Consider the following 49,368-nt stretch of genomic DNA (forward strand, 5'->3'; position numbering starts at 1 on the left):
AATTAATGCATTGCTATGTGGCATTTATTTAGAAGCCATTATTCCAAGTGTGCCGTATTGGGTTTGGGTGTCTTTGTCTGCAGGATTAGTTACCTTTGTAAATTGTTTCCGGCTACGTATTCTTGCCAACTTTAGTTTCTTATTTGTGCTTGCACCCGTCATGCTAATGCTGTTTTTTGTGTATTTAGTCATTCATGGCGTAAGTGCCAAACAAGGCATTGAGCACGTTTGGACCATTGCACCATTATTTAATGGCGACACCCATATTTTGCCTTTAATTGCGGGCGCTTCGATTTTATGTTTTTCCTTTTTAGGTTTCGATGCTGTAACCACTTTGTCGCATGAAACCCAAAATCCTAAAAAGAATATTCCACGTGCGGTTTTATTAACCACGCTGATTGGTGGCGTTATCTTCTTTGCAGCAGCGTGGTTTATTCAACTGTATTTTCCTACCAATGCACAATTTAAAAACCCCGATGAAGCATTACCAGAAATTGTTTTATATGTGGGTGGCGCGTTGTTCCAGTCGGTGTTTTTAACGGCACAAATTATGAATACGCTTGCTTCAGGTTTGGCCAGTCATGCCAGTGCTTCACGTTTAATCTACATTATGGGCTGCGATGGTATTTTTAATAAAAAAACATTTGGGCGTTTGAATCCAAAATTAGGTACGCCATTATTTTCTACTTTATTTGTCGGTGTGATTTCACTGAGTGCAATTTTTTTAGATCTTGCCCAGGTGGTGAACTTAATCAGTTTTGGCGCATTGGTGGCCTTTACTGCGGTCAATTTTTCGGTCTTTATGAAGTTTTATGTGCGTAATGGGCAAAAACAAGGTTTGAAAAATAAATTATTCAATGTATTTTTGCCGCTTATTTCGGTCGCTGCGATTGTGTGCTTATGGTTGAACTTAGAAAAAAGTGCATTGATCTTTGGTTGTGGATGGTTTTTTGTCGGACTGACTTTTTATCTTTATCGGAAATTTAAAAAGCAAACCATTGCAATTAACGGCGCATTTGAATAAATAAACAAGGTGTATTGATGATGAAACAATTAGTTAAGAAACCCACATTATTAAATGATGTTGAATTTAAATTAAGTCAAAATCAATTGAGTGGTAAAGACTGGAATTGGATCAATCCGCAAAAAGCCACCATCGAGGGCATTGCTGCAAACTATTACGAAAGTTCGTTAGATGATTGGCATTGCTTCGATTCGCTGAAGCACGATACCGAATGTGATGTGGTGGTAATTGGCGCAGGGCTTTTGGGTAGTTCAACGGCATTGCATTTGGCAGAACAGGGTGTAGAAACCATTTTGCTCGACAAAGACCGTGTGGGCGGTGCAGCTTCGGGGCGAAATGGTGGCCAATTAACGCCGGGTTTGGCACGTTGGGAAGCGGAGGAGATGATTGAAAACTTAAGTCATGCCGATGCAAAACGTTTGTGGCGTTTCACCTCAACAGAAGCAATGCAATTAATTGATGATATTTCTGCAAAATACGACTTAGATTTAGCGCGTCAACACGGACACATTACGGCCGCGGTGCATGAAGGGCATTTGGTGGCATTAACCCAAGGCTCGGACGCACGAAAGTTTTTAGGTGAGAATCACACGCAAGTGGTGGGCAAGCATGAACTGTATGATTATGTTCGCTCTGAACAATATCAAGGCGGATTGGTCGATCGCTTAGGTGGGCATATTCATCCATTGGCACTTAACCGTGGATTGGTTTATGGCTTTGTTCAAAATGGCGGGACTGTGTATGAATGCACTGAAGTGGTTGAAATTGTAGAACAGCCGGATGGGATTTATGTGAAGACCGCGCAAGGCTGCATTAAAGCGCGTAAAAGTGTGGTGATTGGTGTTCATCATACCTCGTTTAAATTGTTGCAAAACAACACGCAAACCACTATTCCGTTTTATACCTATGTGTCGACCACCGCGCCTCTAGAGGTCGATTTAAAAGAACTGTTGCCGCAGAATCATCCTGTTTACGATACGCAATTTCAAATTGATTATTACCGGGGTGTGAGCCAAAACCGCTTGTTGTTTGGTGGGCAGGGCACAGGAACATGTTGGAATCCAGAAAAAACCAGTCAGTATTTATTGGGCCGCATTCAGCATGTGTTTCCACAATTAAAACAGGTTGAGCTCGATTTTGTCTGGAGTGGCACTACTGATTTAACCATGAATGGCGCAACCGACAGCCGTAAATTTGGCAATAAATATCCAATGTACGCTGTACATGGTTGGAGTGGGCATGGGGTGGCACAAACCGTAAGAATCGGTAAAGCCATTGCAGAGGATTTTTTAGGCTCGGCGGAAGATTTTCAGATGCTCTCGCAAATACAGCATTCCAATATTCCTCTTGGCCGTAGCTTAGCGCCTATAGCCATTCCGGTGGCCAAAGGCGCATTTAGTCTTGGGAATTTAATTAACCCGGGTAAAATGGTTTCGTTTTAAGTGTTGATTTAAAAAAGTCGAGTGGATGAAACACTCGACTTTTAAATGCAGCTGCCGTTTTTTTACAGCAATTTAAAAATCATCTTTTTGATACATATGCGCCATACGTTCTAGTTTGGTTTTTAAATATTGCTCATTAAATGGATTTAAGCCAACAGTCAGCGGTACACGGTCAACCACATTAATGCCTAAATCTTTTAATGCTTTAATTTTTAAAGGGTTGTTGGTAATCAGTTTGACTTGATTTACATGCAAATGATCAAGCATGATTTTGCACATGTCATATTGACGGGCATCGGCCGGTAAATTGAGCATTAAATTGGCATCGACGGTGTCGTGTCCTTGGTCTTGTAAGGCGTAGGCTCTAATTTTATTGGTTAAACCAATGCCACGACCTTCTTGGCGCAAATACAAAATTACGCCTTGGCCGGCATCATCAATGAGTTTTTGTGTGGCTTTGAGTTGTGGTCCGCAATCGCATTTTAACGATGCAAACGCATCACCAGTTAAGCATTCAGAATGTATTCGGACTAAAACGGGTTCAGTGCTGGGCATGTTCAGCCCTTTAGATAGAGCAACATGTTCCTCGCCAGTTTCAGGGTCTTGGAAAACACTAATATTAAAATCGCCAAATGCGGTTGGAAGTTTAGATGTTGCAACAAAAGCAATCGCCACAGTCAAGCTCGTCGTATATCAATAATCGCCAAAATTATACCGTACTGATCAAAGATTCCTAGATTACGTATACAAAAATTAAGCCAATCCTTTTCTTTTTTTGTGCAAACTACTTAATAATAGTTGAACATTGCTATCATTTTTCAGGATAATCAACATCCTTGTCTTAGACAATACAATGCACAATTTTCAAAAAAGAAATGTGGCACATTGAAAACACCGCCCGATGAGTTAGAATAATCGGTTTACGTCAATCCCCTAGCTTAGGAAATTGCCAGGCTCTAGAAGGCTTCGCCACATTATGCTGTATACAGAAATCCCAACTCAACGCCCTGTTACGCCATTGTTGGATGCAATAGATCATCCAAAACAATTACGTCAGTTAGATCTGAATCAGTTAGAACAGGTCGCAGATGAGTTACGTCAATACATTTTGTATGCTGCTGGGAAAAGTGGCGGACATTTTGGCGCCAACCTTGGTGTTATTGAGCTAACCGTTGCCTTACATTATTGTTTTAATACGCCAAACGACCGCCTAATTTGGGATGTGGGGCACCAAGCTTATCCGCATAAAGTGTTAACAGGTCGCCGTGAACGCTTAACGACGATTCGTGCAAAAGACGGTTTGGCGGCATTTCCTGCCCGTGAAGAGTCTGAATTTGACCATTTTGGTGTTGGGCATTCATCCACCGCTATTTCAGCGGGTTTAGGCATGGCTTTGGCTCGCCGTTACCAAAAAAATCCGGGTGAAGTCGTTGCCATTGTTGGCGATGGTGCTATGACAGCCGGTATGGCGTTTGAAGCCATGAACGATGCTGTGGCACATCATGCCGATTTATTGGTGGTTCTGAACGACAATGATATGTCGATTTCTCAAAGTACCGGTGGTTTTGCCAAACATTTGGCTGCCATTTGGGAAAAAGGACAATCTATTCATATTGATGTTGCTGGTCAGGCATTTGTCGCACCGCACCCTGAATGGGATTACAACTCACGTTTGCATCAAGCAGCCACCCAAGAAGCCGATAATTTATTTAAAGCCATCGGTTTTGATTATTTTGGTCCGTTTGATGGCCATGATGTGGAGCAATTAACACAAGTTTTTCATGCATTAAAGCAGCGTAAGGGCCCAAGATTAGTTCATATTTACACGAAAAAAGGTAAGGGTTTTGCCGCAGCAGAAGCCGACCCTATTGGTTATCATGCCATTGCTAAAAAAAGCACCGCAGTACAAACCAATAGTCCAGTTAAAAAACCCGCACCTAAATATTCAGATATTTTTGGACAATGGTTATGTGATGAAGCCGCGCAAGATTCACGATTGTTAGCGATCACGCCAGCGATGTGCGAAGGTTCAGGCATGGTTAAATTTGCCCAAACTTATCCTGAGCGCTACTTCGATGTCGCGATTGCCGAGCAGCATGCCATTACGCTTGCTGCCGGTATGGCCTGTGAAGGGTTAAAGCCCGTTGTTGCGATTTATTCGACCTTCTTACAGCGTGGATACGACCAACTCATTCACGATGTGGCCTTGCAAAACTTAGACGTGACCTTCGGAATTGACCGTGCAGGTTTGGTGGGTGAAGATGGCCCAACCCATGCGGGCGCTTACGATTATGCCTATATGCGCACCATTCCAAATTTGGTCATCATGGCGCCTAAAGATGAAAACGAATGCCGACAAATGTTACACACAGCGTATCAATACAATGGGCCTGCGGCAGTGCGTTATCCACGTGGGGCGGGTGTTGGCGTTGAAGTTGAAAGTGATATGACCGTGCTTGAAATCGGTCGCGCTGAAATTGTAGAACAGATTCACCCGCAACATGACGAACAAATTAGTATTTTGGCTTTTGGTAGCCGTGTGAGCCCCGCATTGCAAGCAGCAAAGCAGTTGGTGCAAAAGCTAGATGTGGGTGTGCGCGTGGTAAATATGCGTTTTGTGAAGCCTTTAGATGAGCAAATGCTTGCCGATTTGGCAGATCAAACCAGCTTATTTGTTACCGTTGAAGAACATGCAGTTATGGCGGGTGCGGGCAGTGCGGTCAATGAAGCACTTGCTAAAATGAACCTGATGAAACCGATGTTGAATTTAGGCTTAGCCGACAATTTCTTGCCGCAGGCCGACCACGCACAAATGCTGCAAGATTGTGGTTTAGATGCCAAAGGCATTGAAACGCGTATTATTCAGGCGTGGACAAAAAATATTCAGCATGTTTAGTTTTTGATTTTTAAAACTAAAAAATATTGTTTAGCAAAAAGCGCAGATATTTGTTAGAATGTCTGCGCTTTTATGCATTATTCTTTGTCAAAATCTTTAATTTGTTTTAAGTGGGTGTTCAATGGAACCTATGGTGGTGATGGCTGCGCGTGCGGCTCAAATAGTTGGTCAAGAGCTTTTAAAAGCGCATCAGAATCGTCATAAACTAGACTTGCAAGTTGAAGAAAAAGGCATTGATGGTCCTGTTACACGCGTAGATCGTTACATCGAACAATTAACGATTGATACATTACGTAAAAGTTATAAAAATCACAGCTTCCTTGGCGAAGAATTTGGTCTGCAAGAAGGCAAAGGCCACGATGCAGATTGGTGCTGGATTATCGATCCTTTAGATGGCACATTAAATTTTATTAATGGTTTTCCACATTTCTGCGTATCTATTGCGGTACAACACAAAGGCGTAACTCAGCACGGTGTTATCTATGACCCTGTAAAAGATGAGCTATTCTCTGCAAGTCGTGGTCGTGGTGCAATGATGAATCAGCGCCGTATTCGTGTAAATGTTAAAGACAGCTTAGAAAATACCTTTGTTGGTGTTGGTCACGCATACCGTGCAAAACGCAATGGTGAAGTGATTTCGTATGCAAAAAATCATTTTGAATCATTACTTAAAGTCACTGAAGCTGGCGCGCAATATCGCCGCGGTGGTTCTGCTGCACTCGATTTAGCTTATGTGGCTGCTGGCCGTTTAGATGCGTATTTTGAATTAGGCTTAAAGCCGTGGGATATCGCTGCGGGCGAATTAATTGTGAAAGAAGCGGGCGGTACTGTGGTTGATGCACGTGGTGGCATGGACTCAATGGAAAACGGTCAAGTCTTGGCATGTTCGATGAAATTATTAAAGCCGTTAATGCAGCAAGTAATTCCTGCATGGGGTGAAGCTGCCAAATAAGCAGTGATCAAACACCGCTAAAAATCCAGCGCTACAATGCGCTGGATTTTTTTTGCCTGTCATTTCGGCTTAGCTTAGCCAGTGTTGTTTGAATTCATCGGGCCAAAATTTAGCTGGAACCATCATGCACATTGAGGTAGATGGATGAATTAGGATCGGAATTTGCTGTGAGGATAATTGTCTATTTGGGCTATGAGCTCTAATCATAATAAATGTAGTTGAGCGAATGGGCGTATTCGATAATAACTCGGGAACATGCCAATTGACGCCACGTTCATGTTCATTGGTGACCATCTCTGCCAGTGCATGTAGTTCCATTTGATCTGGAATGGTATTTTTCAGCGCATAAATTTGTGCAGCAACTTCAGATAAATACTCAGGGTTATCATCAAAATCTTGTGTTTGTGAATATACCAATTGTGCGGGATGATCCATGTTGCCTTCACTAAACAATAAGTTGTTGGCTTGCACAATGGCCGCCCAAACAATTTGCCCTTCATTAAGTAATAACGACTGCTGGCGATATAATTCGATTAATGGATCGTCTGCTGTCATCCATGAGGGTGGGTTGCTTTTTAAAAATAAATTTTGAATATAGCGAATGAACTTATTTTGTTGATTAAAATTGTCACGTATTTCTTGGATGATGCTTTTTGCTGAAGTGATTGTTGGCATTTTGGGTATTGAATATAAAATAAAAAATAGTATATCTGTCTAATGAATTAAATCGTTTAAATCTTCTGTATTTATGTAAAAAGAATAAAATAGCGTGACATTCATTTAAATTCTGCTATAATTCGCGCTACGCACTTAAATTTCGTTCATTACCTGAACATTTCTCTTCTATTATTGTGTATGCGCGTCCGGTCCAAAGAGAGGACAATTTTTCGCGCCCCACCCAATCGCTTAAGCGATTCTTTCAGGTTGCGGCTGTAATCATGTGTGCGTTATACGCATCGTCGTTCTCGGATCGCCGCTGATTCTATATTTTCAGCGTTTACTGCTGTGCCGCTATTTGTCGATGTCCAATAGACTTTATTTATCTGGAGCACCCATATTAGGGTGAATATCTCTATGAGCAAAACTTTTGCTGATTTTTCATTAGACGACTCACTACAACAAGCACTTGAAACACTTGGCTTCACTGCGCCAACACCTGTGCAAGAACAATCTATTCCTGCAGCTTTAGAAGGTAAAGACCTTCTTGTATCTAGCCAAACAGGTTCTGGTAAAACTGCTGCATTCTTGCTTCCTACATTAAACGCTTTAGCTGGCCAAGAAGTTTTGCCATTTAAAGACCGTATGAAAGCCATCACTCAACCTAAAATTTTAGTGATTTCACCAACACGTGAATTGGCTCAACAAGTTTGCCAAGACGCAATTGCATTTGTACGCCATATGAAAGGTGTTCGTGTTGCTGCAATTATGGGTGGTATGCCTTTTGGTAAGCAAATCCAACAATTAAAAGGCGCTCAAGTTGTTGTTGCAACGCCAGGTCGTTTACTTGACTTAGTGAACCGTCGCCAAATTAAATTAGATTTAGTTGACTCTTTAATTGTTGACGAAGCTGACCGTATGCTTGACTTAGGTTTCTCTGAAGACCTAGAAGCCATTAGCGATTTAGCTTCAAATCGTAAACAAACATTAATGTTCTCTGCAACATTTGCACCGCGTATTATTAATCTTGCAGAACGCATGATGAATGATCCTGAGCGTATTGCAATTGAAACAGGTCATTCAACCAATACCGATATTAGCCAAACGCTACATTGGACTGATGGTTTTGAGCACAAGAAAAAATTGCTTACCCATTGGTTAAGTGAAGAAGATTTAGATCAAGCGGTTGTGTTTGCGTCAACTCAAGAAGATACAGACATGCTTGCTGAAGAGCTTTCAGAAGCTGGTCACTCGGTTGTTGCGCTTCACGGTGCAATGCCACAGACTGTACGTAACCGTCGTTTACGTAGCATTCGTGAAGGTAAAGCAAAAATCTTGGTTGCAACTGACGTTGCGGCACGTGGTTTGGACGTTCCGACCATTTCACACGTGATTAACTTTGGTTTACCAATGAAACACGAAGATTATGTACACCGTATTGGTCGTACTGGTCGTGCGGGTCGTACGGGTAAAGCAATTACTTTAGCCACTTACCGTGAACGCGGTAAAATTCGTGCTTTAGAAGATTACTTAGAAGCGCGTTTAGAAGTATCTGAAATTCAAGGCCTTGAGCCATCTCCACCTCCTGCGCGTTCAGGTCGTGATGGTGGTGGTCGTAACGGCGGTGGTCGTGGTCGTAACGGCGGTGGTCGTAGCGGTGGCGGACGTCGTTTCGAAGGTGAAAGTAACTTCAAACGTCGTGAAGGCGGCCGTGATGACCGTCCACAACGTTCGTTCGGTGAAGATCGTCCACGTCGTGAATTCAATGGCGACCGTCCACAACGTTCATTCGGTGGCGAAGATCGTCCACGTCGTGAATTTAATGGCGACCGTCCACAACGTTCATTCGGTGGTGAAGATCGTCCACGTCGCGAATTTAATGGCGACCGTCCACAACGTTCATTTGGTGGTGAAGATCGTCCACGTCGCGAATTTAATGGCGACCGTCCACAACGTTCGTTCGGTGGCGAAGATCGTCCACGTCGCGAATTCAATAGCGACCGTCCACGTCGTGAATACAATAGCGACCGTCCACAACGTTCATTCGGTGGCGAAGATCGTCCGCGTCGCGAATACAATAGCGACCGCCCACAACGTTCGTTCGGTGATAAGCCACGTTTTGATTCAAATGATGATAACCGCGGTAACCGTGCAGATTACAAGCCTCGTTCATTCCGTGGCAATGGTGATCGTCCGGCGTTTGGTGGCGAAGATCGTCCACGTCGCGAATTTAATAAATCAGACCGTCCAAACCGTGAAGGTGGCGACCGTCGTCGTAAATTTTCAGACTAATTGATTGTTTTAAATATGAAAAAAGCCAATCTTCGTGATTGGCTTTTTTTATGTAAATAGCGACTTTAAAAAGGTTTTATTGGGCAATTCATTTTATTTATGCAAAGCTTGGTTTAACGAATATATTCTATATAAATCGTGTAGCTTGCGCTTATTCTTTGTACGGAAAATGTATGCTATTGCTTAAAGGATAAACTTTTTTATTGCCAAAATGATAAGTTAAGTCCTAGCAACCCTATGGGGAATTCTTTAGAATATACTCGGCTTTTATGTATTGAATTTATTTTTTAATAAAGCATTAAACTGGTGATGTGTTTAAATTGATTTTAATTAAAAAATAAATCGCGATACCCATGTTTTATACGCTCTTGTAAAGATGAAATTAACTGCTCTGAAAATAAGCAGGAACCAGTTTATGATAAAAAAAACAGCAACTTCGTCGACTCAAGCCTTAATTGAGGTGAAGAATCTAAGTTTTAAACGAGGTGCGCGGGTTATTTATGACAATGTAAATCTTAATATTCGCCGTGGCCAAATTACCGCGATTATGGGGCCATCGGGTACCGGAAAAACCACCTTGTTGCGCCTGATTGGCGGTCAGTTAATTCCTGATTCTGGTCAAGTGCTGTTAGATGGTCACGACTTATCTAAAATGAGCCGTCACGATTTATTTGCAGCGCGTGCGCGTATGGGCATGCTGTTTCAAAGCGGTGCTTTATTTACCGACATGACGGTCTATGAAAATGTGGCATTTCCTATTCGCGCACATACTAAATTACCTGAAAACCTGATTGCTGAATTGGTTGCGCTGAAACTTGAATCTGTCGGGTTACGCGGCACAGAACAATTAATGCCTTCGGAGTTGTCCGGTGGCATGAATCGACGGGTTGCGTTGGCACGCGCCATTGCTTTAGATCCCGATTTAATTATGTATGACGAGCCTTTTGCCGGACAAGACCCGATTGTGATGGGCGTATTGACTCGTCTTATTCGTTCTTTACGTGAAGCATTGGACTTAACCACCATTATTGTTTCGCACGATGTAGATGAAACTATGTCGATTGCCGACTATATCTATATTGTCGCCGAAGGCTCGATTCAGGGCGAAGGCACACCAGATGAGCTTCGAGCGCATCCATCGGCATTTGTACAGCAATTCTTAAATGGCGATGCCGAAGGCCCTGTCGATTTCCAATTTAGTCAGCAAGCTTATTTAAGCCAAGAGGTAAGTTCATGAATGCTATTGCCGTTTTAGGTAGACGTGTGATTGAACGTGTGCGCGGTATTGGGGTTGCAACGGCCATGTTGTTGCAAATTATTTGCTCTGTGCCGACATTACTTGGCATTCGTTTATTTATCTATCAAATGTACCGCGTTGGGGTAATGTCGCTGCTGATTATTGCGGTCTCGGGTTTATTTATTGGCTTAGTGATTGGCTTGCAAGGCTATAACATTTTAGTCAATGTCGGCAGTGAGTCGATGCTCGGAACCATGGTCGCACTCACGTTATTACGTGAATTGGCACCTGTGGTGGCCGCCTTATTATTTGCAGGCCGTGCTGGCTCTGCATTAACGGCAGAAATTGGTTTAATGAAAGCCACCGAGCAACTTTCGAGCATGGAAATGATCGGGGTTGATCCACTAAAACGCATTGTTTCGCCTCGGCTTTGGGCGGGCATTGTTAGTTTACCCATGTTAACGGTGATTTTTGCTGCGATTGGTATTTTTGGTGGCAAATTGGTGGGGGTTGATTTCTTAGGTGTCGATGAAGGCTCTTTTTGGAGCGGCATGCAGAGTTCAGTCCAATTTCATCACGATGTGATCAATGGCGTGATTAAAAGCATTATTTTTGCGGTGCTGTGTACATGGATTGCTGTGTATCAAGGTTATTTTTGCGAACCGACGTCTGAGGGCATTTCAACAGCAACAACGCGTACTGTTGTGTATTCGTCTTTATGTGTTTTAGGTTTCGATTTTGTGTTGACTGCGGTCATGTTTGGAGGAGTGTGATGAAATCACGTGTAAGTGAGCTGGCCGTAGGTGTTTTTGTCATCCTGTTTGGTTTAGCATTATTTTTCTTGGCTATGAAAGTGAGTGGCTTAACTGGCAATACGTTAGGCAATAGTTACAGCATGACGGCACAATTTGACAATGTGAATGGATTAAAACCACGTGCCAAAGTAACCATGAGCGGCGTAACCATTGGGCGGGTAGAGTCGATTACACTTGATCCTGTTACGCGCTTGGCGAAAGTAAGCTTCGATTTAGATGGAAAATTAACGTCATTTAGTGCCAATCAACTTAAAGTGGTTGAGAAAAATAGTTTAGACGAGCTGCGCTATAGTGACGATTATCAACAAGCCGATGCAGCTAAACAAAAAACAATGGAACAGCAACTGTTAAGTAACATGAACTCCATCACCAATATTGATGAAGATGCTTATATTATGGTGGCAACCAATGGGTTATTGGGCGAAAAATATTTGAAAATTGTGCCTGGCGGTGGTTTGAACTACGTCAAGCGCGGTGGCGTGATTAGTAATACCCAAGGAACGATGGATTTAGAAGATTTAATCGGTAAGTTCATTACGGGTATGTCAGGAAAATCATCAGATAGTTCGAGTACCAAAGCAGCATCTGAAGCTGCACCAGCAGACCCACAAACCTCATTTACTGAATAAGAAACGATTAGGAGTCATAGTGTTGAAAACATTAATTAAACAAACATTAACCGCAAGTATTTTATCGACCATGATGGCAGGCGTTGCAATGGCGGCACCTGCTGAAGCGCCAAACGTTTTTGTAAAACGTATTGCAGATAGCTTAATTAGCCGTTTAAAAACAGATCATGCCAAACTGCAAAATAACCCTGCGGCAGTAACGGCAATTGTGCAGCAAATTCTTGAGCCGAATGTCGATGCGCAAGCGTTTACCCGTATTGTGATGGGAACCTATGCATCTGCACAAAATAGTACCGCTCAACAACGTGCGACCTTTGAACGTAATTTACGCCAAAGTTTAATTCAAAATTATGGCACGGCATTGGCGAAATATAGTAATCAAAACTACAGCTTACGCCCATACAAACAAACGGGCAGTGCGTTTCCTGTAGTAACGATTGACTTTAACAGCCAAGGTCAAAAAACCCCAATTTCTTTTCAGTTAACCGATGCTGGCAGTCAGTGGAAAGTACGTAATATCAATGTTGCAGGCATTGATTTAGGGTTACAGTTCCGCAATCAATTTGCCGATACGGTAAAACGTAATGGCGGTAACTTAGACAAAGCGATTGCAAGTTTCAAACCCAATGCAGATAACGCAGCCAAAAAATAATTGAAGGGCATAGGTGTCAGGTGATTGAATTTAAGTCGCAGCAATTGGTGCTCTCTGGCCATGTTGATTTTAAAAATGCAGCACAGTTGTATAACCAAGGGCTAGAGATTATTCGTAAGCAAGCCAATTTCCCGTTGGTGGTCGATTTATCTGGGCTTGAGCAGGGAAATACACTGGCTTTGGCTATTTTGGTGCAATGGTTACGCCAAACACCACAAGCCAATGGACTGCATTTTAAGGCGGTGCCGAGTAAAATGCTGAAAATTATTCAGGCTTGTCACTTACAAGATGATCTGGCTTTTATTCAATAAGAGCCAGATCAGGTATTGATGTTGCTGATACGAAAAAACGCAAATCGATGAACATTCATGGATTTGCGTTTTTTTATAGACAATAAACACTCGATTGTGATGGTTAAAATGATATTTAAATCCATTTTTTCCAGCGGAAATACAACATTGGGCCAAAGAAAGTGGCGAGAAGTACAGCGCTCACAATAGCAAGGCTAAGTTTGCCATGTGCAAATGGCAATTCATCAATATTCATACCGTACATACTGGCAATCAGCATTGGTGGCGCAAGCATACTCGGTAAAATCGAGAAGCGACGAATGGTATCGTTTTGTTCGGTGTTAATGAAACCAGATGTGGTATCGAGTAAGAAACGCACTTTTTGGAATAAGAAGGCGTCATGCTCAACCAATGAGCGCACATCTTCACTCATTTCGCGAATTTCTGCATCGTAAATATGACTGCCAAGCGCGCGAGGACGAGATAAAAAAGTCAGTACGCGGCGTAAATCAATTAAGCATAATTGGGCTTTACCAAGCATGTCTTCTTGCTGAGCTAAGCGCGTAATCATGTCATCTAAATCAAGCACTTGTTCACGATGATGATTGTTCAAAACTTCGGTGGAGTACTTTTCTAAATCTTTATGGATGTCTTCTAAAATATCCGCCAATTCATCGAGTTTGGCTTCAAGCAGCCCAAACAAAACCCAAATCGGATCTTTGTAGTCAATTTCATAATCATTGCGACGCGCGCGCGCGCGAAAAGCACGAAAAGCAACTAACTTTTCGCCACGTAGGGTAATCAGGCGCTCTTTGGTTAAAATGAAGGCAACGGTTTGTACAGTTGCTAACATATTTCCTGCATCATCCCCATCCTCGTCAGCTTGATAATTCTTATTTTTTGTTAAAAAATAAGTACTGATGTGCAGGACACCATCATCATCACGATAAAAGCGAGCAGAAGATGAAATGTCTTCTAGAGATTTTAAAGTCGGTAGATTCTGTTCATAAGCATCAATGACCCATTGCTGTTCTTCTTGCGAAGGTGCAATTAAGTCAAGCCATACCAATTCTGGATGTAAATCAAATCCACCATTGATAGCTGCATCTTCGAGACTACCACGCTCTGTGGCGTAAAAAGCTTCAAGCATCGGTGTCTTTCTCCCTTCGGCATGGGGGGTGGAACGATGCGTGTATTTTAGACAAGGAATGAATTAAAAACACTGTTCAGTTTGTTAATTTGCAAAAAAAATGATGCTTTAGTTTATTTTTAATACATGACAGTTAGATAACAGGTTAATTTTATGAAATCGATTGCAATTTTTTGTGGTTCTAAGGCAGGTAATCAGCCTGTATTTGTGCAAATTGCACAACAGGTGGGAACATTCTTGGCGCAAAAAAATATGACTTTGGTCTATGGCGGTGGTCGTTCTGGGCTGATGGGGACTGTTGCGGATAGTGCTTTACAAGCTGGTGGGCAAGTTATTGGGGTGATTCCAACCGCGTTGGTGGATAAAGAATTGGCGCATCCGAATTTAACCGAGCTGCATGTGGTTAAAAATATGCACGAACGCAAAACCAAAATGTCAGAATTATCCGATGGTTTTATTGCATTACCGGGTGGTGCAGGAACCTTAGAAGAGATTTTTGAACAATGGACATGGGCGCAACTGGGCATTCACGCCAAACCGTGTGGTTTTTTAAATGTGAATGGCTTTTACGATCCGTTGCTAGAAATGGTCGAGCGCACGGTGGCAACCGGATTTACCCAATCGCGTTTTTCTAATGCCTTGCAAGTTTCAGACAACATTGAAACTTTATTTTCGTTGTTTGAACGCTATGCATCGCCCGAGCCGAAATGGGGTGTGACAGATGTGGTGCCTTAAATTTTGAGTTAAACGCTGTAAGGGTGAATGGGCACATTCATCTTCTTTTTAGTTGGCAATTGCTAAACACGCTGCGTGAATTTCCGTACAACCCAATTGCTTTAATTGTTTGGCAAGTGCATCTAATGAGCTGCCTGTGGTGATGACATCATCAATAATTAGTACGCGTCTAAAGCGTAGCTTGGGTTTTTGTGCGATATAAAATTGTTGGTCGATGTGTTGTCTGCGTTCTACGCCAGAGAGCCCTTTTTGTGCATGTTCATTTTTTCTGGAAACGGGTTGCCAGATTGGGAGGTTAAGATGTGCAGCCAGTTGTTGTGCCAATAACAGCGATTGATTATAGCCCCGTTCTGCTAGGCGTTGTGGCGACACCGGCATGGCGACAATCGCTTGCACTTTGGGCAATTGAAGACTGCGTAAAAGTTGCGACAGCAAGGGCAGATAATGCAATTGCTGCTCGTATTTAAACTGCTGAATCATCCGATTTAATGGATAGCTATAATGACAGGCAACCTGTAAATGAAAATTCTCATGTTCCGCATGGTGTCTTTGCCAAGGCAGTTGTTGCCAACAATCCTTACATAACGTGCGTTGGATATCTACTTTGGCTGACTGGCACAGCTTACATGGTAGGTGTATACGCAAGATGCCTTGCAAGGCTTGAACAAGTTTAAATATACGCATAGCGCGGCGCTTCTGGTAACCAGCGTTTAAGCAAGGGTTCTATTAGCTGAGGATAATGTGCCAAAATTTGCTCGGCAACGTAATGCGCTTGGGCGAGAAGATGATCATCTCGTTCAAGTCGTGCAACTCTAAAGCCCATATCGCCAGTTTGTTTGGTACCTAAGAGTTCACCCGGCCCACGCAGTTCTAAGTCTTTTTCGGCAATCACAAAGCCATCATTACTTTCTCTTAAAATGGCCAGTCGCTCATAACCATTTTGCGACAGTGGGGTTTTATATAATAAAGCACAAAAACTGGCTAAGGCCCCGCGCCCCACGCGACCACGCAATTGGTGTAGTTGCGAAAGTCCAAGGCGTTCTGCATTTTCAATCACCATGATGCTGGCATTGGGAACATCGACCCCAACTTCAATAACGGTGGTGGCAATCAGCAGCTGTAATTGGTTTTGTTTAAAGGCGTGCATGACACTTTGTTTTTCGGCCGCTTTCATTTTGCCATGCACTAAACCAATATTCAGTTCGGGAAACTGGGTTTTAATTTCACTATACGTGGCTTCGGCCGCTTGTGCATCAAGCGTTTCCGATTGTTCGACCAATGTACACACCCAATAGGCTTGTTTGCCTTCACGGCAATTATTGGCAATCCGCTCTAGCACTTGATTGCGCCGTTCGAGTGGAATAGTGACCGTTTGAATCGGCGTTCTGCCTGGGGGCAGTTCATCAATAATTGAGGTGTCTAAATCGCCATAGGCACTCATGGCAAGGGTGCGTGGAATGGGAGTGGCGGTCATCACCAGTTGATGCGGTGTGCTGCCTTGTTCACCTTTATTGCGCAATGCTAAACGTTGGTCAACACCAAAACGATGTTGTTCATCAATAATGACTAAGCCGAGTTTTAAAAAACGAATATTTTCTTGAAATAGCGCATGGGTTCCGACCACCAGTTGTGCCGTTCCTGTGGCAATTTCTTGTTCGGCTTGCGCGCGGGCTTTTCCCTTTTGTTTCCCCGAAAGCCATGCCACTGAAATGCCTAACGCTTCAAACCAACGGCTAAAATTTAAAAAATGTTGTTCCGCTAAAATTTCTGTGGGGGCCATTAGTGCCACTTGCCAACCCGACTCAAGCACATGGCATGCCGCCAGTGCTGCAACTAAGGTTTTTCCTGCGCCAACATCACCTTGTACCAAGCGTAACATGGCTTTATTTTGTTGTAGGTCATGGGCAATTTCTTTAGAGACGCGCTGCTGGGCTTGCGTGAGCTTAAATGGCAATTGTGCCAATAATTGTTGGCCAAGGGTTTGACTGCTTTGAATGATGGGGGCTTGAATTTGACGGATATAGGCGCGGCGGGTTAATAAGCTGACTTGGTGCGCCACCAGTTCTTCAAAAATAAGGCGTTGCTGAGCAGGATGCGTGGCCTGAGCCAACTGCTGCATATTGGCGCTAATGGGTGGTTCATGCAAATACAGCAATGCATCTTTAAGAACATAGCCATTGTGAAATTTCGATGGAATCAGCTCAGCTAAATCATCGCTGTGTTGGTTGAGCGCGAGTTTGACATATTCACGTAATTTCGGCTGGGTTAAGCCATCGGTACTGGGATAAATTGCAGTGAGTTGTGTTTTGGGAAGTCCCGTTTGTGCGGTAACAGCTTGAATTTCTGGATGATACAGCTCTAATCCTCTTGCACCGACACGCACTTCACCAAACACACGTACGCGGTTGCCCATTTTTAGTCGCTCGGTGAGGGCTTTATAAATATGATAAAACCGTAAGGTGACTTTGCCCGTTTCATCTTGTAGTAATACCGCCATTGACTTGCGTTTGCCCGGAGGGAAATCTACCGACTGCACCACACCTTCCAATAAATAACTACGCCCTACAGTTAATTGGTTCATGGCAATAATCGTGCTACGATCTTCATAATCACGCGGAAGGTGAAACAATAAATCTTCGGTGCTGAAAATATGTAGTTTTTCAAGCAAGGTTGCAGTTGCCTGACCAATGCCTTGCAGGGTCTGAATTGAGCTCATGTCTCTCCAGTTGGATACCTGAATATGAATATTTTATTTATTGGCTATGGTAAAACATCGCAACGTGTTGCAAAACAGTTATTTGCAGATGGTCACCAGATTTATACCATGAGCCGAAGTGTAAAAATAGACCCATTTGCACAGCACGATATTCAAGACCTTCAGCATTTAGATTTAAGCCATTATCCTGCCATAGATTGGGTCTATGTTGTGCTTAGCCCCAGCGAGCGCAGTGTTGAGGGCTATCAAAAAACCTATGTCGATACAGTCGCGCCCACGGTTAAAGCGTTGCAAGGACATCCTGTGCAGCGCGTTGTTGTGGTGTCCTCAACTCGTGTCTATGGTGAAGATACAGGGCAGGCGATTGATGATGAAACTCCGCCAAATCCGCAAGATCCTCAAGCGCAAATATTGCTAAACATGGAGCAGTTGTGGCAGCAGGCGTATCCCGAACAATGTACCATCATTCGTCCGAGTGGCATTTATGGGTATAGTGTGGCGCGTTTGCAAAACATGTCTGATGTAAAAAGTTATCCCAATCTGCACTGGACCAACCGCATTCATATTGATGATTTGGCCAGTTTTTTAGCTTATTTAACACGCTTGCCGTATTCGAGTATTGCGTCAAGTTATTTGCTGAGCGACTCAAAACCGATGCCAATGCATGAAATTTTACAATGGTTTCAACAACAACGTGGTCAGCCCGTACTTCAACTTTTAGATTCAACGCTGCAAACGGGAAAGCGTATTTATGCAACGCGTTTGTATTGCAGTGGCTTTGTTTTAGCGCATCGAAATTGTTTTGAGGTGTATCAACAATTATTAACCACAGCAGAGAAGGTATAAAAAACCACGCCGTAGCGTGGTTTTTGAAGCAAATTATTTGCTTTTACGTTTGGTGCGGCGCTTGGCATTTTGCGCGGCAACCGCATCTAAAGCTTGTTGCAATTCGTCGTCACTAAATTGAGTGATTTGTTGCAACATGTGTAAAGTGGTGTCATCTAAAATCAGGTTCGCGTGGTGTGCAACCTGACTAAAACGCGAGTCATATTCAAGGAAACCTTGATCGTTCGTTTGAATATAATTTTGCTGCGTCAGCACTTTTAAGAAGCCTTGGAATAGGGCTTTATCAAAAAATTCTGGCGAATTAAACTCGTACAATGCAGATAAACGCTGACCGAGTAAGTGGCTTAAATCTTCGACTTGTTTGGCTGAAATATTACCCGAACCACGCTGTGTAATTAGAGCCACCGTCATAAAGTAGCGTTCTAAACTTTGTTTTACTGGCGCGGCCATAAGCACAAGTTGCTGATGTGCTTCGGTATTTGGCATTGGACTGTGTAAAACGCCATCTTCATCTTGGGAAATAAGTTCCGCTTGAATTAGCGTGTCGATGTATTGTTGAATCGGTGCTTCTAGCTCACTGACATCCCATTTCATAAACAGTTCAGCTTTTAAGAACGGGTAGAGCGTGCAAATCACATTACATAATGTTGCACGTTTGATTTGTCCATTACGTTCAACCAATGACGCAATTAAAGACGGAATAACAAAGGCATGCATAATGTTATTGCGGAAATAGGTGAGTAAAACCGCTTGATTGTCTTCAATGGCAATAATATCGCCCAGTGCATGTTGAACACGTTTAATCAGTTTGAGTTTTAAGCCATAACGAATCATTTCTTGACCCGATAACGGCGTCACTTCAGTGCGCTGATCATACGGCACTTGGGTGATAAGCTGACGATACGTTTCAAGCTGTTTAATAAATACCGCTTCATCTAAAGTATGTTTATCGGTTGCAAGCAGGGTTAATGCAAGCAAAGAAACGGGATTAATGACTACCGCATTATTAATTTTTTTCAAAATTTCGTAAGCGGAGCTGTTTACGGCGTCTGAAACTTCACTTGGAATCGGGTCGTCATTCTTTTCAATACGAATATGATCGGCTTTATGCGCTTTGAGTAAGTCATCTAAAAAGACCGGTTCACCAAAGTTTAAATGCACTTTACCGAAAATACGTTCAATTTTACGTAAGGTTTTTGCAATGCCCAGTAAAGATTCGGTTTCTTTGGGCTTACCTTGCATTTCACCAATATATGTCGAGCCTTCCATCAGGCGTTCATAGCCAATGTAGGTCGGAATAAACACAATCGGTTTATTGCTGCGGCTGCGCAAATGACTGTGTACCGTCATGGCCAACATGCCCGTTTTAGGTGGCAATAGGCGACCTGTACGTGAACGTCCGCCTTCAATAAAGTATTCTAATGGCGTGTTGCGAGACAAAATACTGTACAAATATTCTTTAAATACCGATGTATATAGCCCATTGCCACGGAAAGAACGGCGAATAAAGAATGCACCACCGCCACGTAAAATTTGCCCAACAAAGGGTAAATTCAAGTTATCGCCAGCGGCAATATACGGCACCATCAAACCACGGCGATGAATCACATAAGACAATAACAAGTAGTCAATATGGCTGCGGTGGCACGGGGTATAAATGATTTCATAATCCTTGGCCAATTCTCGAACCGCATTGAAGTTATGGACTTCTACACCATCGTAAAGTTGCGTCCATAATCGCGTCAGTGCCATGTCGCCAAAACGCACGGTTGAATAAGAGTAGTCCGACACAATTTCATTCACATAACCAATCGCGCGGCGCTCGGCTTCAAACAAACTAATTTTGCTACGGATACTTTCACGGCGAATCGCTTCTTGTACATCGTTGGATTTCACCAAAGATTGCATCACATTACGGCGGTCGGATAAATCGGGGCCTAAAATGGCTTCGCGCTGACGATCTAAATATTGATTTAAATGATTCACAATATAGGTTGCAGGCGAAAGATTCGGATGCTCAATCTGTGCCACTTGAATTAAATCTCGCAACGACTGTTGTGGATGAAACTCTAAGAACGATTGACGGCCATGCACACCAATATTAATTAATTGTTTGAGCGTGCTTGGCGTGGCCCATGTATCTGTAAATAACAGTTTAAACAACGAATCTTCTTTGTCTGGCGAGCGACCCCATAAAATAGTCACAGGAACAATTTGAATATCCAATTCAGGATTGTTTTCCAGTACATCAATCAGGCGTAATAAACGCGGCGGTAAGGTCGGGCTGCTTGCGGTAAAAACGGTAAAGTCCGATTTTTGCAAGAAAAACACCGATGTTTTTTCTTCTTGCCCTGCAATGTTTAATGGTTCTAGTGCAGCAGGTAATTGCAAGCGACGTGTTTCGCCATCGAGCACCAGCGCATTACTGCGTGAATAATTTTGTAAAACATAGCAAGTGAGCTTTTGAACGTGCTGTTGTTCAGTGGGCGCTTCGCTAGACACGGCTTCAGTTGACGTAGGCGGAACATCTCCAAGAAGGTGTGGTGTGACCACAAGATCAAGAATTTTGCTTGATAGTCTGCGATAAATTTGACCAAAGCTATTCTTGGGCATAAGAACTCCTACTTCAACGTGATGTAAAGTCGTGATTAAAAATACAGGCGAAAAGGCACAAGAGATTCATCGTGTGAAATTCGTTTAGCCACGTATTTTAACCAAAATCTTGTAGTTTGCGCACAAATTTGGTTGAAAAAACGTATTTTTATTAAGGGATTCAGCAAAATCACGTTTGATAAAATCTGCATTATCTCGCAAAAGACTGTGGCACAATGGCTTTAATTCATTTAACAGATGTAGTTGGACTGCATAGGAAAACGTATGAGCAACTTAACCCAAGAGCTGATTGAATTACTCAGTTTAGAAAAAATTGAGGAAAATATTTATCGTGGGCAAAGCCGAAATTTGGTTGGTAAACGCGTATTTGGTGGGCAAGTATTGGGGCAGGCACTTCGCGCAGCATCTTACACCACTGACCGACCAGCACATTCTATGCATGCGTATTTTTTATTTGGTGGCGATATTAATGCCCCGATTATTTATGAAGTCGATCGTTTACGTGAAGGCAAAAGTTTTGTGAGTCGTCAGGTGCGTGCTATTCAACATGGGCGCTTAATTTTTACCGCCATGATTTCATTTGCCGAGTCTGAAGAAGGCTTAGAATATCAGCAACACATGCCCGATTATCCATTGCCAGACACCTTAAAAAATGAACAAGAATTAAAACAGGGCTTGCTTGAATTTGTGCCTGAAAATGTGCGTGCAAGTTTCATGCGTGAACGTCATGTCGAATTGCGTCCGATTCACAGCGTGAATAATTTCTTTAGACCCCAGCCAGAGTCGCCAGAATATGCACATTACGTGCGTACGCACCAAAGCATTCCAGAAGACCAAAACACTATTGCCTTGCATCAAGCAATTATTGCCTTTTATTCAGACTTTACCTTGATGACTACGGCATTGCGTCCACACGGCTTGAATTATTTATCGCCAAGTTTACAGTGTGCCAGTATTGATCATACCATTTATTTCCATCGTGCTTTAAAAGCAGATCAATGGATGCTGTACGATATGAATGCCACCGTCACCGCAAATTCGCGTGGACTCAACTTTGGCCGCATGTGGCAAAATGGCGAATTGGTCTGTAGTACGGTTCAAGAAGGTCTAATTCGTTTACGTGAAATAGAAACGCAGTAAAAGTGCAAAGCAAACACTCGATTCTGAGTCTGGCTCATGCCATATTATCAGCATGATATGAAAACATGGATTGGCATGAGCTTAAATACACAAATTTTACTTGCCGCATTGATCGGCATTTTTTTTGGCTTACTTCTTCGTTTGTATCCCGATAGCGTTTTTTTTAACCAAAGTATTTATGTTTTAACGCTGATTAGCGGCATATTTATTGGGTTTTTAAAAATGCTGTTGGTGCCACTGGTATTTTCATCCATTGTGGTTGGGGTGGCGAGTTTAGAGTCGGGGCATCAATTGGGTAAAGTCTGGAAATTTACCTTAATGTGCAGCTTTGTGACCATGAGTCTGTCGTTATGTTTGGGCTTAATGTGTGCGCATATTTTTGAAGTGGGCAAGGGGTTAGATGTTGCCATCTTCCAAACGGCCATGCAGCAACATCAACCCGATGTACAATCTTTAGATGCCTCGTCATTTTTAATGAACTTTGTGCAAAACACCTTAATTAATCCCTTTAAAGCTTTTAGTGATGGCAATGTATTATCGGTGGTTATTTTTGCCATGCTGATCGGCTTGGCGTTGGTTTATGGCGGTGCACGTTTCCAATCCATTCGCAACTTAAGCCAAGAATTTTTTGATCTGGTCATGCTGTTGGTCAGTTGGGTGATGAAACTTGCTCCGCTTGGCATTTTAGCCTTACTTGCCAAATTAATTGCCAAGGAAGATTTATCTATTTTAAGCCGAGTGGCTGAATTTGCTGCGGTGGTGACGGGGACTACCATCTTTCATGGGGCAATTGTGCTGCCATTATTGTTATGGATCTTTGGCAAAATGTCGCCGTTTACCTTCTTTAAAGGCACACGTTTGGCATTAATTACCGCATTTGCTACCAGCTCAAGTTCTGCCACCATGCCATTAAGCTTAAAATGTGCGCAAGAAAATTTAGGCGTTCGTCCGCAAATTGCAGGATTTGTCATTCCGCTAGGATCGCATTTAAATATGGATGGCACGGCTTTGTATGAAGCTGCTGCTGCGTTATTTGTGGCAAATTTAATGGGGCTAGATTTGCATTTAGGGCAACAAATTATTGTGTGCTTAACCGCCATGATTGCTTCACTTGGCGCACCGGGCATCCCAAGTGCCGGTATGGTGACCATGATTATGGTTTTGCAATCGGTCGGTTTGCCTGCTGAAGCGATTGCTATTTTATTACCGATTGACCGAATTCTCGATACCGTTCGTACGGTGGTGAATGTGCAAGGTGATATGATGGTGAGTGTGGTGGTCGATCGTTATACCCGCACTGACGAAAACGCCTTGCAGGTGCGTTTTGATTCTTAAGGTTTAATCAAAGATATTCGACAAAAAGAGGGACGAAAGCAGCTCCAGTCCTTCTGTTGATTAAAGATAATCTGTGTTTATTTCATCTGCTGATAGATAGATTTACATAAATCGGCAAGATGAGATAAAACAGATACCCGAGGTAACAAGTTAAAATAAAAAATAAGTTGCAAATGAAAACATTTCTCATTTATTATAGTGCCACTTAATTGTCCACCCAAATTAATATGCTGTTTTCGTACTGATGTTTTAATCAGCCAATAACCAAGCATATGCCACAGGTCATTATGGTGCTATGAGTCACTCTACCGTATTTAACGAACATCAACCCGATAGTGGTATGAAAAAAAAGTTAATCATTGCTTTAGTTGCAGTTGTTGTTGGGCATCTTGGGGTACTTTGGACACTCAGTCACATGAAAGTCCGAGAAATCAAACCAATTCACAAAGAGCCATTAAAAGTTCGGTTTGTTAAGATTCAGCCACCTCCTGCACCGCCAAAACCAAAAGAGCTTCCTAAGCCAAAACCAAAACCGGTTAAAGAGGTTAAAATTGTCAAACAGCAGTTGCCTCCGCCACCGAAAAAAGTAGAGAAAGTAGAAAAGGTCAAAGCTGAAACACCAAAACAAGTGGTACAACAACCGGTAGTGAAGCCACCTATTTCTAGTACCACTGTTTCTGAAACCAAAACAGTAGTTAAACCCGCAGATCCGGCGCCAGTCAAACCTGTGGTACAACCTTCACCGCCTGCAGAGAAATCTACAAAAAGTGTGGCGATTGGTGGTTCGGGTGTGCAGTGGAGTCGTAGTCCCCGAGTCAATGTCTCATCTTCAGATTTAAAAGGTTCACCACGTTCTGTTGTTGTCGCCATTAGTGCGGACGAAAAAGGGGTGGTGACCTCTGTTCGAATTGTAAAAAGTAGCGGTCTTTCAGATTTAGACGATAAAATTGTCAAAGCTGTGCGGAACGCCAAATTTAAACCTTATAAAGAAAATGGTGTTGCCTATCCAATTCAGGCCAATCAACCATTTGACTTAAATTAATTCAATTAACGGCTAACTCAATTAGGAGTTCGAGTATATGAACTTTTCAGTTTATTGGCAGAATGCAGATGCTGTCAGCAAGACCCTCTATTTCGTTTTAATTGCCATGTCCATTGTGACTTGGACAGTTTTCATTTTACGTTTAATGGGTACGCGACAGTTAAAGCAACAAGCTTATGCTCAGTTGGAACGTGCTTTAACTCAGCTTAAAGCAAAATTACAACCGTTGTCGTTTGAACAGCGTAAAGCCGTTGCAGAACAGGCGCTCCTTCGTCAAATTTCTGAAGAAAAAACTGCTGCAGAAAAAGGCATTTCTATTTTAGGAACGACGGCATCAATTGCACCGTTTGTGGGTTTGTTCGGAACAGTTTGGGGGATTTTTCATGCCCTAGTTGCTGTGGGTCAAACTGGTCAAGCTGGACTTGCGCAAGTGGCAACGCCTGTAGGTGAAGCCTTAATTATGACCGGTTTAGGTCTGTCAGTCGCTATTCCTGCAGTATTGGCATATAACATTTGTGTACGTGCCAATCGTGCTTTAGCGCATGCATTGCAAGACAAAGCACATACTTTGTTAATTGACACCATGTTGCAGCAAGAAACCGCTAGCACACAAACAGATCGCAAAGCAGTCGAACAAAGCTATGCGGGAGGTCAAGCGTAATGGCTTTTCAATTGGGTGAAGATAACGATGCTGGTATGAATGAGATGAACCTCATTCCATTGATTGATATCATGCTGGTTTTGATGATTATTTTCTTGGTTACAGCAACTGTTGCGAATCCATCAATTCCGCTGACTTTACCCAAAACGACAGCGGAAATTACGACACCGCCACCAAAAGCAATTACCGTCAGCATTAATGCCAAAGGTGAAATTGCTTGGAATGATCAGGTTGTAACTTTGGATGATTTAGCACGTCGCTTCCAAGAAGAAGGCAAAGCTGATCAAAAACCAACAATTCAATTACGTGCCGACAAAGAGTCACGTTATGACACTGTTGCTCAAGTTATGTCACGTGCCAGCGAAGCCGGGCTGGGTGATATTGCTTTTGTTAGTCAAAACTAAGCTCAAACTATGCAATAAAAAATCAGCCAAATTGGCTGATTTTTTATTGGGTATTGTTTTATAAAAGCCGATTCTAAGCATGTGATCTGATGGTGTTATTATTCATCAATTTTAGATTATTAGCGTTCGAATATCAGTTTCATTGATAGATCACATAGTAAGTCACATTGGCTATTCATCACGAAAAAAATTGATTAAGTGATCATCTGTTTTCTAGTCAAATTCTGATTGACCTTGTTATTGGCGTATATCATGCTTACATGATGGCTTTTTAACATCGTGTGGTTTGATCTTTAAAATCAGAAAAGATCACTGATCTGAATGACAGGATTTGGTTTGGCGTAAAGCTTGTCACTAAAACTCTATAGATATGGATTCAACCGCAAAAAAAAAGCCCATTAAAAAATGGGCTTGCTCGATTTTAGCTTAGTTAGCTTAGCGCGAAGGCAGTTTTCTGGCATTCTTAATCATAACTTCAAGGCGGTCACGATGGTGCTGTAAGCGTTGTTCAATCAATTGAAACTCAAGTTTTAGCTTATGATCCATTTGGTGGATTTTTTCAGTCATCGCGGCTTTTTTGGCTTGGATTTCTTGTTCTTTTAATTTACTCCAATCATTGAGCGTATGCGAAAAGGCATCGGCTTCTTGGGAGATTTTCAATTTTAAGGCGGCAATATCTTCGCTAATATCTAAACCATAAACCGCAAGATCTTGCTCTGCATATTTAAATTTCATGGCAAGTTCAGCTTTTTTAATATTAAAACTTGGAATACGGCGTAAATTTTTGGCTAATCCTAGTTTAGCACAACTCCAAATGAGCCATTTGGTTGGATCATATTGCCACCATTTTACGCCATTACGATAATCGTATTGGAAAATGTGGTGATAGTTATGATATCCCTCACCCCAAGTGGCAATCGCTAACCAAAAATTATCACGCGCTGTGTTTTCATCGGTATATGGACGTTTGCCAAACATATGGCAGAGCGAATTAATAAAAAAAGTGACATGGTGACTGAGAATGAGACGCACAAGTCCACCCAATAAAATCACGCCCCATAAATCGCCTACAGCCCAACCGATTCCACCCAAAATAACCACATGCACAGCAATAACCAGTGTAACGTAGTATTTATCTTGGAACATGACCACTTTGTCATTTAACAAGTCGGGTGCATTTTTATAGTTTGCCTTGGCTGCTGGATAATCGCGGATCATCCATCCTAAATGTGCATACCAAAAACCATTGTTAATAGAATAAGGATCTTGCTCTACATCATCGACATGGCGGTGGTGAGTACGATGTCCCGATGCCCAGTACAAAATACTATTTTGCACGGCAAAGGTTCCCCCAAACATGAGTAGGATTTTAAGTGGTAGCGATGCCTCGTAAGCACGATGCGCCCATAAACGATGATAACCCGCAGTAATACTTAAGCTACTTAGCGCTAAAAGTAAAAATAGGCTAATCCATGCGCCTAATGTGAAATCGTGATGATAGGCATATAACGGGATTGCAATTAGGGCGGCAATAGGCGTTCCTAGCAACGTAATGGCAGCAGTCCAGTTAATTGGGGCTTTGGGCAGGGGAGTCATTGTTCACGACACTCCTCAAATGTGAATAAGAGAACCTTTAGAACACAGCTTAAGGTATATACGGTTTATTCTGTGTGGCAGAATGCAACCTTTGTTGAATATTATACACTTGTATTTTTAAAGCGAAATAAAAAATACACGCTTGGGTGTTCTATTTTCATCTTACCTTATTGTTGTAGTTCGTGGAGCATTATTTTGGGGTGATCTGTAATCAAACCTTGTACGCCCCAGTCGCGTAATTGCTTTGCACGGTCTACCTGATTCACCGTCCAAACGCTGCTTTTTAGTGCTGCCTGATGTGTTTGTGCAATACGTTGTTTTGTGGCAAGTTTATTTGACCAGCCAATACGGTCACAGCCTAATTTAAGTGCTGTTTCGATACCGCGTTCGGGATGCTTTTCTAGCAGTAATCCACGTTTAAAGTGGGTTTGGTGTTGTTGAAGTACGGTTAAAATTTTTGTATCAAAACTTGTAATCGTGGCCTGAGTTTCAAAGCCTGCCAATGCATTTATTAACAATGGAACAATTTGTTCGGCTGCGGCTTGGTTGGCCACCGCTTTGACTTCAACTTCAATATGCTTAAAGTGTTGAATGCGTGTTAAGACTTCTGGCAGGGTTGGGGTGAGTTCTGGGGTTGGCCAACTTGGCCATTCAATACGATGGTCAAATTTATTGTGTTCGGTTGTGCTGTATTGCGCAACGGGTTTATTTAGCCCCGTTGTGCGCTTAAAGTTATCATCGTGCATTACAATTAAAGATAAATCTTTGAGTTGGCGTACATCAAACTCTACGGCGTGTATGCCTAAATTTGCTAAATATTGAAATCCACCTAAAGTATTTTCAGGTGCTTCGCCTCGCGCCCCACGATGACCAATAATTTGCATTTTTTCTGCCTGTATTTCTTGAATTAAATAAGTATCTGCTTAATGTGTGTCACTAATATTTTTTTGCCATAAAACTTCTATACCACCTTGCTGGGTTTGTAAACAGCGTGAAGCTACAAATAGCCAATCCGATAAGCGATTTAATAACTGTAGCGCGTTGTTTTGAATATTTTGGTCGCGCTGTTGGAGTGAAAATAAGCTGCGTTCTGCACGTCTGCAGACTGCGCGTGCTTGATGCGCGTAGCTACAAGCTAAATTTCCTGAAGGCAAAATAAACTCTTTAAGCATGGGGAGTGACTCATTCATGCGGTCGATATCTTGTTCTAGATAATCAATGCTTGTAGCTTTTAATAAGGTATAGTTTGGAATACAGACTTCACCGCCTAAGTCGAACAACCAATGCTGAATCAGGCTTAAGCGTTCATCCCAGTTAGATGAATCTTTCATTGGGCTGTTTTGAATCTGCGCGCGTAGCACGCCAATGATTGCATTCAGCTCATCAATTTCACCTAAAGTGTGAATGCGTAAATCATCTTTATTTACGCGAGATCCATCCCCCAAACCCGTGGTGCCTGAATCGCCAGTACGAGTATAAATTTTACTTAAGCGATGTCCCATAAATATTCCATAAAAAAAAGGATAATGTTTTGGAGACCATTATCCTAAAAAAGCGCTGTTTCGACTATGTTTAAATGAAGTTTTAATAACGTAAGGTGATTCCTACAGATGCTTGGCGACCGCCGTTAACATATTGCGAGCCAAAATCGTTAACAACGATATTTTGTATATCACCAATATTTTGAATATTGGTGAAAATTTTTACATTTTGATTCACATTCCAAAAGGCATTTAGATCAATTGTGGCAAAACCTGAAATTTTAATGTCTGCATCACTGGTATTCGCCTTTGAGCGAGAAATTAGTGCGGCATTGACGCCATAAACGCCATCATCGTAGCCTGCTGTGAATGTGTAGGTTTGGCGAGGGCGATATGCAGCATCTAATTGAGTCGCTTTATTTTGTGCTTTGGTATAAGCATATTCAGCATTTGCAAATAAAGCGTCATGTGACCATTTAAAGCCAACTTCAGCACCTTGAATCGTTGCCTTGTTGATGTTTATGTAGGTTGTTTTTCCATCTATTTTACCAGAGCTAATCATGTTCTTAACATAGGTAGAATATGCAGAAATATAAGCCGATAAGCCGTAATTTAGTTTTTGATCTAGACCAATTTCATAAGAGGTGCTTTCTTCTGGTTTTAGATTTGGATTACTGTAAAAAGTATAGCCATAAGAACCGTATAAGTTTTCAAGTGTTGGTGCTTTAAACGCTGTACCAATATTGGTATAGATACTTGTCAGCGGTAGGAGTTGATAGCGTGCTGCAATCTGCCCTACAGTATGCTGGCCAAACCAATCATTGTCTTCTAAGCGAATGCCGGCTTGAGTGTTAAAGCCATTATTTTGATATTGATGTTGTAAATAGTAACCTGTCGTGTTGATCGTACGTACAGCTTCGGGCGAAGATGATGCATCGTACTTTGATTTGCTCTCTGTGATGCCCACTAAAATGTTTTGATGCGCTGTAAACTTCCAAACAGCGTTTAAATCGCCTTCATTTGTTTCAGTATTGTAGTGGCTCGTTGCGGGTTGAAATGTTTGCCAATCTGTCTCTGTTGATTCACTGATGTTCTTTATATTTGAATAACGTGCATTGATTTTAACATCAGGGTTGAATTGGTATGACGCTAACCAATTAATCAATTGATTTTTAAAATCACGGTTACCGGTATTGGTGCCTACGTTGTAATCTAAATAATTGTTGATACCTTGGTTTTCATCAATTGCAAGGCTGGTATCTAAGGCATCATTTTTATAACCGAACTTAGCGTGATAGCCTTTTTGATCAAAGCCGGCTTTATCATTTTTCTTTTGGTTACTTAATATTCGTGTTCCATCCGACTCTAAACGTTGTCCGCCGACTTGTGTATAGAAGCCTGAAGCATCAACATAGTTTGCATTTATAATCGACTTATATGTGCTGTTCTCACCATAAATGCCTGTTAAATTGACACCCGATTTAGTTGGTGTTTTTGAGATTAAATTGATGACACCACTAATTGCATCAGATCCATATTGTACCGATGCAGGGCCTTTTAAAATTTCAATCTGATCGACATCGGTTAAATCTATGAATTCTGGTGCAACAGGCGCGAAACTATTTTGTGTATTTAAACGCGCACCATTTTTTAATAATAATGTTGACCCTGTTCGACCACCACGTAGCGATAGATCTGTCCCTTGCCCTAATCCACCATTTTGTTTGATATAAATGGAAGCATCTCTTTGCAAAACGTCAGACAGATTCAAAGCTGGATTTTTATCAATCTCACTTTTTGAAATCACTGTCATTCGTGCAGGCACCTGACTGATTTTTTCTTCAGTTTTCGAGGCGGTCACCACAATCGGGTCAAGCTGTAAAGATGACGTGTTGGTATTTTCTGCCTGCGCAGCGGTACTCAACCCCATAGCAAACGCAACAGCGCTCACCAACGTGGTCGGCTTTAAAATAGACATAAGTTAATTCATTCCACACATTCACGCCCCGTAAATGCTTAATAGACCTTAGTGACAAGCAGGTATCCGGACTCTCAACTGAACGAAAGCAACCTATAGCGTCTTCCCATTTTGAATAAACAGTGACGTTAGCATATAAGCTAAATAGGCGCGTATTGATAACCGTTGCGGGGGCAGTGTTGGACTTTCACCAACTTCCCTGAACTTGAAACATTGAATGTTGCATAGTATATGTTTTTTACAACATTGAAACAATCGAATCGAAGATGGAACTGTTGTAAACAGACTAGCTTTTCAAGTTCAAATTAAGTTTTAATGCCTCATACCCTCAACACGTACAATGAAATCAAGCGCCATGAGAACCAGAGTTAAAATTTGTGGAATTACCCGAGTTGAAGATGTCAAACATGTGGTTGAAGCTGGTGCAGATGCCATTGGCTTCGTCTTTTATCCACCGAGTCCACGTTCGGTCAATGCGCGTCAGGCACAGCAGTTGGTTGCACATATCCCTGCCTATGTTCAGGTGGTTGGGTTATTTGTCAATGCAAATGCAACGGAGATAGCGCAGGTTCTAAATGTTGTTGCTTTGGATATTTTACAATTTCATGGCGATGAAACACCCGCAGAATGCCAAGCCATTGCCAAACAAACGCAGCGCCGTTGGTATAAAGCCATTCAAGTGAAACCCGATTTAGATTTAATAAATGAAATTCAACGCTACCAACAGGCAGGCGCAAGTGCTATCTTACTAGACGCTTGGCACCCTGACTTAAAAGGCGGCACGGGCGCACAGTTTGATTGGTCACAGTTTCCAAAACTTGATATTCCTTTAATCTTGGCAGGCGGATTAAGCCCTGACAATATTCAAACTGCGATTGAAACCACACAGGCTTATGCAGTCGATGTAAGTGGTGGTGTGGAATCTGCAAAAGGGATTAAAGACCAACAGCGTATCGAAAGATTTATGCAAGGAGTCCATTGTGGATCAGCAAAATGAAGTGATTGACTACACACAATATCCAGATGCCAGAGGGCACTTTGGTATTCATGGCGGGCGTTTTGTGTCAGAAACATTGATGGCTGCATTACAAGATTTAGAAAACTTGTATGGCCGAATGAAAAATGACGCACAATTCTTGGCAGAATTTGACCGTGATTTGGCCTATTACGTTGGCCGACCTAGTCCACTTTATCATGCTGAACGATGGTCTAAGCACCTTGGTGGTGCGCAAATTTATTTAAAACGTGAAGATTTGAACCATACCGGTTCGCATAAAGTCAATAACACCATTGGTCAGGCTTTGCTTGCCAAACTTTCGGGGAAAAAACGTATTATTGCCGAAACCGGTGCAGGACAACATGGTGTTGCAACGGCAACCATTGCGGCACGTTTAGGTCTTGAATGTGTGGTTTACATGGGCGCAGACGATGTAAAACGTCAAGCCATGAACGTGTACCGAATGCGTTTACTTGGCGCAACGGTGGTGCCTGTAGAAAGCGGATCAAAAACCCTAAAAGATGCATTAAACGAAGCGATGCGTGATTGGGTCAGTAATGTCGATAGCACCTATTACGTGATTGGAACGGTTGCCGGACCACATCCATACCCACAATTGGTACGTGATTTCCAATCGATTATTGGTCGTGAAGCACGTCAGCAAATTTTAGCGCAAGCGGGCCGCTTACCCGATGCATTGGTGGCCTGTGTCGGTGGTGGTTCGAATGCCATTGGTTTGTTCTATCCGTTCTTAAACGATACTACGGTCAATATGTACGGTGTTGAAGCCGCAGGCTATGGCATTGAAACCGGTAAACACTCTGCACCACTGAATGCCGGTCATGTGGGGGTTTTACATGGTAATCGTACTTATTTAATGAGTGATGCACAGGGTCAAATTATTGACACGCATAGTATTTCTGCAGGGCTAGATTATCCGGGTGTTGGTCCAGAGCACAGCTTCTTAAAAGATATGAATCGTGTGAATTATGTACCGATTAATGACGATGAAGCTTTACAAGGTTTCCGCGATTTAACCCAAATTGAAGGGATTATTCCTGCACTTGAAAGTGCGCATGCCATGGCGTATGTCACAAAACTTGCACCAACCTTGTCTAAAGACCAAATTATTGTTGCGACTGTTTCAGGGCGTGGCGATAAAGATTTAATGACGGTAGCACGTTTAGATGGTATCGAAATGGTTGATATGTAAATTTTATTGCTTGCCAAGAAAGCCTCAATATTGAGGCTTTCTTGGCTTTTATGTACTGCATTTCTTTAAGCGAACATAAAAACTTGATCTTAAAAATGAGCTGTTATGTAAGGCTTGATGTTTAATCTAGCGCAGCTGTTTAAGCGCTAATTATAGCTTTTGCTATTTTAAAAATAATTACGTATTTGTTTTATCTAATTGATTAAAAATATTTTTATTTAAAAACCATGCCCAAGTGAGCAGTTATGGAATGCTTAGAATCGCTTTAAATTAGGTATCTTTGATCATTGAGAAAAACCCTGAAATATTGATTAATGTAACTTGCGGATTGTTCCACAAATGTTGAATACAATCAGCAAAATATTGGCGCTGTGCAATGCATAAAAAATAGCGTTACAATGCGGTGTCGTGTCCAACACACAGCACAACTTTATTTTTTATGCAAGGAAAGTAAACCCTATGTCACGTCTAGCCACACGTTTTAATCAGCTTCAATCTCAACAGCGAAAAGCTTTGGTTTCTTATGTTATGGCGGGTGACCCTCATCCACATGTTACGGTTCCATTATTGCACCGTATGGTTGAGGCTGGTGTAGATGTCATTGAATTGGGCTTGCCTTTTTCAGATCCTATGGCGGATGGGCCAGTCATTGCGCTGGCAGCAGAACGTGCACTTGCAGGTGGCACCAATACTTTTGATGCTTTAGATATGGTAAAAAGCTTTCGTGAGCAAGATCAGGAAACTCCGGTTGTGCTTATGGGCTATTTAAATCCTGTTGAAGTGATTGGTTATGAAAACTTCGTGCAGCGTGCTGCGCAAAGTGGTGTAGATGGGATTCTTTTGGTCGATTTACCGCCAGAAGAAGCGGGCAGCTTAAATCAAGTGCTAAAACAACAGGGTTTAGACCAAATTTTCCTGCTTGCTCCAACATCAACCGATGAACGTATTCAACATGTAATTCAGCAAGCAAGTGGTTTTATTTACTACGTTTCACTAAAAGGGGTCACTGGTGCAGCGACCTTAGATACAGCAGAAGCCGCAGCGCGTATTGCTAAAATTAAAGCGCAAACGGCAGTTCCTGTGGGCGTGGGCTTTGGAATTAGTGATGCACAATCTGCAAAAGCCATGGGTGCTGTTGCAGATGCTGTAATTGTTGGAAGTGCTTTAGTTAAGCCTTTTGCAACCTTGCCACCAGAACAAGCCGCAGATCAAACGGTTAATAAAATCAAGGAGCTTCGAGCTGCGCTCGATGAGTGAATATGAATCAAGAAGTTAAAGCAAACAAAGTGCTAAACCCATCGACGCCGTGGACTGAACGTACTGTACCGGGAATTCGTGTGCCAGACGCACAAGAAACGTTCAAAGCTTCTTTTAGCGAACCTACGGTTGAATGTCCTGAATGTCATTCATTAACTACAGTTACGGCCATGTCGTTTAATGCCCATGTTTGTCCGCAATGTGACGAACATTTACGCATGAAAGCGCGCGATCGCTTAACTTGGTTTTTTGACAAAGTAACCACCGAATTAGGTCAAGAATTTGTAGCCAAAGATCCGCTACATTTTGTCGACAGCAAACCGTATCCAGTACGTATGCAAGAAGCACAAAAGAAAACCGGTGAAACCGAAGCTTTGGTGGTCATGCAAGGTGTACTTAAAAACGTACCGATGACAGCATGTGCTTTTGAATTTGACTTTATGGGCGGTTCAATGGGTACGGTCGTTGGTGACCGTTTTGTACAAGCTGCAGAAAGCGCGATTGCTAAAAAACAAGCTTTAATCTGTTTTGCCGCGTCAGGTGGTGCACGTATGCAAGAAGGCATGTTGTCTTTAATGCAAATGGCACGTACAGCCGCAGCGATTGAAAAAGTTAAAGCCGCAGGTCTGCCGTATATCGTGGTGTTAACCCATCCTGTTTATGGCGGAGTGACGGCATCTTTAGCCATGTTGGGCGATGTGCACATTGCTGAGCCGAAAGCCATGATTGGGTTTGCGGGTAAACGTGTGATTGAGCAAACTGTACGTGAAAAATTGGAAGAACCATTCCAACGTGCTGAATATTTGCTTGATCATGGTGTGGTCGATCAAATTGTTCATCGTCATGCATTACGTGATACTGTATGCAGAATAGTAAGTAAGCTGATGAACATCTAAATTGAATATCACACCACCGCTACAGTCTGATGATTTACTCACTTGGCTCAATTATTGGGGCCAAGTGCATGTAACAGGAATTGACCTAGGTTTAGACCGCGTCATTCCTGTTGCAGAACAGTTAAAAGTAACCAATCCCACTGCAAAAGTGATTACAGTTGCTGGCACCAATGGAAAAGGTTCAACCACCACCAGCATTGCTACAATTTTACAGCACGCAGGTTATAAGGTGGGCTTATACCAGTCGCCGCATATTTATCATTTTAATGAACGGGTTAAAATATCGGGTAAAGAAGCGGACGATCAAACTTTGATTGATGCTTTTGTGCAAGTAGATCAGGCTCGACGCGAATGCGGTTTGAGCCTGTCTTTTTTTGAGGCAACCACTTTGGCGGCCTTCCACATTTTTGCCCAAGCCGAATGTGATGTTTGGGTGTTAGAGGTGGGGCTCGGTGGGCGTTTAGATGTGGTGAATGTCATCGACCCAGACTTAGCGGTGATTACCAATATTGGTCTCGACCATGTCGATTGGTTGGGCGATACCATCGAAAAAATTGCCTTTGAAAAAGCCGGTATTATTCGTCAACATATTCCAGTTGTTTTTGCAGGTCAACAAACCCTTCCACAAGCCATTCAAGATAAAGCAGAACAAGAACAAGCGCCACTTTATGTGCTGAATCGAGATTATTTTTATCGTGAAAATGACGATGCCACGTGGACATTTGCATCGCCTGCATCTACCTTAAAACTTCCACGCGGACATCTGGCCTTAGAAAATTTATCCACTGCGGTTGCTGCTGTGTTGCTCAGTGGTTTGCAGGTTTCTGATCAAGCCATTCAACGCGGTGTTGCCACTGCGAATATTGCCGGGCGTTTTGAAGTTCGCGAAATTCAAGCGAAAACCGTCATTTTTGATGCGGGGCATAATCCGCATGGTGTTGAATTTTTGTTAAAGCAATTGCAAAGATTCTTACAATGCAATAAACAGTACACAAATGTTGTTGCAGTTTTTTCCATGTTGGCAGATAAAGATATTGATGCCGTGGTACAGTTGTTAAAACCAATTGTTTCTGAATGGAAAATTGCTGAGCTAGATGTCCCTCGTGCTGCGAAGATTGAACAAATACAAAACGCATTGCAAGGAACTCAGACACAGCAGTTTAAACGTGTTGCTGAAGCATTTCAGATTGCCTTAGAACAAGTGCAGTCACATCAGCTTATTTTAGTTTGTGGATCGTTTCATACCTTAGAAGCGGTTTGGGAGTACATTGATCATGTCAATGAATAACAAACAACGTTGGATGGGTGGCGTTGTTTTATTAGGTGGTGGTGTTTTGTTGGCAGCATTGCTTTTTAAAGGGTCACAAGAATTAGGGCATAAAGACGCCGTGCCTGCTGTCCCTGCAAAAGAAGCGGTAAAACCTGCGGCCAAAGCTGGTGAAATGCAGGCCTTACAGCCATTAACTGTAGATGTTGAAACCGAAAAACGCTTATTGGAAGAACAACGGCGTGCGCGTGAACGTGCTGTGGCTGAGCAAGAAGCGCGTACCCAGCAATATTTAGCGCAGCAGCAGCAAGTTGAAGCTGATGCTGCACGCAAAGCGGCAGAAGAATATGCAGAAATTAATAAACGCCGAATGAAGCAGGATAATTCTGACAATATTCCACCGGACTTAGGTGGTGATAAAAGCAAATTAAAACCTGAAACCCCTGCAAAAGATACAAAAAAACCAACGGATGTAACGGCTCAAAAGCAAGCAGATGATGAGGCAAAACATAAAGCAGACGTGGCTGCTAAGAAAAAAGCAGAAGCCGAAGCGCAGCATAAAGCAGATTTAGCAGCCAAGAAAAAAGCCGATGAAGAAGCACAACGCAAAGCAGATTTGGCAGCCAAAAAGAAGGCTGAAAATGACGCGCAGCATAAGGCCGATTTAGAAGCCAAGAAACGTGCTGAAGCCAAGCACCAAGCTGAAGAAGACAAACAGGCAGAGTTAGCTGCGAAAAAAGCTGCAGATAAGAAAAAAGCCGATGCAGAAAAAGCCCGTAAAATGCTTGATGATGACGACCGTAAAAAGTGGATGGTACAAGTTGCTTTAGCGGGCAATCAGGCCAATGCCGATTCAATTGTCGCCAAGTTACGCGCCAAAGGCTATAAAGTCACGACCAGCCCAACCTCAAAAGGTATTCGTATTATGGTTGGCCCTGCAAAAGATCGAGATACAGCCGATGTAGCACGGAAGAAAATTCAGGCCGATGAAAGCTTGGGTATGAAATCTGCATGGGTGATTGATTGGGTGCCGCTCGATCAGCGCTAAATATTCGCAATCTAAAAAATAGTGGCATTTAATAGCCACTATTTTTTTTGCTTAATCCAATGCTGAGGCCGTGTTTTAAGCCTATTTTGGGCAGAATGATTGTGCTAAATACAAGACCAATAAAAACCGATATTCATAATGAAGAAAAAAAATGCGGCTTTTTACGCAAAAAACTTGTACTTCAAAAATCTAACTCCATAATAGAGACAAATTATTAATTTATTTTTGATTATCAAAATTTAGAGAGTTTATTCATGTTGGCAAGTCTGATCGGAGGTATCTTCGGTACAAAAAATGAGCGTGAACTTAAGCGGATGCGTAAAATTGTCGAAAAGATTAATGCGCTCGAACCGACCATTGTCTCGCTTAGCGATGCAGACTTATCTGCAAAAACTCAAGAATTTAAAGATCGTTATCAATCTGGAACCAGTTTAGATGATTTGTTGCCTGAAGCTTTTGCGGTGTGCCGTGAAGCCGGTAAGCGTGTCATGGGCATGCGTCATTACGACGTACAGTTAATTGGTGGTATTACCTTGCATGAAGGTAAAATTGCTGAAATGCGTACCGGTGAAGGTAAAACCTTAATGGCGACTTTGGCGTGTTATTTAAATGCGTTAAGTTCACAAGGCGTGCATGTCATTACTGTGAATGATTATTTAGCACAGCGTGATGCAGAGTTAAACCGCCCATTGTTTGAGTTTTTAGGGTTAAGCGTTGGTACAATTTACTCTATGCAAGCGCCTGACGAGAAAGCACAAGCCTATAAAGCCGATATCACCTACGGTACAAATAACGAATTTGGTTTCGATTATTTACGTGACAACATGGTGTTCTCTTTTGCAGAGAAAAAACAACGTGGCTTAACTTATGCCATTATTGACGAAGTTGACTCAATTTTAATTGACGAAGCGCGTACGCCATTAATTATTTCTGGTCAAAGTGAAGACTCATCGCAGCTTTATGCGGCCATTAATACGATTGCACCGCAGTTGCATCCACAAAAAGAAGAAAAAGTGGCAGATGGCGGGCATTTCTGGATTGATGAAAAGCAACGCTCGGTTGAAATGACGGAAGTCGGGTATGAAGCGGTTGAGTCGGCTTTAATCCAAATGGGATTATTGCAAGAAGGCGAAAGCTTGTATTCGGCAACCAATTTAAACTTGGTGCATCATGTTTCAGCAGCCATTCGTGCGCATTTCTTATTCCAACGTGACGTACATTATATTATCCATAATGGCGAAATTGTGATTGTCGATGAGCATACTGGACGAACCATGCCGGGTCGCCGTTGGTCTGAAGGCTTGCATCAAGCAGTTGAAGCCAAAGAAGGCTTAGAAATTCAGCCTGAAAACCAAACGCTTGCCACCACAACCTTCCAAAACTATTTCCGCCTATACAACAAACTTTCGGGGATGACCGGTACCGCCGACACCGAAGCTGCGGAAATGAAGGAAATTTATAGCCTAGACGTTGTGTTAATTCCAACCCATCGTCCAATGGTACGCCAAGACCATAACGATTTAATTTATTTGAATCGTGATGGTAAATTCAATGCCATTGTGGCTGAAATTAAACGTATTCAAGAAACCCAAGCACCAATTTTAGTCGGTACGGCAACCATTGAAGCCAGTGAAGCGGTTTCGCATAAACTGACTGCTGCAGGCATTGCACATGAAGTGCTGAATGCAAAACAGCACGAACGTGAAGCAGACATTATTGCTCAAGCCGGTAGCCCAGGTTCGGTGACTATTGCCACCAACATGGCTGGTCGTGGTACAGATATTCTGTTGGGCGGTAACTGGAAAGTTAAGCTTGCTAAAATTGAGAATCCAACGCCTGAAGATGAAGCACGTTTAAAAGCCGAATGGCAGCGTGACCATGAAATTGTCTTAAATGCCGGTGGTTTGCATATTATTGGTACAGAACGTCATGAATCACGCCGTATCGACAACCAGCTGCGTGGTCGTGCAGGCCGTCAGGGTGACCCAGGTGTATCTCGCTTCTATTTATCGTTAGAAGACGATTTAATGCGTATTTTCGCCGGTGACCGTGTTGTGGGTATGATGCGTGCGATGGGCTTAAAAGAAGATGAAGCCATTGAACATAAAATGGTGAGTCGTTCTATTGAAAATGCACAGCGTAAAGTTGAAGCGCGTAACTTTGATATTCGTAAAAACTTATTGAAGTACGATGATGTCAACAACGAACAACGTAAAATTATTTATCGTCAGCGCGATGAAATTTTGGTTGAAAATAGTTTACAAGACTATATCGAAGAAATGCATCATTCGGTAATGCAAGGCTTTATTGCAAACTTTATTCCACCAGAGTCGATTCACGATCAATGGGATATTGCGGGTTTAGAAGCTGCTTTAGCGTCGGAATTGAATATTCAATTGCCCGTTCAACAATGGTTAGATGAAGATCGCCGTTTAGATGAAGAAGGTTTGGTGGCAAGAATTACCGATGAAGTGGTTGCCCGTTATCGTTCACGCCGCGAGCAAATGGGTGATGAATCTGCGCCAATGCTTGAGCGTCACTTCATGCTCAATTCGCTAGATCGTCATTGGAAAGAGCATTTGGCGGCAATGGATTATTTGCGTCAAGGGATTCATTTACGTGGTTATGCACAAAAGAACCCTGAACAAGAATATAAAAAAGAAGCCTTTAACTTGTTTGTGAATATGTTGTCGGTGATTAAATCAGACGTTGTGAATGATTTATCTTTAGTGCATATTCCATCGCCAGAAGAAGTGGCAGAACTTGAAGCGCAACAACAGCAGCAAGCAGAATCAATGCGTTTGAATTTTGAACACGATGAGGTTGATGGTTTAACGGGTGCAGTTTCGGCAGCAAGTTTGACTGAAAACTCTGCTGAACAAGCTGCTCAAGTGTTTGAAGCGCCAGCAAGTCGTAATGCGGCTTGTCCATGTGGATCGGGCTTAAAATTCAAGCAGTGCCACGGCAAAATCTAAGCATTGAGTGTCTAAAAAAGCAGAACAAATGTTCTGCTTTTTTATGTTATGCAACATAGGTTTTAAACTGAAATTCAAGTAAACTAAAACATATGTAATGTTCAATATGGATCATGGTTAAAATGATGAATACAATAAAACCTGTATTATTCGCTCTATTACTTTTACCAAGTTTAGCTTTTGCCGAAGAAGCCAAACCATTTACCACAAGCGTTGCCAATGTTTTGGCTGCCAAAGGAACCACATCTGCCGAAGCTGTCGTTAAAGGCGGTTCAACAACGGTTATTAGTCCGCGCACAGGCATTCGTTATACATTAGGCGATACCAATAATCGCCCAATTACGGTTCAAACTGCGGCAATTACCGCTGCAACGACTGCCACAGTACAACGCATTGTTGCATCAAACCCTGCATTGTCTAGTGAAAGTCAGGAAATGGCTGAAAAAACTTTGCTTGCCATGCCTTAAATCGCTCAATGTATTGGCTGTAAAATCAATTAAAAAAACTGGCACTGATGTCAGTTTTTTTATTTTTATGGTTTTAAAAGGCTTCACATCTCGATTTTTAACGCTATATCTAATAAGCTAAAGCTTCATTATTGTTCATTAAAGTGGATCATTTAAGATGGCTGTTGGTGATGTGTCGATGCCGCATATGCATGTGGTAAAAGGTGTAAAAATTGGTTCTACAGAGGCACATGTCCGTTATCCAAATCGACGAGATTTAGTGGTTTTTGAGTTTGCAGAAAAAACACATGTTGCAGGAGTGTTTACCCAAAACGCATTTTGTGCTGCGCCTGTGCAAGTGTCTAAAGCACATCTTCTTGAAGCAGATCCGCGTTATTTAGTGATCAATACGGGTAATGCCAATGCAGGCACAGGCGTGGTTGGTTTAAATAATGCCAAGCAAACCTGCCAAACATTGGCGGATATTACTGGTGTTACTGCCGCGCAAATTTTACCTTTTTCAACGGGAGTGATTGGTGAGCAATTGCCAATGCCGCGCCTACTTGCAGGATTACAACCCGCAGTTAGCGATTTAAATGAAGCGCATTGGGATGCTGCTGCAACTGGAATTATGACTACAGACACCACGCCTAAAGGTGCATCTGAGCAATTTAAGTTAGATGGTGTTGTGTATACCATGACTGGTATTAGTAAAGGCGCAGGCATGATTCGTCCAAACATGGCAACCATGTTGTCGTTTGTCGCAACAGATGCACCGATTGCAAAACATTTAGTGCAACAGCTATTAAGTATTGCGGTGAATCAGTCATTTAACCGAATTACCATTGATGGCGATACCTCAACCAACGACTCGTGTATCTTTGCAGCGACGGGTCAAGCTGGTGGCGTTGAAATTAGTACTGAACAAGATGTACGCTATGCTGCCATTTTAGAGGTGTTCATTCGTGTGATGAAACGTCTGGCACAATTAATTGTGCGCGATGGGGAAGGTGCAACTAAATTTATTAGTGTTACGGTCGAAGGTGGTTTAGATACCGATGAATGCTGTGAAGTCGCTTATAGCATTGCGCATTCACCATTGGTAAAAACCGCTATTTTTGCATCTGACCCGAACTGGGGACGTATTTTGTGTGCCATTGGTTATGCCAAAATTAAAAACTTAGATGTTGAAAAAGTCCAAGTTTGGTTAGACGAAGTACAAATCTGTAAAGATGGTGGCGCAGCCGCAGACTATACCGAAGAAGCCGGCGCACGGGTCATGCAGCAAACCGAAATGACGATTCGTGTCGATTTAGGCCGTGGTCATGCGAAAGACACGGTATATACCTGTGATCTTTCTTACGATTACGTCAAAATTAATGCAGATTATCGATCTTAAGCATTTTTTATAAAAAACCCATCTCAATTCAGGTGGGTTTTTTATAACTGAAAAAAATATCATATTGAAAATTAAGGGGAATGTATAAAAAATAGCTTGTTTTAATCAAAAACAATAAAAGTGCTGAATAAATAGACTTTCGGTGCAATAAAAGTGATTTTTTTTAATCTAGGGTATTGACCTAACTCCTTGCCGCGCCTAGAATGCACACCGTACCGCACGATGTGCGATACACAAAAAGCTGAGACAATCGGAGCATAGCACAGCCTGGTAGTGCACCTGGTTTGGGACCAGGGGGTCGTAGGTTCGAATCCTACTGCTCCGACCACTTAAATTAAATTTTAAGTTCGGCGAAAGTATCGCATGATAAGTTTTATCATCGGTCATGCGCCTGTAGCTCAGTTGGATAGAGCATCCGCCTTCTAAGCGGATGGTCACAGGTTCGAATCCTGTCAGGCGCGCCATTTTAATGGGATGTCTGATTTTAGAACTTGAAAACGTTATGGTGGATGTAGCTCAGTTGGTAGAGCCCCGGATTGTGATTCCGGTTGTCGCGGGTTCGAATCCCGTCATTCACCCCACTAACGGAGCATAGCACAGCCTGGTAGTGCACCTGGTTTGGGACCAGGGGGTCGTAGGTTCGAATCCTACTGCTCCGACCAATATTTATTAAATCAAGGATTTAGGCGACTGAATCCTTTTTTTATAACCAGTATTTAAAGAATTATTTATTTAAACGTATCCATTGAATAGATTGAGTTACTTTAATTTCTCATTCCCATGTCACTCCCATAATAAGACTTAACAATGAGTTAAAATCATCCAAATCAGCATGATTTAGATAAATGAAATAATTTTTGGGTATAGCGATTTTTTGAAGTAATAAAGTAATATTTTTATAATTATTATTTAATATCATAAACTTATGAATACTATTTTATGTAATTTATATGTAATATCTATGTAATAGCTTACTGTGTAAAAAAGTCATTAACCATAAAAATTAGAATTAATAAAAACAATGACTTATAAAATATTACTTATGTTATTACAAAAAATTACTTATTTTTGTAAGGTATTTTTATTCATAATTTCAATAGCTTAAATGCCATTATTACTTTATTACTTCAAATCAATGCTAGGGTATAGAAAAAGACATTTTTATGTTCTTAGAAATAGATATAGGGTAAGATTTTTATATGAATTAAATTTGATAGGCTCAATAATGTACATGTGTATTGGTGGGGAACATGATGGGTATTTAATTTCTTATTTAGAGCATGAGATTCGTTTACCTATTCATCAAGACCCTTATGAAAACTTAAACTTAGATTCAACTCCAGTATATGAGCCAATAGAGAAATATCGTCTAGAACAATTTCGCTTCAATGGTGAAAAAAAATATTTTTATATTTATTCCAAGTTTTCTAATGAGGAAGTGTTAAAAGATATACAAAAAAGATGGCATCAAATGGATAAATGAGAAAACTGTTATGTCATAGTATTATGCAGTATCAAAATTTCCTCATTTTTCTCTCTATAGCCTAAGCTTAATAGGCTTCAGCATTTTATTTAATAGTGCATTTGGTAGTAGTAAAATTGACTCATTTAGACGAACCTCAGGCGCGCGGGTGACTGCGCCAGCCGAGCAGGACAGGCAAAAAAATACCCCATACAGGGTATGAGGCATTGAATTGATCAGGATCTAATGATTTAGATATTTAACTTGTACTCTTTGAACTGAATCACCTCATCACCCGCCCAGTCATTGATTTGTTGCATGCGTGACTGCAGTGGCACAATCTCATTCTGATAAAAAACCTCTGCTGCATCTTTAATAGATCCAAAGCCACCTGTATTGTTTGGAACGATACCCATGAGTTGGGGCGGAACACGAAGTGCTGCCAATGTATCATCACGAGTGATTGATTTAATGTTGGTAAAGTCATCCTTTGCCGCAATTTCAGAAACAGGCAGGATTTGAATCCCATCCTTTTTTCCACCTGGTGCATAGTAAAAAAGATTCCGGAAGTTACCTGGTCCTTTAGAATCTTTTAAGGCTTGGCGTAGGGCAGTGATATCATTCGGGTCTTGAGCTGCATCATTCACATATAAAATAAATCCTGCATGAGATCCGTTGTTGTAGTACTTTCGACGGAATAGGGTAGCGGATTCATTCAGCCATGCGCTTTGTAATGCTGATATATATTCTGGTGATCCATAAATTTCTTGATCAATATCTGCTTCTCGAATATGACCAATACGATTTTGAAATTCATATTCTTGATAACCATTGTAGTCATCGCATAATAAAAAGAATTGATCTTCATATTGACCGCGTCGCATGTACTTTGCCAGTGCCGGCTTATATTCAATCACACTGCCGAGTCGGGACTTCACCTCTTCTAAATAAGAATTACCACACCAGATAAAATCCAATGCCACTTGTTCAAAGGCCTTACGACTTAACTTTTTGTTTGGCACATACAAATTGGCCAGAAAGTTACGCTTAAAAATAATGCCACTGTTTAGGTACGGTGTAGATTTAAATGATTTGGCCAAGCCATTCATACTCACTTGTGGCTCATACCAGCGACCATTGAACCAACATTCCAAATAGTCGGACAGCTCATTGCCATTTAGAACCGGGACAGCATCACCAAATGTAAACGCCATTGACTCGTGCTTAGTTTGTTTCATCTGTGTTTGAAACATCGGTAATGTTCGCACGGCTGCTATGTATGGCGCAGGCATGGCAGCAACAGGTACAGCTGCACTTTATCAAATGCGTAAACCGATTGATGAATCAAAACATGTCGATATCGAACAAAACCGAATTGGTGCGCTAGGTCTAGGTAAGCAAGCGACCAAAGAAGCGATTGAATATGCACGGGCAATGAAAACCTTTGGCACAAGTACTTTAGACAATTTAACGCTGGTACGCGATGGAGTGACTGCATTTGCAGACGTTCATCATGCAAAAATGGTCGCACCTACTTTGGCCAAAATGAAATTTGGTAACGAAGCCATGTTTGGTGCCGAAGCCGGCGCAGAAAATGACAGAAAAATGATGGATATGCTCAAGGTCATTGAGCTACGTGGCGGTTTAAAAAGTGAAAAAGACTTTAATCAGCAAGCAAATATCGTTCAACAAGTCATTACAGCAACAGGTGGCCGTGTACAAGGTGGCGAATGGCTAAATGCTATTAAAACTGGTGGTGTAGCTGTCAAAGGAATGTCTAACGAAGCACTGTATTACAAAATGGAACCCATTGTGCAAGAACTTGGTGGGCATCGTTTTGGTACATCGGCCATGTCGGCATATCAAAACATTTATCAAGGTCGAACCACCGTCCGAGCCGCACGAAACATGGCCGATTTCGGATTATTAAATGCAGACAAAGTCACGTATGACAAAGTTGGCCAAGTCGCGCACATAAATCCTGGTGCGTTAAAAGGTGGCGATTTATTCAAACAAGACCAATTCGCTTGGATGGAAAAAATTCTACTTCCAGCATTGGCCAAAAAAGGCATTACCGAAAAAGGTGCCGTGCATGACGCGATTGGTAGTATGTTCACCAACCGAAATGCATCCAACTTATTTACAACAATGTACGACCAGCGCGAGCAAATTCATAAAAATGCCAAGCTTAATGCCGGTGCAGAAAATATCGACCAATTAAGTGAACGCGCAAAAGGCACAACTGCAGGTAAAGAGTTAGAAGCCAAAGCAAAATTACATGACGCATATTTAGAATTTGGTCAAACCATTCTGCCCATTTATACCAATGCACTTATGATGGCAAGCTCGGCTATGCAAGCTTTTACCGGTTGGATGCAAAAAAATCCAACACTGGCCAAAGTATTTGGCACAGGTTTATTGGTTATTGCTGGTGGTTTATTGGCAATTGGCGGTTTGTTATTGGTTTTCTCACCTATCATTTTAAGTATGCTCAGCTTAAGAATGGTCATGGCAACACTAGGTGTGCAAGGCAATGCATTAGGTTTTGTCTTAAAAATGCTTATTTCACCGTTTCAATGGCTTAGTAAAGGCGTTATGTGGTTAGGGCAAACCTTTATGGCCGTTGGGCGACTTATGCTTGCAAACCCAATTTTAATCGCGATTACATTACTCGCTACAGCTGCATACCTTATTTACAAAAACTGGGAACCTATCAAAGCATTTTTTATTGACCTATGGACGGGTATTACCAATGGGGCAAGCCAAGCATGGGGATGGATCTCATCTCAAGCCGGCCAAGTCTGGGCTACAATTCAAGCGGTATTTGCACCCGTTGGCCAATGGTTTTCAGCACGCTGGGCCGACATCACCAACGCTTTTAGCGGTGGTATTGCCGGTATTTCAGCACTCATCCTGAATTGGTCGCCATTGGGCTTATTTTACAGTGCATTTTCAACGGTACTTAGTTGGTTCGGCATCGAACTACCGGCCAAGTTCACGGGTTTTGGCGGCATGATCATCGATGGGTTAATTAATGGTATTAAAGCAGGGTTTGAAAAACTCAAAGGTGTGTGGGCTACTGTAAACAGTTACATGCCAGACTTTATGCGGCAAAAAATGGAAATTCATTCACCTAGCCGTGTCATGGCAGGGTTGGGTGGACATGTAGTAGACGGTATTGGCGTAGGTTTACTCAATGCGTTCCCAACATTGCAGCAAAAATATAATCAGGTTATCAGCCTGTTTAACCCAACTCAGTCACCCATTAATCAACAAGTCGACATTGCCAAACCCGTATTGGCCAAAGTGCAACAGCAAGCCCCAAACATAAGTGCTTCACGCCAATCATCAATTGCAATGGCAGGCGATACATACACTATTCATATTCATGCAGCACCAGGACAAAGTCCACAAAGCTTAGAACAAGAATTTATGAAGTTTTTCGACCGCATTCAACGCAACAAACTTGCACGTATTCGTTCAAGTTTGTCAGACCAGGAATAAAATTATGATGATGATACTGGGCATGTTCCCATTTAGCATTCCAACCGCCACATACCAACAATTACAGCGCAGTACCAATTGGCGCCATCCTAGCAATAGCCGTGTGGGCGACATGCCCGCATATCAATTTATCGGTCGGGGAGAAGACACCATCTCCCTAGACGGCAGCATCGTGCCCGAATTTGGCGCACCCATGAGCATTTCGGCATTACGTGTTATGGGCGACACCGGCAAACCTTTTCCGCTTATTTCAGGCACCGGTAAGGTCTATGGGCTATATATCATTAACGATGTTCAAGAAACCCAGACTTTTTTTTACAAAAACGGTAAAGCCCGAAAAGTCGAATTTAATCTTAAAATTACACAAACACAAAAACCGGGTGTGCTCATCGGCAACACCGTGGGAAGTTTATTAGGGTTCTAATATGTCAGTTTTACAGAATATACAATCCGTTATTCACCGAATTTTAGACAGCGTACCCGTGCCAATTTATCGTATTGTGGTGAATGGACAAGATATCTCGAGTAAACTCAACAATCGATTGATTCGTCTAACCATCACAGACCACCGTGGCTTAGAAGCAGACACAATCACACTCGAAATATCCGACCACGACGGCATGGTCAACATCCCGCCTAAAGATGCCGTCATACAAGTGTGGATCGGCTGGCAATCTTCAGGCATGGTTTACAAGGGAAAATACAGCGTAAAAGAAACCGAACATTCAGGCGCTCCCGATGTTGTCAGCATCCGCGCCACCAGTGCCGATCTAAAAAAGAACCTGAAAAAGAAAAAAGAACGCAGTTTTGACCAAAAAACTATTGAGCAAATCATCACAACGATTGCGTATGAACATGAACTCATTCCAAGCGTTCATGCCGACTTAGCGTTTATTTCATTGGCACATATCGACCAAAACGAATCAGACGCAAACCTGATTACGCGCATAGCAGACGAACACGACGCAATTGCAACGGTAAAAAATGGCATTCTTCTATTCATGCCCAAAGGCAATGCTCAAACGGCAACCGGCAATGAACTGCCTATGGCAGTCATCAAACGTGAAGATGGAGACAGCCATCGTTATAGCATGACCGATGGTGGTGACGACTTAAGCGGTGTTAAAGCCTATTACTACAACGAAAAATCAGCAAAAAAAGAAAGCGTCACGGTCGGCGACACAGACGAATACACCAAAGACATGCGCCACATTTTCCGAGACAAAGAAACAGCAATACATGCAGCACAAGCCGAATATAATCGAGTAAAAAGAAAATCAGCAACGTTCAGCATTTCACTCGCACAAGGCATGCCCGAACTCATTCCAGAAATGACTTTGTCATTTGTGGGTTTTAAATCTGAAATTAACAACGTAATTTGGTTAGGAACATCTATTCAACATCAAATAGACGCATCAAGCGGATTTACCACTCAAATAGATGCAGAAATACAACTTCCCGACAGCGACGACATTGCACAGTTAATAGATGAAGAAGGCGGCACATACAGTGGTGTTTTAGCATATTACAAAAACGGCACGACTACGCAAAAAGTCAGCGCAGGCGACACCAAATCACCTAAACGCTTAACCTACTTATATAAAAACAAAGCAACGGCTACAACGGCCGTCAACCGCGAATGGAAGGAGCTACAAAACCAAAAAGAGGGTTAGATTTATAATCTGGCCCATCTATCGAATAAAATGAATAAAAACAAACAAAAAGAACAAATATTTGTTCTTTTAATTTAAAATAGGCATTAATTTATGCTTCTGGTGTGTCGAATGAATCAAACCACAAATTACAATAAAGTAAATAAGAACAATTCAAGACCGCAAATCCTGTGCCCACATTGTAAGAAGAATTTATTAAAAATTCGTTCAAGTCAGCAAGTACATCCACTTTTAAAAGATATTTGGCTGTCTTGCCCAAATATTTTCTGTGCTTTTACAGCAAAAGGGCATATCGAAATTACCCATACTTGTTCAGCCAGTGCCACACCCGACCCGAAAATTTATCTACCCACGTTTTTAGAAATGAGAGCATCAAATGACGAGAATCCTGAGCATGAATAAACTTTTTATTATCGCTTTTATTGGTTTTATTTTGTCTGGGTGTTCATCCGGTAATGCTCCCGCAAATTAAGCGAGTTTAAAAGTAGAAAATCGATTAACCTTTGTCCAAGGAGATTTTCTATGAAAACATCAAAATATTCAGACAGTTTAATCATGAGTATTTTAAAACAAGCTGAATCTGGCACGCCTGTACCGAATCTTTGTCGTGAACACGGTATGAGTACGGCAACGTTCTACAAATGGAAG

The 49,368-nt window shown here is 42.0% G+C and carries 43 protein-coding genes, 4 tRNA genes and 1 riboswitch; of the genes, 36 read left to right on the plus strand and 11 right to left on the minus strand.

The window, feature by feature from the left end; translation table 11 throughout:
* A partial coding sequence (locus I2F62_RS10045) for an APC family permease (RefSeq protein WP_324626879.1) occupies positions 1-1,024 on the plus strand: 1,024 nt, incomplete at its 5' end.
* Between the two features lie 20 nt (positions 1,025-1,044).
* Positions 1,045-2,466, plus strand: coding sequence for an FAD-dependent oxidoreductase (locus I2F62_RS10050; protein ID WP_324626918.1), 1,422 nt, complete (start codon positions 1,045-1,047; stop codon positions 2,464-2,466).
* A gap of 72 nt (positions 2,467-2,538) precedes the next feature.
* Here the strand turns inward: I2F62_RS10050 and ribA are convergent, their stop codons facing one another.
* Positions 2,539-3,141, minus strand: coding sequence for a GTP cyclohydrolase II (gene ribA, locus I2F62_RS10055; RefSeq protein ID WP_324626880.1), 603 nt, complete (start codon positions 3,139-3,141; stop codon positions 2,539-2,541).
* A gap of 301 nt (positions 3,142-3,442) precedes the next feature.
* On the opposite strand from ribA, the gene dxs reads away from it, so the two are divergent.
* Both dxs and I2F62_RS10065 read left to right on the plus strand, forming a co-directional pair.
* Positions 3,443-5,362 carry a 1-deoxy-D-xylulose-5-phosphate synthase gene (dxs, locus tag I2F62_RS10060; RefSeq protein ID WP_324626881.1) on the plus strand — a complete coding sequence of 640 codons (1,920 nt, stop codon included), beginning with the start codon at positions 3,443-3,445 and terminating at the stop codon, positions 5,360-5,362.
* Positions 5,363-5,483: 121 nt separating this feature from the next.
* Positions 5,484-6,314 (plus strand): inositol monophosphatase family protein, encoded by an 831-nt coding sequence (locus I2F62_RS10065; RefSeq protein ID WP_324626882.1) that lies wholly within the window; start codon positions 5,484-5,486, stop codon positions 6,312-6,314.
* A 69-nt stretch (positions 6,315-6,383) separates the two neighbouring features.
* Here the strand turns inward: I2F62_RS10065 and I2F62_RS10070 are convergent, their stop codons facing one another.
* On the minus strand, positions 6,384-6,989 hold the full coding sequence (locus I2F62_RS10070; protein WP_324626883.1) for a hypothetical protein: 606 nt from the start codon (positions 6,987-6,989) through the stop codon (positions 6,384-6,386).
* A 399-nt stretch (positions 6,990-7,388) separates the two neighbouring features.
* On the opposite strand from I2F62_RS10070, the gene I2F62_RS10075 reads away from it, so the two are divergent.
* The 6 genes from I2F62_RS10075 (at position 7,389) to I2F62_RS10100 (ending at position 12,907) form a co-directional block, all read left to right on the plus strand.
* Positions 7,389-9,263: a DEAD/DEAH box helicase gene (locus I2F62_RS10075; protein ID WP_324626884.1), complete on the plus strand. Its 1,875-nt coding sequence runs from the start codon at positions 7,389-7,391 to the stop codon at positions 9,261-9,263.
* A gap of 415 nt (positions 9,264-9,678) precedes the next feature.
* A complete protein-coding gene (locus I2F62_RS10080) occupies positions 9,679-10,500 on the plus strand; it encodes an ABC transporter ATP-binding protein (protein WP_324626885.1) in 822 nt (273 codons plus the stop codon).
* Positions 10,497-11,273: a lipid asymmetry maintenance ABC transporter permease subunit MlaE gene (gene mlaE, locus I2F62_RS10085; RefSeq protein ID WP_324626886.1), complete on the plus strand. Its 777-nt coding sequence runs from the start codon at positions 10,497-10,499 to the stop codon at positions 11,271-11,273. Before I2F62_RS10080 ends, mlaE begins: the two co-directional genes overlap by 4 nt.
* A complete protein-coding gene (locus I2F62_RS10090; RefSeq protein WP_324626887.1) occupies positions 11,273-11,944 on the plus strand; it encodes an outer membrane lipid asymmetry maintenance protein MlaD in 672 nt (223 codons plus the stop codon). Before mlaE ends, I2F62_RS10090 begins: the two co-directional genes overlap by 1 nt.
* Positions 11,945-11,966: 22 nt before the next feature.
* Positions 11,967-12,596 (plus strand): ABC transporter substrate-binding protein, encoded by a 630-nt coding sequence (locus tag I2F62_RS10095; protein WP_324626919.1) that lies wholly within the window; start codon positions 11,967-11,969, stop codon positions 12,594-12,596.
* A gap of 20 nt (positions 12,597-12,616) precedes the next feature.
* The gene (locus I2F62_RS10100; RefSeq protein ID WP_324626888.1) at positions 12,617-12,907 is read left to right on the plus strand and encodes an STAS domain-containing protein; all 291 of its coding nucleotides are present in this window, start codon (positions 12,617-12,619) and stop codon (positions 12,905-12,907) included.
* Positions 12,908-13,022: 115 nt separating this feature from the next.
* On the opposite strand, the gene I2F62_RS10105 is transcribed toward I2F62_RS10100, so the two are convergent.
* Entirely contained in the window at positions 13,023-14,036 is a 1,014-nt protein-coding gene (locus tag I2F62_RS10105; RefSeq protein WP_324626889.1) for a CorA family divalent cation transporter, read from the minus strand.
* A gap of 153 nt (positions 14,037-14,189) precedes the next feature.
* Here I2F62_RS10105 and I2F62_RS10110 point away from each other — a divergent pair, with 153 nt between their 5' ends.
* Positions 14,190-14,771, plus strand: coding sequence for a TIGR00730 family Rossman fold protein (locus I2F62_RS10110; protein WP_324626890.1), 582 nt, complete (start codon positions 14,190-14,192; stop codon positions 14,769-14,771).
* A 48-nt stretch (positions 14,772-14,819) separates the two neighbouring features.
* Here the strand turns inward: I2F62_RS10110 and I2F62_RS10115 are convergent, their stop codons facing one another.
* Both I2F62_RS10115 and recG read right to left on the minus strand, forming a co-directional pair.
* Positions 14,820-15,455, minus strand: a complete 636-nt coding sequence (locus tag I2F62_RS10115; protein WP_324626891.1) for a ComF family protein — start codon at positions 15,453-15,455, stop codon at positions 14,820-14,822.
* Positions 15,442-17,487 (minus strand): ATP-dependent DNA helicase RecG, encoded by a 2,046-nt coding sequence (gene recG / locus I2F62_RS10120; RefSeq protein WP_324626892.1) that lies wholly within the window; start codon positions 17,485-17,487, stop codon positions 15,442-15,444. Before recG ends, I2F62_RS10115 begins: the two co-directional genes overlap by 14 nt.
* A gap of 24 nt (positions 17,488-17,511) precedes the next feature.
* Here recG and I2F62_RS10125 point away from each other — a divergent pair, with 24 nt between their 5' ends.
* Positions 17,512-18,333 (plus strand): NAD-dependent epimerase/dehydratase family protein, encoded by an 822-nt coding sequence (locus I2F62_RS10125; protein ID WP_324626893.1) that lies wholly within the window; start codon positions 17,512-17,514, stop codon positions 18,331-18,333.
* 33 nt (positions 18,334-18,366) lie between these two features.
* Here the strand turns inward: I2F62_RS10125 and plsB are convergent, their stop codons facing one another.
* Positions 18,367-20,946 (minus strand): glycerol-3-phosphate 1-O-acyltransferase PlsB, encoded by a 2,580-nt coding sequence (gene plsB, locus I2F62_RS10130; protein WP_324626894.1) that lies wholly within the window; start codon positions 20,944-20,946, stop codon positions 18,367-18,369.
* 264 nt (positions 20,947-21,210) lie between these two features.
* Here plsB and I2F62_RS10135 point away from each other — a divergent pair, with 264 nt between their 5' ends.
* From I2F62_RS10135 to I2F62_RS10155, 5 genes are all read left to right on the plus strand, one after another.
* Positions 21,211-22,086, plus strand: a complete 876-nt coding sequence (locus I2F62_RS10135) for an acyl-CoA thioesterase II (protein WP_324626895.1) — start codon at positions 21,211-21,213, stop codon at positions 22,084-22,086.
* A 57-nt stretch (positions 22,087-22,143) separates the two neighbouring features.
* Positions 22,144-23,421 carry a dicarboxylate/amino acid:cation symporter gene (locus I2F62_RS10140; RefSeq protein ID WP_324626920.1) on the plus strand — a complete coding sequence of 426 codons (1,278 nt, stop codon included), beginning with the start codon at positions 22,144-22,146 and terminating at the stop codon, positions 23,419-23,421.
* A gap of 295 nt (positions 23,422-23,716) precedes the next feature.
* Positions 23,717-24,463, plus strand: coding sequence for a TonB family protein (locus I2F62_RS10145; RefSeq protein WP_324626896.1), 747 nt, complete (start codon positions 23,717-23,719; stop codon positions 24,461-24,463).
* A 37-nt stretch (positions 24,464-24,500) separates the two neighbouring features.
* Positions 24,501-25,124 carry a MotA/TolQ/ExbB proton channel family protein gene (locus I2F62_RS10150; protein WP_324626897.1) on the plus strand — a complete coding sequence of 208 codons (624 nt, stop codon included), beginning with the start codon at positions 24,501-24,503 and terminating at the stop codon, positions 25,122-25,124.
* Complete coding sequence (locus tag I2F62_RS10155) at positions 25,124-25,528, plus strand: biopolymer transporter ExbD (RefSeq protein ID WP_324626898.1); 405 nt, start codon at positions 25,124-25,126, stop codon at positions 25,526-25,528. Before I2F62_RS10150 ends, I2F62_RS10155 begins: the two co-directional genes overlap by 1 nt.
* A 435-nt stretch (positions 25,529-25,963) precedes the next feature.
* Here the strand turns inward: I2F62_RS10155 and I2F62_RS10160 are convergent, their stop codons facing one another.
* The 4 genes from I2F62_RS10160 to I2F62_RS10175 all read right to left on the minus strand — a co-directional run bounded on the left by I2F62_RS10160 (position 25,964) and on the right by I2F62_RS10175 (position 30,583).
* Positions 25,964-27,124 carry an acyl-CoA desaturase gene (locus I2F62_RS10160; RefSeq protein ID WP_324626899.1) on the minus strand — a complete coding sequence of 387 codons (1,161 nt, stop codon included), beginning with the start codon at positions 27,122-27,124 and terminating at the stop codon, positions 25,964-25,966.
* A gap of 167 nt (positions 27,125-27,291) precedes the next feature.
* Positions 27,292-28,008, minus strand: a complete 717-nt coding sequence (locus I2F62_RS10165) for a glycerophosphodiester phosphodiesterase (protein WP_324626900.1) — start codon at positions 28,006-28,008, stop codon at positions 27,292-27,294.
* A 39-nt stretch (positions 28,009-28,047) separates the two neighbouring features.
* A complete protein-coding gene (locus I2F62_RS10170; RefSeq protein ID WP_324626901.1) occupies positions 28,048-28,626 on the minus strand; it encodes a cob(I)yrinic acid a,c-diamide adenosyltransferase in 579 nt (192 codons plus the stop codon).
* Between the two features lie 82 nt (positions 28,627-28,708).
* Complete coding sequence (locus tag I2F62_RS10175) at positions 28,709-30,583, minus strand: TonB-dependent receptor plug domain-containing protein (protein WP_324626902.1); 1,875 nt, start codon at positions 30,581-30,583, stop codon at positions 28,709-28,711.
* 39 nt (positions 30,584-30,622) lie between these two features.
* Positions 30,623-30,826: riboswitch (cobalamin riboswitch) on the minus strand.
* A 112-nt stretch (positions 30,827-30,938) separates the two neighbouring features.
* On the opposite strand from I2F62_RS10175, the gene I2F62_RS10180 reads away from it, so the two are divergent.
* The 14 genes from I2F62_RS10180 (at position 30,939) to I2F62_RS10245 (ending at position 43,564) form a co-directional block, all read left to right on the plus strand.
* Positions 30,939-31,580 (plus strand): phosphoribosylanthranilate isomerase, encoded by a 642-nt coding sequence (locus I2F62_RS10180; protein ID WP_324626903.1) that lies wholly within the window; start codon positions 30,939-30,941, stop codon positions 31,578-31,580.
* Positions 31,564-32,793, plus strand: a complete 1,230-nt coding sequence (gene trpB, locus I2F62_RS10185) for a tryptophan synthase subunit beta (protein WP_324626904.1) — start codon at positions 31,564-31,566, stop codon at positions 32,791-32,793. Before I2F62_RS10180 ends, trpB begins: the two co-directional genes overlap by 17 nt.
* A gap of 459 nt (positions 32,794-33,252) precedes the next feature.
* Positions 33,253-34,050, plus strand: coding sequence for a tryptophan synthase subunit alpha (trpA, locus tag I2F62_RS10190; RefSeq protein WP_324626905.1), 798 nt, complete (start codon positions 33,253-33,255; stop codon positions 34,048-34,050).
* 2 nt (positions 34,051-34,052) lie between these two features.
* Positions 34,053-34,946: an acetyl-CoA carboxylase, carboxyltransferase subunit beta gene (accD, locus tag I2F62_RS10195; RefSeq protein ID WP_324626906.1), complete on the plus strand. Its 894-nt coding sequence runs from the start codon at positions 34,053-34,055 to the stop codon at positions 34,944-34,946.
* 1 nt (position 34,947) lies between these two features.
* Positions 34,948-36,234 carry a bifunctional tetrahydrofolate synthase/dihydrofolate synthase gene (folC, locus tag I2F62_RS10200; protein WP_324626907.1) on the plus strand — a complete coding sequence of 429 codons (1,287 nt, stop codon included), beginning with the start codon at positions 34,948-34,950 and terminating at the stop codon, positions 36,232-36,234.
* The gene (locus I2F62_RS10205; RefSeq protein ID WP_324626908.1) at positions 36,221-37,261 is read left to right on the plus strand and encodes an SPOR domain-containing protein; all 1,041 of its coding nucleotides are present in this window, start codon (positions 36,221-36,223) and stop codon (positions 37,259-37,261) included. The genes folC and I2F62_RS10205 overlap by 14 nt, the downstream gene beginning before the upstream one ends.
* 254 nt (positions 37,262-37,515) lie before the next feature.
* Entirely contained in the window at positions 37,516-40,236 is a 2,721-nt protein-coding gene (secA, locus tag I2F62_RS10210) for a preprotein translocase subunit SecA (protein ID WP_324626909.1), read from the plus strand.
* Between the two features lie 122 nt (positions 40,237-40,358).
* Positions 40,359-40,703 carry a hypothetical protein gene (locus I2F62_RS10215; RefSeq protein WP_324626910.1) on the plus strand — a complete coding sequence of 115 codons (345 nt, stop codon included), beginning with the start codon at positions 40,359-40,361 and terminating at the stop codon, positions 40,701-40,703.
* A gap of 157 nt (positions 40,704-40,860) precedes the next feature.
* Positions 40,861-42,081 (plus strand): bifunctional glutamate N-acetyltransferase/amino-acid acetyltransferase ArgJ, encoded by a 1,221-nt coding sequence (gene argJ / locus I2F62_RS10220; protein WP_324626911.1) that lies wholly within the window; start codon positions 40,861-40,863, stop codon positions 42,079-42,081.
* Between the two features lie 251 nt (positions 42,082-42,332).
* Positions 42,333-42,409 (plus strand) — tRNA-Pro (locus tag I2F62_RS10225).
* A gap of 59 nt (positions 42,410-42,468) precedes the next feature.
* Positions 42,469-42,545, plus strand: a tRNA-Arg gene (locus I2F62_RS10230).
* Between the two features lie 41 nt (positions 42,546-42,586).
* A tRNA-His gene (locus I2F62_RS10235) sits at positions 42,587-42,662 on the plus strand.
* Positions 42,663-42,666: 4 nt separating this feature from the next.
* Positions 42,667-42,743: transfer RNA gene (locus tag I2F62_RS10240), tRNA-Pro, on the plus strand.
* 569 nt (positions 42,744-43,312) lie between these two features.
* A complete protein-coding gene (locus tag I2F62_RS10245) occupies positions 43,313-43,564 on the plus strand; it encodes a hypothetical protein (RefSeq protein WP_324626912.1) in 252 nt (83 codons plus the stop codon).
* Between the two features lie 230 nt (positions 43,565-43,794).
* On the opposite strand, the gene I2F62_RS10250 is transcribed toward I2F62_RS10245, so the two are convergent.
* Positions 43,795-44,796 (minus strand): phage portal protein, encoded by a 1,002-nt coding sequence (locus tag I2F62_RS10250; protein WP_324626913.1) that lies wholly within the window; start codon positions 44,794-44,796, stop codon positions 43,795-43,797.
* A 37-nt stretch (positions 44,797-44,833) separates the two neighbouring features.
* Between I2F62_RS10250 and I2F62_RS10255 the strand changes: the two genes are divergently transcribed.
* The 5 genes from I2F62_RS10255 to I2F62_RS10275 all read left to right on the plus strand — a co-directional run.
* Positions 44,834-47,047, plus strand: a complete 2,214-nt coding sequence (locus I2F62_RS10255) for a phage tail tape measure protein (protein WP_324626914.1) — start codon at positions 44,834-44,836, stop codon at positions 47,045-47,047.
* Between the two features lie 4 nt (positions 47,048-47,051).
* Positions 47,052-47,471, plus strand: a complete 420-nt coding sequence (locus I2F62_RS10260) for a phage tail protein (protein WP_324626915.1) — start codon at positions 47,052-47,054, stop codon at positions 47,469-47,471.
* 1 nt (position 47,472) lies between these two features.
* Complete coding sequence (locus tag I2F62_RS10265) at positions 47,473-48,720, plus strand: contractile injection system protein, VgrG/Pvc8 family (protein WP_324626916.1); 1,248 nt, start codon at positions 47,473-47,475, stop codon at positions 48,718-48,720.
* Positions 48,721-48,831: 111 nt separating this feature from the next.
* Positions 48,832-49,122, plus strand: a complete 291-nt coding sequence (locus tag I2F62_RS10270) for an ogr/Delta-like zinc finger family protein (protein ID WP_324626917.1) — start codon at positions 48,832-48,834, stop codon at positions 49,120-49,122.
* 120 nt (positions 49,123-49,242) lie between these two features.
* On the plus strand, positions 49,243-49,368 hold a 126-nt coding region (locus I2F62_RS10275), incomplete at its 3' end, for a transposase (protein WP_324625581.1).

Source organism: Acinetobacter sp. MD2(2019), from assembly GCF_035615615.1.
In the GTDB taxonomy this organism is placed as follows: Bacteria; Pseudomonadota; Gammaproteobacteria; order Pseudomonadales; family Moraxellaceae; genus Acinetobacter.

Excerpts from the sequence above, each read along its gene's own strand:
- I2F62_RS10050 (WP_324626918.1), top strand. The coding sequence starts at position 1,045 with ATGAAACAATTAGTTAAGAAACCCACATTATTAAATGATGTTGAATTT.
- dxs (WP_324626881.1), top strand. The coding sequence starts at position 3,443 with ATGCTGTATACAGAAATCCCAACTCAACGCCCTGTTACGCCATTGTTG.
- I2F62_RS10065 (WP_324626882.1), top strand. The coding sequence starts at position 5,484 with ATGGAACCTATGGTGGTGATGGCTGCGCGTGCGGCTCAAATAGTTGGT.
- I2F62_RS10070 (WP_324626883.1), bottom strand. The coding sequence starts at position 6,989 with ATGCCAACAATCACTTCAGCAAAAAGCATCATCCAAGAAATACGTGAC.
- I2F62_RS10075 (WP_324626884.1), top strand. The coding sequence starts at position 7,389 with ATGAGCAAAACTTTTGCTGATTTTTCATTAGACGACTCACTACAACAA.
- I2F62_RS10080 (WP_324626885.1), top strand. The coding sequence starts at position 9,679 with ATGATAAAAAAAACAGCAACTTCGTCGACTCAAGCCTTAATTGAGGTG.
- mlaE (WP_324626886.1), top strand. The coding sequence starts at position 10,497 with ATGAATGCTATTGCCGTTTTAGGTAGACGTGTGATTGAACGTGTGCGC.
- I2F62_RS10090 (WP_324626887.1), top strand. The coding sequence starts at position 11,273 with ATGAAATCACGTGTAAGTGAGCTGGCCGTAGGTGTTTTTGTCATCCTG.
- I2F62_RS10105 (WP_324626889.1), bottom strand. The coding sequence starts at position 14,036 with ATGCTTGAAGCTTTTTACGCCACAGAGCGTGGTAGTCTCGAAGATGCA.
- I2F62_RS10110 (WP_324626890.1), top strand. The coding sequence starts at position 14,190 with ATGAAATCGATTGCAATTTTTTGTGGTTCTAAGGCAGGTAATCAGCCT.
- I2F62_RS10115 (WP_324626891.1), bottom strand. The coding sequence starts at position 15,455 with ATGCGTATATTTAAACTTGTTCAAGCCTTGCAAGGCATCTTGCGTATA.
- recG (WP_324626892.1), bottom strand. The coding sequence starts at position 17,487 with ATGAGCTCAATTCAGACCCTGCAAGGCATTGGTCAGGCAACTGCAACC.
- I2F62_RS10125 (WP_324626893.1), top strand. The coding sequence starts at position 17,512 with ATGAATATTTTATTTATTGGCTATGGTAAAACATCGCAACGTGTTGCA.
- plsB (WP_324626894.1), bottom strand. The coding sequence starts at position 20,946 with ATGCCCAAGAATAGCTTTGGTCAAATTTATCGCAGACTATCAAGCAAA.
- I2F62_RS10135 (WP_324626895.1), top strand. The coding sequence starts at position 21,211 with ATGAGCAACTTAACCCAAGAGCTGATTGAATTACTCAGTTTAGAAAAA.
- I2F62_RS10140 (WP_324626920.1), top strand. The coding sequence starts at position 22,144 with ATGAAAACATGGATTGGCATGAGCTTAAATACACAAATTTTACTTGCC.
- I2F62_RS10145 (WP_324626896.1), top strand. The coding sequence starts at position 23,717 with ATGAGTCACTCTACCGTATTTAACGAACATCAACCCGATAGTGGTATG.
- I2F62_RS10150 (WP_324626897.1), top strand. The coding sequence starts at position 24,501 with ATGAACTTTTCAGTTTATTGGCAGAATGCAGATGCTGTCAGCAAGACC.
- I2F62_RS10155 (WP_324626898.1), top strand. The coding sequence starts at position 25,124 with ATGGCTTTTCAATTGGGTGAAGATAACGATGCTGGTATGAATGAGATG.
- I2F62_RS10160 (WP_324626899.1), bottom strand. The coding sequence starts at position 27,124 with ATGACTCCCCTGCCCAAAGCCCCAATTAACTGGACTGCTGCCATTACG.
- I2F62_RS10165 (WP_324626900.1), bottom strand. The coding sequence starts at position 28,008 with ATGCAAATTATTGGTCATCGTGGGGCGCGAGGCGAAGCACCTGAAAAT.
- I2F62_RS10170 (WP_324626901.1), bottom strand. The coding sequence starts at position 28,626 with ATGGGACATCGCTTAAGTAAAATTTATACTCGTACTGGCGATTCAGGC.
- I2F62_RS10175 (WP_324626902.1), bottom strand. The coding sequence starts at position 30,583 with ATGTCTATTTTAAAGCCGACCACGTTGGTGAGCGCTGTTGCGTTTGCT.
- I2F62_RS10180 (WP_324626903.1), top strand. The coding sequence starts at position 30,939 with ATGAGAACCAGAGTTAAAATTTGTGGAATTACCCGAGTTGAAGATGTC.
- trpA (WP_324626905.1), top strand. The coding sequence starts at position 33,253 with ATGTCACGTCTAGCCACACGTTTTAATCAGCTTCAATCTCAACAGCGA.
- accD (WP_324626906.1), top strand. The coding sequence starts at position 34,053 with ATGAATCAAGAAGTTAAAGCAAACAAAGTGCTAAACCCATCGACGCCG.
- I2F62_RS10205 (WP_324626908.1), top strand. The coding sequence starts at position 36,221 with ATGTCAATGAATAACAAACAACGTTGGATGGGTGGCGTTGTTTTATTA.
- secA (WP_324626909.1), top strand. The coding sequence starts at position 37,516 with ATGTTGGCAAGTCTGATCGGAGGTATCTTCGGTACAAAAAATGAGCGT.
- I2F62_RS10215 (WP_324626910.1), top strand. The coding sequence starts at position 40,359 with ATGATGAATACAATAAAACCTGTATTATTCGCTCTATTACTTTTACCA.
- argJ (WP_324626911.1), top strand. The coding sequence starts at position 40,861 with ATGGCTGTTGGTGATGTGTCGATGCCGCATATGCATGTGGTAAAAGGT.
- I2F62_RS10245 (WP_324626912.1), top strand. The coding sequence starts at position 43,313 with ATGTGTATTGGTGGGGAACATGATGGGTATTTAATTTCTTATTTAGAG.
- I2F62_RS10250 (WP_324626913.1), bottom strand. The coding sequence starts at position 44,796 with ATGTTTCAAACACAGATGAAACAAACTAAGCACGAGTCAATGGCGTTT.
- I2F62_RS10255 (WP_324626914.1), top strand. The coding sequence starts at position 44,834 with ATGGCAGCAACAGGTACAGCTGCACTTTATCAAATGCGTAAACCGATT.
- I2F62_RS10260 (WP_324626915.1), top strand. The coding sequence starts at position 47,052 with ATGATGATGATACTGGGCATGTTCCCATTTAGCATTCCAACCGCCACA.
- I2F62_RS10265 (WP_324626916.1), top strand. The coding sequence starts at position 47,473 with ATGTCAGTTTTACAGAATATACAATCCGTTATTCACCGAATTTTAGAC.
- I2F62_RS10270 (WP_324626917.1), top strand. The coding sequence starts at position 48,832 with ATGAATCAAACCACAAATTACAATAAAGTAAATAAGAACAATTCAAGA.